Source organism: Sphingomonas sp. Leaf230, assembly GCF_001421745.1.
Taxonomy (GTDB): Bacteria; Pseudomonadota; Alphaproteobacteria; order Sphingomonadales; family Sphingomonadaceae; genus Sphingomonas.
This window is the reverse complement of sequence record NZ_LMKW01000010.1, coordinates 230,025-286,959: the sequence shown is the minus strand read 5'-3', so window position 1 is coordinate 286,959 and position 56,935 is coordinate 230,025. Positions and strand designations below refer to the sequence as shown.

52 protein-coding genes and 2 tRNA genes (1 of these 54 running past the window's edge) are annotated in these 56,935 nt (G+C 66.0%); 32 read left to right on the top strand and 22 right to left on the bottom strand.

Annotation, left to right across the window (positions count from 1 at the left end; translation table 11 throughout):
• From sucC to ASE82_RS13290, 4 genes are all read left to right on the top strand, one after another.
• Window positions 1-36: the 3' end of an ADP-forming succinate--CoA ligase subunit beta gene (gene sucC, locus ASE82_RS13305; protein WP_056053980.1), read on the top strand. It extends 1,167 nt beyond the left edge of the window; 36 of the gene's 1,203 nt are visible here — the last part of the coding sequence; the start codon falls outside the window, past its left edge; the stop codon is at window positions 34-36.
• Window positions 37-282: 246 nt separating this feature from the next.
• Window positions 283-1,029 carry an electron transfer flavoprotein subunit beta/FixA family protein gene (locus ASE82_RS13300; protein WP_056064107.1) on the top strand — a complete coding sequence of 249 codons (747 nt, stop codon included), beginning with the start codon at window positions 283-285 and terminating at the stop codon, window positions 1,027-1,029.
• On the top strand, window positions 1,026-1,955 hold the full coding sequence (locus tag ASE82_RS13295; protein ID WP_056064103.1) for an electron transfer flavoprotein subunit alpha/FixB family protein: 930 nt from the start codon (window positions 1,026-1,028) through the stop codon (window positions 1,953-1,955). Before ASE82_RS13300 ends, ASE82_RS13295 begins: the two co-directional genes overlap by 4 nt.
• 434 nt (window positions 1,956-2,389) lie before the next feature.
• The gene (locus ASE82_RS13290; RefSeq protein WP_056064100.1) at window positions 2,390-3,148 is read left to right on the top strand and encodes an energy transducer TonB; all 759 of its coding nucleotides are present in this window, start codon (window positions 2,390-2,392) and stop codon (window positions 3,146-3,148) included.
• Here the strand turns inward: ASE82_RS13290 and ASE82_RS13285 are convergent.
• Window positions 3,134-4,249, bottom strand: coding sequence for an acyltransferase family protein (locus ASE82_RS13285; RefSeq protein WP_056064098.1), 1,116 nt, complete (start codon window positions 4,247-4,249; stop codon window positions 3,134-3,136). The two genes, ASE82_RS13290 and ASE82_RS13285, sit on opposite strands and share 15 nt — an antisense overlap.
• Window positions 4,250-4,331: 82 nt before the next feature.
• On the opposite strand from ASE82_RS13285, the gene ASE82_RS13280 reads away from it, so the two are divergent.
• Window positions 4,332-5,576, top strand: coding sequence for a dipeptidase (locus ASE82_RS13280; RefSeq protein WP_235524706.1), 1,245 nt, complete (start codon window positions 4,332-4,334; stop codon window positions 5,574-5,576).
• 142 nt (window positions 5,577-5,718) lie between these two features.
• On the opposite strand, the gene ASE82_RS13275 is transcribed toward ASE82_RS13280, so the two are convergent.
• From ASE82_RS13275 to ASE82_RS13255, 5 genes are all read right to left on the bottom strand, one after another.
• Window positions 5,719-6,969, bottom strand: coding sequence for an MFS transporter (locus ASE82_RS13275; RefSeq protein WP_056064095.1), 1,251 nt, complete (start codon window positions 6,967-6,969; stop codon window positions 5,719-5,721).
• Window positions 6,956-7,960 (bottom strand): histone deacetylase family protein, encoded by a 1,005-nt coding sequence (locus tag ASE82_RS13270; protein ID WP_056064091.1) that lies wholly within the window; start codon window positions 7,958-7,960, stop codon window positions 6,956-6,958. The genes ASE82_RS13275 and ASE82_RS13270 overlap by 14 nt, the downstream gene beginning before the upstream one ends.
• Window positions 7,961-8,051: 91 nt before the next feature.
• Window positions 8,052-8,609: a 2'-5' RNA ligase family protein gene (locus ASE82_RS13265; RefSeq protein ID WP_056064088.1), complete on the bottom strand. Its 558-nt coding sequence runs from the start codon at window positions 8,607-8,609 to the stop codon at window positions 8,052-8,054.
• A gap of 217 nt (window positions 8,610-8,826) precedes the next feature.
• Window positions 8,827-10,392 carry a lysine--tRNA ligase gene (locus tag ASE82_RS13260; RefSeq protein ID WP_056064086.1) on the bottom strand — a complete coding sequence of 522 codons (1,566 nt, stop codon included), beginning with the start codon at window positions 10,390-10,392 and terminating at the stop codon, window positions 8,827-8,829.
• Between the two features lie 56 nt (window positions 10,393-10,448).
• Entirely contained in the window at window positions 10,449-10,754 is a 306-nt protein-coding gene (locus ASE82_RS13255; protein ID WP_056053958.1) for a hypothetical protein, read from the bottom strand.
• A gap of 262 nt (window positions 10,755-11,016) precedes the next feature.
• On the opposite strand from ASE82_RS13255, the gene ASE82_RS13250 reads away from it, so the two are divergent.
• Both ASE82_RS13250 and ASE82_RS13245 read left to right on the top strand, forming a co-directional pair.
• Window positions 11,017-13,716: an ATP-dependent DNA helicase gene (locus ASE82_RS13250; protein ID WP_056064753.1), complete on the top strand. Its 2,700-nt coding sequence runs from the start codon at window positions 11,017-11,019 to the stop codon at window positions 13,714-13,716.
• Between the two features lie 8 nt (window positions 13,717-13,724).
• Complete coding sequence (locus ASE82_RS13245; protein WP_056064082.1) at window positions 13,725-14,261, top strand: SixA phosphatase family protein; 537 nt, start codon at window positions 13,725-13,727, stop codon at window positions 14,259-14,261.
• Between the two features lie 241 nt (window positions 14,262-14,502).
• On the opposite strand, the gene ASE82_RS13240 is transcribed toward ASE82_RS13245, so the two are convergent.
• Together ASE82_RS13240 and ASE82_RS13235 are read right to left on the bottom strand one after the other, a co-directional pair.
• The gene (locus tag ASE82_RS13240) at window positions 14,503-15,027 is read right to left on the bottom strand and encodes a YceD family protein (protein WP_056064079.1); all 525 of its coding nucleotides are present in this window, start codon (window positions 15,025-15,027) and stop codon (window positions 14,503-14,505) included.
• Window positions 15,024-15,530: a ubiquinol-cytochrome C chaperone family protein gene (locus ASE82_RS13235; RefSeq protein ID WP_235524705.1), complete on the bottom strand. Its 507-nt coding sequence runs from the start codon at window positions 15,528-15,530 to the stop codon at window positions 15,024-15,026. Before ASE82_RS13235 ends, ASE82_RS13240 begins: the two co-directional genes overlap by 4 nt.
• A gap of 134 nt (window positions 15,531-15,664) precedes the next feature.
• Here ASE82_RS13235 and ASE82_RS13230 point away from each other — a divergent pair, with 134 nt between their 5' ends.
• The 6 genes from ASE82_RS13230 to ASE82_RS13205 all read left to right on the top strand — a co-directional run bounded on the left by ASE82_RS13230 (window position 15,665) and on the right by ASE82_RS13205 (window position 22,357).
• Window positions 15,665-16,171 (top strand): outer membrane protein assembly factor BamE, encoded by a 507-nt coding sequence (locus ASE82_RS13230; protein WP_082441496.1) that lies wholly within the window; start codon window positions 15,665-15,667, stop codon window positions 16,169-16,171.
• Between the two features lie 248 nt (window positions 16,172-16,419).
• Window positions 16,420-17,862 (top strand): glycosyl transferase family protein, encoded by a 1,443-nt coding sequence (locus tag ASE82_RS13225; RefSeq protein ID WP_235524704.1) that lies wholly within the window; start codon window positions 16,420-16,422, stop codon window positions 17,860-17,862.
• Window positions 17,863-18,212: 350 nt separating this feature from the next.
• The gene (locus ASE82_RS20120; RefSeq protein WP_235524703.1) at window positions 18,213-18,854 is read left to right on the top strand and encodes a hypothetical protein; all 642 of its coding nucleotides are present in this window, start codon (window positions 18,213-18,215) and stop codon (window positions 18,852-18,854) included.
• Window positions 18,855-18,902: 48 nt separating this feature from the next.
• Complete coding sequence (locus ASE82_RS13215) at window positions 18,903-19,817, top strand: sulfite exporter TauE/SafE family protein (RefSeq protein ID WP_056064073.1); 915 nt, start codon at window positions 18,903-18,905, stop codon at window positions 19,815-19,817.
• 35 nt (window positions 19,818-19,852) lie between these two features.
• Entirely contained in the window at window positions 19,853-20,572 is a 720-nt protein-coding gene (locus ASE82_RS13210; RefSeq protein WP_056064071.1) for a TIGR02186 family protein, read from the top strand.
• 114 nt (window positions 20,573-20,686) lie between these two features.
• Complete coding sequence (locus ASE82_RS13205; RefSeq protein ID WP_056064068.1) at window positions 20,687-22,357, top strand: ATP-binding protein; 1,671 nt, start codon at window positions 20,687-20,689, stop codon at window positions 22,355-22,357.
• A gap of 87 nt (window positions 22,358-22,444) precedes the next feature.
• On the opposite strand, the gene ASE82_RS13200 is transcribed toward ASE82_RS13205, so the two are convergent.
• On the bottom strand, window positions 22,445-22,759 hold the full coding sequence (locus tag ASE82_RS13200) for a YdeI/OmpD-associated family protein (protein WP_056064065.1): 315 nt from the start codon (window positions 22,757-22,759) through the stop codon (window positions 22,445-22,447).
• A 155-nt stretch (window positions 22,760-22,914) separates the two neighbouring features.
• A complete protein-coding gene (locus ASE82_RS13195; RefSeq protein ID WP_235524702.1) occupies window positions 22,915-24,447 on the bottom strand; it encodes a M23 family metallopeptidase in 1,533 nt (510 codons plus the stop codon).
• A gap of 394 nt (window positions 24,448-24,841) precedes the next feature.
• Between ASE82_RS13195 and ASE82_RS13190 the strand changes: the two genes are divergently transcribed.
• From ASE82_RS13190 to ASE82_RS13165, 6 genes are all read left to right on the top strand, one after another.
• Entirely contained in the window at window positions 24,842-27,334 is a 2,493-nt protein-coding gene (locus ASE82_RS13190; protein WP_056064058.1) for a helicase-related protein, read from the top strand.
• Window positions 27,335-27,341: 7 nt separating this feature from the next.
• The gene (locus ASE82_RS13185) at window positions 27,342-27,635 is read left to right on the top strand and encodes an RNA-binding S4 domain-containing protein (RefSeq protein WP_082441528.1); all 294 of its coding nucleotides are present in this window, start codon (window positions 27,342-27,344) and stop codon (window positions 27,633-27,635) included.
• Window positions 27,636-27,888: 253 nt separating this feature from the next.
• Complete coding sequence (fdxA, locus tag ASE82_RS13180) at window positions 27,889-28,230, top strand: ferredoxin FdxA (RefSeq protein ID WP_031393648.1); 342 nt, start codon at window positions 27,889-27,891, stop codon at window positions 28,228-28,230.
• Window positions 28,231-28,432: 202 nt separating this feature from the next.
• Window positions 28,433-28,966 (top strand): CarD family transcriptional regulator, encoded by a 534-nt coding sequence (locus tag ASE82_RS13175; protein ID WP_056053923.1) that lies wholly within the window; start codon window positions 28,433-28,435, stop codon window positions 28,964-28,966.
• Window positions 28,967-29,137: 171 nt separating this feature from the next.
• Window positions 29,138-29,869 carry a head GIN domain-containing protein gene (locus tag ASE82_RS13170; protein WP_056064051.1) on the top strand — a complete coding sequence of 244 codons (732 nt, stop codon included), beginning with the start codon at window positions 29,138-29,140 and terminating at the stop codon, window positions 29,867-29,869.
• A gap of 49 nt (window positions 29,870-29,918) precedes the next feature.
• Window positions 29,919-30,641 (top strand): GIN domain-containing protein, encoded by a 723-nt coding sequence (locus tag ASE82_RS13165; protein WP_056064048.1) that lies wholly within the window; start codon window positions 29,919-29,921, stop codon window positions 30,639-30,641.
• A 263-nt stretch (window positions 30,642-30,904) separates the two neighbouring features.
• Here ASE82_RS13165 and ASE82_RS13160 read toward each other — a convergent pair whose 3' ends face one another.
• Together ASE82_RS13160 and mgtE are read right to left on the bottom strand one after the other, a co-directional pair.
• Entirely contained in the window at window positions 30,905-31,309 is a 405-nt protein-coding gene (locus ASE82_RS13160; RefSeq protein ID WP_056064045.1) for a DUF1489 family protein, read from the bottom strand.
• A 31-nt stretch (window positions 31,310-31,340) separates the two neighbouring features.
• Window positions 31,341-32,750 (bottom strand): magnesium transporter, encoded by a 1,410-nt coding sequence (gene mgtE / locus ASE82_RS13155; RefSeq protein WP_056064042.1) that lies wholly within the window; start codon window positions 32,748-32,750, stop codon window positions 31,341-31,343.
• A 108-nt stretch (window positions 32,751-32,858) separates the two neighbouring features.
• Here mgtE and ASE82_RS13150 point away from each other — a divergent pair, with 108 nt between their 5' ends.
• Complete coding sequence (locus tag ASE82_RS13150; RefSeq protein ID WP_056064039.1) at window positions 32,859-33,317, top strand: peptidylprolyl isomerase; 459 nt, start codon at window positions 32,859-32,861, stop codon at window positions 33,315-33,317.
• Window positions 33,318-33,436: 119 nt separating this feature from the next.
• Here ASE82_RS13150 and ASE82_RS13145 read toward each other — a convergent pair whose 3' ends face one another.
• Window positions 33,437-34,321: a LysR substrate-binding domain-containing protein gene (locus ASE82_RS13145; RefSeq protein ID WP_056064036.1), complete on the bottom strand. Its 885-nt coding sequence runs from the start codon at window positions 34,319-34,321 to the stop codon at window positions 33,437-33,439.
• A 265-nt stretch (window positions 34,322-34,586) separates the two neighbouring features.
• On the opposite strand from ASE82_RS13145, the gene ASE82_RS13140 reads away from it, so the two are divergent.
• The 3 genes from ASE82_RS13140 (at window position 34,587) to ASE82_RS13130 (ending at window position 38,036) form a co-directional block, all read left to right on the top strand.
• On the top strand, window positions 34,587-36,860 hold the full coding sequence (locus tag ASE82_RS13140; RefSeq protein WP_056064033.1) for a CDC48 family AAA ATPase: 2,274 nt from the start codon (window positions 34,587-34,589) through the stop codon (window positions 36,858-36,860).
• 121 nt (window positions 36,861-36,981) lie between these two features.
• On the top strand, window positions 36,982-37,446 hold the full coding sequence (locus ASE82_RS13135; RefSeq protein WP_056064030.1) for a nuclear transport factor 2 family protein: 465 nt from the start codon (window positions 36,982-36,984) through the stop codon (window positions 37,444-37,446).
• Window positions 37,389-38,036 (top strand): TetR/AcrR family transcriptional regulator, encoded by a 648-nt coding sequence (locus tag ASE82_RS13130; protein ID WP_235524701.1) that lies wholly within the window; start codon window positions 37,389-37,391, stop codon window positions 38,034-38,036. The genes ASE82_RS13135 and ASE82_RS13130 overlap by 58 nt, the downstream gene beginning before the upstream one ends.
• 15 nt (window positions 38,037-38,051) lie before the next feature.
• On the opposite strand, the gene ASE82_RS13125 is transcribed toward ASE82_RS13130, so the two are convergent.
• Window positions 38,052-39,362: an MFS transporter gene (locus ASE82_RS13125; RefSeq protein ID WP_056064027.1), complete on the bottom strand. Its 1,311-nt coding sequence runs from the start codon at window positions 39,360-39,362 to the stop codon at window positions 38,052-38,054.
• Complete coding sequence (locus ASE82_RS13120) at window positions 39,359-39,682, bottom strand: antibiotic biosynthesis monooxygenase (RefSeq protein WP_056064025.1); 324 nt, start codon at window positions 39,680-39,682, stop codon at window positions 39,359-39,361. Before ASE82_RS13120 ends, ASE82_RS13125 begins: the two co-directional genes overlap by 4 nt.
• 181 nt (window positions 39,683-39,863) lie before the next feature.
• Here ASE82_RS13120 and ASE82_RS13115 point away from each other — a divergent pair, with 181 nt between their 5' ends.
• Entirely contained in the window at window positions 39,864-40,478 is a 615-nt protein-coding gene (locus tag ASE82_RS13115; RefSeq protein ID WP_056064022.1) for a class I SAM-dependent methyltransferase, read from the top strand.
• A gap of 200 nt (window positions 40,479-40,678) precedes the next feature.
• On the opposite strand, the gene ASE82_RS13110 is transcribed toward ASE82_RS13115, so the two are convergent.
• The gene (locus ASE82_RS13110) at window positions 40,679-41,839 is read right to left on the bottom strand and encodes a phospholipase D-like domain-containing protein (RefSeq protein ID WP_056064019.1); all 1,161 of its coding nucleotides are present in this window, start codon (window positions 41,837-41,839) and stop codon (window positions 40,679-40,681) included.
• A 117-nt stretch (window positions 41,840-41,956) separates the two neighbouring features.
• Between ASE82_RS13110 and rpoZ the strand changes: the two genes are divergently transcribed.
• A complete protein-coding gene (gene rpoZ, locus ASE82_RS13105) occupies window positions 41,957-42,301 on the top strand; it encodes a DNA-directed RNA polymerase subunit omega (protein ID WP_055882033.1) in 345 nt (114 codons plus the stop codon).
• A 353-nt stretch (window positions 42,302-42,654) separates the two neighbouring features.
• Here rpoZ and ASE82_RS13100 read toward each other — a convergent pair whose 3' ends face one another.
• Both ASE82_RS13100 and ASE82_RS13095 read right to left on the bottom strand, forming a co-directional pair.
• Window positions 42,655-43,338, bottom strand: coding sequence for an RlmE family RNA methyltransferase (locus tag ASE82_RS13100; protein ID WP_056064016.1), 684 nt, complete (start codon window positions 43,336-43,338; stop codon window positions 42,655-42,657).
• Complete coding sequence (locus tag ASE82_RS13095) at window positions 43,335-44,378, bottom strand: Ppx/GppA phosphatase family protein (protein ID WP_056064013.1); 1,044 nt, start codon at window positions 44,376-44,378, stop codon at window positions 43,335-43,337. Before ASE82_RS13095 ends, ASE82_RS13100 begins: the two co-directional genes overlap by 4 nt.
• A gap of 185 nt (window positions 44,379-44,563) precedes the next feature.
• Between ASE82_RS13095 and ASE82_RS13090 the strand changes: the two genes are divergently transcribed.
• A tRNA-Gln gene (locus tag ASE82_RS13090) sits at window positions 44,564-44,637 on the top strand.
• A 368-nt stretch (window positions 44,638-45,005) separates the two neighbouring features.
• On the opposite strand, the gene ASE82_RS13085 is transcribed toward ASE82_RS13090, so the two are convergent.
• From ASE82_RS13085 to ASE82_RS13075, 3 genes are all read right to left on the bottom strand, one after another.
• Window positions 45,006-45,317 (bottom strand): hypothetical protein, encoded by a 312-nt coding sequence (locus tag ASE82_RS13085; RefSeq protein ID WP_056064010.1) that lies wholly within the window; start codon window positions 45,315-45,317, stop codon window positions 45,006-45,008.
• Window positions 45,314-45,892: a hypothetical protein gene (locus ASE82_RS13080; RefSeq protein ID WP_056064007.1), complete on the bottom strand. Its 579-nt coding sequence runs from the start codon at window positions 45,890-45,892 to the stop codon at window positions 45,314-45,316. The genes ASE82_RS13085 and ASE82_RS13080 overlap by 4 nt, the downstream gene beginning before the upstream one ends.
• A gap of 633 nt (window positions 45,893-46,525) precedes the next feature.
• Window positions 46,526-46,612 (bottom strand) — tRNA-Leu (locus ASE82_RS13075).
• 112 nt (window positions 46,613-46,724) lie between these two features.
• Between ASE82_RS13075 and ASE82_RS13070 the strand changes: the two genes are divergently transcribed.
• The 6 genes from ASE82_RS13070 to ASE82_RS13045 all read left to right on the top strand — a co-directional run bounded on the left by ASE82_RS13070 (window position 46,725) and on the right by ASE82_RS13045 (window position 56,019).
• Window positions 46,725-47,678: a complex I NDUFA9 subunit family protein gene (locus ASE82_RS13070; RefSeq protein WP_056064738.1), complete on the top strand. Its 954-nt coding sequence runs from the start codon at window positions 46,725-46,727 to the stop codon at window positions 47,676-47,678.
• A 58-nt stretch (window positions 47,679-47,736) separates the two neighbouring features.
• Window positions 47,737-48,546 carry an undecaprenyl-diphosphate phosphatase gene (locus tag ASE82_RS13065; RefSeq protein WP_056064003.1) on the top strand — a complete coding sequence of 270 codons (810 nt, stop codon included), beginning with the start codon at window positions 47,737-47,739 and terminating at the stop codon, window positions 48,544-48,546.
• A gap of 151 nt (window positions 48,547-48,697) precedes the next feature.
• Window positions 48,698-50,140 carry an NAD(P)-dependent oxidoreductase gene (locus tag ASE82_RS13060; protein WP_056064000.1) on the top strand — a complete coding sequence of 481 codons (1,443 nt, stop codon included), beginning with the start codon at window positions 48,698-48,700 and terminating at the stop codon, window positions 50,138-50,140.
• A 20-nt stretch (window positions 50,141-50,160) separates the two neighbouring features.
• A complete protein-coding gene (gltB, locus tag ASE82_RS13055; RefSeq protein ID WP_200910725.1) occupies window positions 50,161-54,663 on the top strand; it encodes a glutamate synthase large subunit in 4,503 nt (1,500 codons plus the stop codon).
• 347 nt (window positions 54,664-55,010) lie between these two features.
• The gene (locus tag ASE82_RS13050) at window positions 55,011-55,685 is read left to right on the top strand and encodes a glutathione S-transferase family protein (protein ID WP_056054264.1); all 675 of its coding nucleotides are present in this window, start codon (window positions 55,011-55,013) and stop codon (window positions 55,683-55,685) included.
• A complete protein-coding gene (locus tag ASE82_RS13045; RefSeq protein WP_056063997.1) occupies window positions 55,672-56,019 on the top strand; it encodes a tRNA-binding protein in 348 nt (115 codons plus the stop codon). The genes ASE82_RS13050 and ASE82_RS13045 overlap by 14 nt, the downstream gene beginning before the upstream one ends.
• A 138-nt stretch (window positions 56,020-56,157) precedes the next feature.
• Here ASE82_RS13045 and ASE82_RS13040 read toward each other — a convergent pair whose 3' ends face one another.
• Window positions 56,158-56,832 carry an OmpA family protein gene (locus tag ASE82_RS13040; RefSeq protein WP_056063994.1) on the bottom strand — a complete coding sequence of 225 codons (675 nt, stop codon included), beginning with the start codon at window positions 56,830-56,832 and terminating at the stop codon, window positions 56,158-56,160.
• Window positions 56,833-56,935 lie beyond the last annotated feature (103 nt).

The following is a 56,935-nucleotide window of genomic DNA, read 5'->3' as shown; positions in this document are numbered from 1 at the left end:
AAGATCGTCGCAGAGGTGCAGAAGGTCGCGGCCTAACCGCCTTCGACCTCGCATACTGATTCTGCGAAAAGAGGGGCTCGGACGGAAACGTCCGGGCCCTTTTTCGTTGATGTCGCACACTGTTCGGCAGGTAGTCCGATCGGCATCTCGCCGTGACGCTACGGCATAGCGATGTTTCCATACCGGACTTGCGAAAACGGCTCGAAACGGCCATCTGTCGCGCCAACGCTCGCCCGGCAACAGGTGGGCGAAACGAATGATTTCACCTTGGAAGGAACCCCGATGAAGGTGCTGGTGCCGGTCAAGCGCGTGCTTGACTACAACGTGAAGCCCCGCGTGAAGGCGGACGGAACGGGCGTCGATCTGGCGAACGTCAAGATGAGCATGAACCCGTTCGACGAGATCGCGGTCGAAGAGGCCATCCGCCTCAAGGACAAGGGCGTGACCGAGATCGTCGTCGTCTCGATCGGTGAGCAGAAATCGCAGGAAACGCTCCGCACCGCGCTCGCGATGGGTGCCGATCGCGCGATCCTCGTCGTCAGCGAGACCAAGGTCGAGCCGCTGGGCGTCGCCAAGATCCTCGCCAAGATCGTCGAGGAAGAGAAGCCCGACCTCGTGATCCTCGGCAAGCAGGCGATCGACGACGACAACAACCAGACCGGGCAGATGCTCGCCGGCCTCCTCAACTGGGGCCAGGGCACGTTCGCGTCGAAGGTCGAGATCGCCGACGGCTCGGTCAACGTGACGCGTGAAGTCGATGGCGGTGCCGAGACGGACACGCTAAAGCTTCCCGCGATCATCACCACCGATCTTCGTCTCAACGAGCCGCGCTACGCCTCGCTGCCGAACATCATGAAGGCGAAGTCGAAGCCGATGGCGCAGAAGACGCCGGCCGATTTCGGCGTCGACGTGACGCCGCGCCTGACTACGCTGAAGGTGGTCGAGCCCGCCAAGCGCTCGGCCGGGATCAAGGTCGCCGATGTCGACGCACTGGTCGGCAAGCTCAAGGAAATGGGAGTCGCCAAGTGAAGACGCTCGTCTGGGTCGAACATGACGGTCAGGCCGTCAAGGATGCCACGCTGTCGGCGGTGACTGCCGCCTCGCAGCTCGGTGAAGTCCATCTGCTGGTCATCGGCCAGGGCGTCGACGGCGTCGCTGCCGCAGCCGCCAAGATCGCCGGCGTCGGCAAGGTGCATGTCGCGGACGACGCTGCGTTCGCGCACGCGCTCGCCGAGAACGTTGCGCCGCTGATCGTCGAGCTGATGGGCACGCACGATGCGTTCGTCGCGCCATCGACCACGCACGGCAAGAACATCGCGCCGCGTGTCGCCGCGTTGCTCGACGTCATGCAGATCAGCGACATCCTGTCGGTCGAGAGCGAGGATACGTTTACGCGCCCGATCTACGCCGGCAACGCGATCGCTACCGTGCAGTCGACCGACGCGAAGAAGATCATCACGGTACGTGGCACGGCGTTCGCCAAGGCCGCGACCGAGGGCGGTTCGGGCGAGATCGAAGCGGTTGCCTCGACCGGCGATAAGGGTCTCTCGACCTTCGCCGGCTCGGAGATCGCCAAGAACGAGCGTCCCGAGCTGACCAGCGCGAAGATCATCGTCTCGGGCGGCCGCGCGCTGGCTTCGAGCGACCAGTTCCATGCGATCATCGATCCGCTGGCGGACAAGCTCGGCGCCGGCGTCGGTGCCTCGCGCGCGGCGGTCGACGCTGGCTACGCCCCGAACGACTATCAGGTCGGCCAGACCGGCAAGATCGTCGCCCCGGAAGTGTATGTCGCGGTCGGTATCTCGGGCGCGATCCAGCATCTCGCGGGCATGAAGGACTCTAAGGTCATCATCGCGATCAACAAGGACGAGGACGCGCCGATCTTTCAGGTCGCGGACATCGGCCTGGTCGGCGACCTGTTCAAGATCGTGCCGGAGTTGACGGCGAAGCTGTAGGCGAATGCCGCTGCGCAAGGCGAAGCCAAGCGCAACAGCAAGCCCGGCCGGCGGCGCTCCAGCGCCGACCGACGACGCGGGATTTACTCCCGCGTCGCGCGCCAAGAACGGGCGGTGTGGCCTAGGTCGCGCCGCCCGTTCTAGTGTCTACCGAACATGAAGGTCTGCGGATGTCGAGCCGATGCGCTCACAAACCGAGGCCTAATTTCGCCCAAAGCGACCACCGCCCCGGCGCAGGCCGGGGCCCAATTGGGAAACGGCGGCAACGACCGACGGTCCTTCGTTACATCGACCTTTCCAATTGGACCCCGGCCTGCGCCGGGGAGGTGCATCTGTCGAAGCGGGATACGTACCGAATACGTCCGGAGTACGAGATCGTTCTCGCTCCCTCGTGCGCAGTTGCCTCCCACCGCACGCCTCCCCAATTGACCAGCATGTACGGCGTCCACCCGAACCCGCGCGACCGCCTGATATCCGCGGCCAGCGCGGCGATACTCTGCGCCGTCATCGGCTACGCGCTGATCCTCGGGCTCGGCGTCAGCATCCCCACCGCTATCCCAGCTGCGCTGAAGACATTCGTGGGCGGCCCGAAACCCCCTCCACCGCGGCCTGACCAGATCATCCCCCGCCCCGCGAAAAGCCACCGCCCCGAAGGCGCCGCGTCCCCCGCCAACCTCCGCTCGAAGGCGACCGAAGTCGTCGTCCCAAAACCCATCATCTCGCCGATCGTCCCGCCGCCCCCGGTTATCGTCACACTGAAATCAGGCCCCGGCAGCGACGCCACCAGCGGCGCGGCTCCCATCCCCGGACCCGGCACAGGAGCAGGCGGCGAAGGGAACGGCACCGGTAGCGGGCGCTCCGGAAATGGCGACGGCGACGGTGGCGACGAGACTCGGCCTCGTCTCATCAAAGGCCGCTTCAAGAACAAGGATTTCCCCAACGCCGAAGCCATAATCGGCGCGGGCGGGATCGTCGGCGTGCGCTACACGGTCGAGACCGACGGCAGCGTCACGCACTGCCTGATCACGCGCTCCAGCGGAAACGGCGTGCTCGACGCGACGACCTGCCGGCTGATCGAACTGCGCTTCCGCTACCGCCCCTGGCTCGACGCCGCCGGCCGGCCGGTTCGCTCGACCGTCGTCCACAACCAGGAATGGGTGAACGAGCTCGATCCGCCGTCACGCGGTAACTGAAGCCGATCGCCCCAGCCGGCCGCCACTGAGCACCCGTGCGACTGCGGGCGAGAGCGCCATCAGCACCCGCCCCAGCACGATCGTGACGCCGAGCACCAGCAGCGGTTGGACCAGCAGATAGGCTGGATACAACCCCGCCCCCAGCGCGCCGGTCGCCAGCCCGATCATCGGCCCGAACAGCCACAGCAGTAACAGGTGGTCGCAGAATGCTAGAAATCCGTACCGCTCGATCCCGCGCAATCGGTCCGCAACGTTGCTTTCAGCCAAGCCCCAGGCGAGCCGCCAGAACAGCACCGCCGACGCCAGTCGAAACACGATATCGAATGCCGCCATCACATGCGGATGCGCGTCGAAGAACGCGTTCCCCAGCAGCGCGGTCCACAGCCGCGGCGCGATCAGTGCGACGAATGGCAGCGCGCATAGGGCGACAGGCCACCCCGCTACCCGCTCCGCCACGCCAAATCGCCGCGCGGCGATTCCAGCGGTAAAGAAGAGCAGGATCTGCGGTCGCAGCAACAGCGGGACGTGCACCCCGGAAACGCTCCACACGATCACGATCGATGCGACCAGCGCCAGCCACGCTGCCGACGCACGTACCAGAACCGGGGCGAGCATCATGCAGACGAACAGGTCGCGCAGGAACGGCATCTGCACGTTGACGTCATTCGCATGCACGAGCGGCACCAGTTCGTTGAGCGTCCAACCGATGCTCGTCGGCGTTGGTGCCTTCAGGTCGCCGAACGTCGCCGCCGCCCCCACCAGCACAATCGCGATCGCATTCCACAGCAGCATCGGCAGCAGGATCGTCCGCGCCTTGCCGAGCAGAAATGGGCCGTAGCCCTGGCGCGTCGCGGTCGAGACGACCAGCCAGCCGGAGATCATCCCGAGCAGCGGCACTGCGCTCCGCCCGAACACTTCGCCGAGCACCGTTCGCAGCACCGCCTGCCAACTGAACGCCACCGCCGCCAATTCCTCGGCGGTGCGTCCGGTCCAGGCGTGGACGTAGACGATCCCCATAATCCCGATCAGCCGCGCGATCGCGATCGCGGTGGAGAGCCGGCCATCCGCCTCGCGCGCCGGTCCGGCCGTCCCCGTGTCCAATTCCGCCCCTCCATCTGCGTCCGGCGAGCGCCTTACCCGGCTTGTCGCGCGCGAACACCTCCTTCAGGATGGAGTGGACGCCATGGGGGACAAAGACATGATCGCCGCATTCCTGCTGCTGGCCGCGCAGGCGAGCCCCGACGCTGCCCTATCGCGACGCGTCGAACGCGTGCTGGAGCGCAGCCCGGTGATCGACGGGCATAACGATCTCGCATGGGAGATCCGCGACCTGCACGACGCGAAGGTCGAGGCGGTCGATCTCTCCGCCGACACCGCGCGGCTGCCGAACCCGTTACAGACCGACATTCCCCGCCTGCGCGAAGGTCATGTCGGCGGACAGTTCTGGTCGGTCTACATCCCCGCCGATGCGCCAGAGCTGGTCAGAACGACGCTGGAGGAGATCGACATCGTCCGCCGTTTCGTCGCCGCCAACCCGGCGACGTTCGAACTCGCCACCACGGCAGCGGACATCCGGCGGATCGAGAAGGCCGGGCGGATCGCCTCGCTGATCGGCGTCGAGGGCGGGCACCAGATCGATGGGCGGCTGTCGGTGCTGCGCCAATATCGCGCGCTCGGCGTCGCCTATATGACGCTGACGCACGGCAAGAGCCTGAACTGGGCGGACAGCTCGACCGACGCGCCACGTGCGAACGGACTGAGCGACTTCGGGCGGCAGGTGGTCGCGGAGATAAACCGGATCGGGATGATTGTCGACGTGTCGCACGTGTCCGACGCGACGATGGCGGCGGCTTTGGTGGCGAGCAAGGCGCCGGTGATCGCCTCGCATTCCAGCGCACGCGCGATCGCCGATGCGCCGCGGAATATCCCCGACGACCTGCTCCGCGCGATCGGCGCGAACGGCGGCGTGGTGATGGTGAACTTCTACCCGTCGTTCCTGTCGGCCGAGTGGCGTGCCTGGGACATCGCGCGCTCGGCCTATGCGAAGTCGGTCGGCGTTCCGGCGAACGTCTATGGCGCCAAATCGCCTGCGCCGCTGGTGGCGTGGGACGCGGCGCATCCGGAACCGCAGGTCACCGCCGCGACGGTCGCAGATCATGTCGAGCATATCGCGAAGATCGCTGGTCACGATCATGTCGGGATCGGCGGAGATTTCGACGGGATCCAGGGGACCGGGCCGATCGGCTTGAAGGGCGTCGACGGCTATCCGCTGCTGTTCGCCGAACTGGCGCGGCGGGGCTGGAGCGATGACGATCTGGCGAAGCTGTCCGGCGGCAACGTTCTCCGCGTCATGGAGCGGGTCGAAGCGGTCGCGAAGGGAATGGCGGGCATGCCGCCGGTCGACGCGACTGACGTGGGGTCGCGGTAGAGGGGCGAGTGCACGTTGCTCGAGTTCGACCAAACCCGCCAGATCCCGTCACCCCAGCGAAAGCTGGGGTATCCCTCCGTATCAGATAACGTGGGCCAAACGATGATATCCCAGCTTTCGCTGGGACGACGGTTCGAGGCCGTCAAGGATCCGGCATCCGCTGCGGCGCGGGCGGCTCGACCACCAGTGGCGGTACCGTGCGCAACACCAGCCCGATCACTAGCGCTGCCACGCCGAGCAGCAGGCAGAACGCCGTTACCCCCGGCCACCCGGCATGCGTCCAGGCGAACCCGCCGGCGGATCCCAGCACGCTCGACCCCATGTAATAGAAGAACAGGTAGAACGCCGCCGCCTGTCCGCGCGAGCCGCCGCCGCCTGCAACCTGGGCCCGCCGCCCGACCCAAGCGCTCGCAATCGAATGCGCGCCGAAGAAGCCGATCGTCACCACCGCGATCCCTGCGATCACGAGCACCAGCGGCGTCATCGCGGTCAGCGCCACGCCGGCGATCAGCAGCACGACCGGGATCCAGAACACCTTTCGTCGCCCGAGCCGCCCCGCGAGCGTCCCGAACTTCGCCGAACTCACCGATCCTAGCACGTACAGCAGGAACACCCCGCCGACCGCCGCCTGGCTGAGACCGTAAGGCGGGCTCATCAGCCGGAAGCCGGCATAGTTGTAGACCGTGACGAACACGCCCATCAGCAGGAACGCCTCGAGATACAGCAGCGGCATCGCACGGTCCGTGAACAACGTGCCGGCACTGCGCAGCAGCGCGCCCGGTCGTCCAACGCTCGGCGTGAAATTACGCGAGAGCGGCGCGAGCCGGCGGAATGCCTCCGCCATCGCCAGCCCCGCTATGCCGACCGCGGCGAGCGCCCAGCGCCAGCCTTCGAGATCGGCGACGACGCTCACGACCAGCCGCCCGGCCATCCCGCCGATTGCGCTACCGGCGATATACAGCCCCATCGCCGCGCCGACCGAGCCGGCATCGACCTCTTCGGCGACATAGGCCATCGCCACCGCCGGCACACCCGCGAGCGCGACACCGGTCAGGAAGCGCAACACCAGCAACCCACTCCACCCCGGCACGACCGCCGCCGCCAAGGTCAGCGCGCCGGCTGCGAACATCGCCGCGATCATCAGCGGACGCCGGCCGACCCGGTCCGAGACGAACCCCGCGAAGAGGATGCCAATCGCCAGCGGTCCCGTCGCCAGCGATACGGCCAGTGATGCGCCCTCCGCGGTCAGCCCGAACTGCGCGGTGAACAGCGGCAGCAAAGGCTGCACCGAATAGAGCAGCGAGAAGGTCGAGAACCCCGCGAACAGCATCGCCAGCGTCAGCCGGCGATAGGCAGGCGTACCCAAGGCAATTGGGGCGTCAGAATCCTTCAAGGAAACTCGCGACGTTATAGCCTAGCGCGTCGACCGCGTATCCCCCTTCCATGACGATGACGGTCGGCCAGTTGCGTGCTGCGATATCGCGCGCGAGGTCCGCATAGTCGGGCGTGGTCAGCTTGAAGTGCGAGATCGGATCGCCCTCCCACGTATCCGCGCCGAAACTGACGACGAGCAGGCCGGGATCGAACGTGGCGATCGCGTCGAGCGCTGTGGTCTGCGCGACCCGGAACGCGTCGATTTGCGTGCCGTGGGGGAGGGGCAGGTTCAGCGTGGTGCCGAGCCCTTCGCCTTCGCCGGTTTCGTCGGCGTGCCCCCAGTAGAACGGGTAGTCGGTCTTGGGATCGGCGTGGACGGACGCGTAGAACATGTCGCCTCTTGCGTAGAAGATGTCCTGCGTGCCGTTGCCGTGGTGATAGTCGATGTCGAGGATCGCGACGCGTGCGATACCGGCGTCGCGCGCGGCCTGCGCGGCGATCGCGGCGGTGTTGAGGTGGCAGTATCCGCCGCAATAATCCGCGCCGGCGTGATGGCCGGGCGGGCGGCACAGCGCGAACGCCGCGCGGTCGCCGTCGAGGACCGCGTGCGTCGCGGCGAGGGCGGACTGTGCGCTGCCATAGGAGGCGGCCCAGGTCTGCGGCGTGATCGGCGTGGTCGCGTCGAAGCTGTGCGCGCCGATCAGCGCGTCGATCCGGGTGAGGTCGAGCGGACGGCGGCCGCGGATCGGGAAAGTGTAGGGGATCGTATCGCCCTCTCGTCCGGCTTCGCGCCAGAGTCGCGCGGCATCCTTTAGGAAGGTAAGGTACGGCGCGGGATGGATGGCCAGAATCGGCGCCTCGCCGCGATCCTCTGGCGCCTCGACCGGACCGAGCGCGCGCAGGATCGCATCGACGCGCGCGGGCGTCTCCGCATAAGCCGTGAATGCGCCGTTATGCAGTTCCCACGCTGGTGCATGGGTCCGCTGGGCGTCATCGAAGAACAGCCGCATTGTTGCTCCTTGGTGCGCGGTCACGAGGGAAGAACCAACCGATCGCGTCCTGGGTCCTACGGGATCTCGCGCGCCCGGCAAATTCGAAGGCTCAGAACAGCGCCAGTTGCCGATCGTCGTCGCCGCTCAGCAACCAGCGCCCGATCACGTCGTGCCGGGTCCGGCCGACATGGCTGTGGACCAGCACGAACGCATCCACGTCCCAGCCGATCGGCGCAATGGGTTGTGTGAACGACACGCCGTCGCGGTAGCCGAGCGTCATGTGCGGACTGAACCGATAGCCTTCGCGGGCGCGTAGCCCTGCCGCCTCGCGTGCCACCGCAATCCGCTGATGCAGTGCGGCGAGCGAGGCGTTCTTGTGGCGCGGACGCAGGGCGATGGAGCGATCGCTGCCGACCGCGGTATCGAACTGGAGTGCGAACGGTACTGCTTCGACCGCATCGCCGATCGCTTTCAGGTCGCGTTCCAGCGTGGTCGAGACGCGATCATGGTCGTCGAGGATATCGATCGTCACGTGCAAATGCTCGGGGCGCAGCTTGTCCCGGTCGGTTTCGAACCACGACGCTGCAGCGGTGATCTGGCGCGCTAGCGGGAGTGGCGGGCGGATCGCGAAGAACAGGCGATGACGCGCGAGTGTTCGATGAAACATGCCGGTTTCCGAATCGGGGGAGGCGGACTTGTTGCTAATATGTTCTCGCTAAGCTGTCGAGGCGATACGGCCACTCGGTCAACCTGAAACCACCACCCCGGCGAAGGCCGGGGCCCAGTTGGAAAGGTCGTGGTAACGGCGCTCTGCGTCCAGTTATGAACGTCCCCCAACTGGGCCCCGGCCTCCGCCGGGGTGGTACTTCTTCGAACGCGCCCTCCTACCGCGCCAACGCTTCCGCGATCAGTTTCCGCGAGTTCGCGACGCCGTACAGCGCTATGAAGCTACCCATCCGCGGGCCCTGCTCCGAACCCAGCAACGTCTCGTACAGTGCCTTGAACCAGTCGCGCAGATTGTCGAACCCGCCGGTCTTGCCGATTTCGTAGACGATGTTCTGGATGTCCTCCGCGCTCGCCTCCGCCGGCAATGCGGCGAGTTCCGCGTCCAGTCGCTCCAGCGCCGCGACCTCGACGCCCTCGGGCGCACGGCGCTTCAGCGTCGGCGCGACGAAATCGCGGCTATAGGCCAGCGCATAGCCGATCAGCCGGTCGAGCTCGGGGTATTTGGCCGCGGACGCGTCCGGCACGTAGTTCGCCAGATAGCCCCAGACCTGCTCCTTGCTCGCATCGCCCATCACCCCGACGAGGTTGAGCAACAGCCCGAACGTCACCGGCAGTTCGCCGGTTGGAAGCTTGCCGTCGTGGATGTGATGGACCGGATTGCCGAGCTTCTGCTTCAGGTCCTGGTCTGCATAATTGCCGCGGAACTGCCAATATTCGTCTACCGCGCGCGGGATCACGCCCATGTGCAGCGACTTCGCCTTCTTGGGCTCGCGATACGCGTAGAACGCGAGCGATTCCTCGGGACCATAGGTCAGCCACTGTTCGAGGCTCAGCCCATTGCCCTTCGACTTCGAGATCTTCTCGCCATTTTCGTCGAGGAACATCTCGTAGTTGAAACCCTCTGGCGGGCGCCCGCCCAGCACGCGTGCGATCTTCGACGACTGGGTGACCGAATCGATCAGGTCCTTGCCCGCCATCTCGTAATCGACGCCGAGCGCGACCCAGCGCATCGCCCAGTCGACCTTCCACTGGAGCTTGGCCTTGCCGCCGAGCACGCTCTGCTCGATCCGCTGGCCTTCGTCTTCAAATGCGATCAGCCCGGCTTCGGCATCGATAACTTCGATCGGCACCTGCAACACGATGCCGCTGGTCGGCGAGATCGGAAGCACCGGCGAATAGGTTGCGCGACGTTCTGCCCGCAGCGTCGGCAGCATCACGTCCTGGATACCCTGGAAGTGACGGAGCACGCCCTTCAGCGCCTCGTCGAAGCGCCCCCCGGTGTAGTATTCGGTGGAAGAGGCGAACTCGTAGTCGAAGCCGTAGCGGTCGAGAAATTCGCGCAGGATCGCGTTGTTATGCGCGGCGAAGCTCGAATGCGTCCCGAACGGATCGGGGATCTGCGTCAGCGGCTTGCCGAGATGTTCGCGCAGCATGTCGCCGTTGGGGACGTTGTCCGGCACTTTCCGCAGGCCATCCATGTCGTCCGAGAACGCAATCAGCCGCGTCGGCGTATCGCTCAGCGCGTGAAAGGCGTTGCGCACCATCGTCGTGCGCAACACCTCGTTGAACGTGCCGATATGCGGCAGGCCTGACGGTCCGTAGCCCGTCTCGAACAGCACCGGATCGCCCGACTTGCCGTTCGGATAGCGCTTGAGGAGTTTGCGCGCCTCCTCGTACGGCCAGGCTTTGGACTCGAGGGCGGCGGTGCGGATATCATCGGTCATAGCGTTCGGCGATTAGCGCCTGCGCCCGTGTCCGTCACCCCACCGCCGCATGCGTCTTAGCGGCAACGATCCTTCGCGGTGATCGTCCGGTCGACCGCACGGCCACCGAGCGCACCCGCTGCGCCACCAGCGAGCGTGCCGAGCAGCCCGCCGCCGACCGCATTGCCGAGCACCGCGCCGCCGACGCCGCCTGCGACCAGGCCGGTCGTGCCGCTCGAATGACGGCAACGCTTGGCGCGGTAACGACGGTCATGCCCGCGATATTCGCGCTTCGAACGGGCTTCCGCCTTGCCTGTGGGGATCACGGCAGCCGCCGGGATTGCGAGCGAGAGCGCGCTCAGCGCCATGAGAAACTTCCGCATGATGATCGTCCCTGTTGATGTAGATAAAGTTCGGTATCGATAAGGGCGCAACGCACGTGAACCGTGCCGGTTGCGTAACGGCCGATATGGGTGAGTTTGCCGACGGAGGTTTGCACAACCGCGAAGGGTGCAGCACTTCAGGCTGAAACCGACGACAGCGTGTTTCCCCGCGAAGGCGGGGATCCAGACTGGGCTCCCGTCTTCGCAGGAGAACAAGCAGCGAGAGGTTGCCCTTTCGTTCTCATTGCAGCAAGGTCTTGCGGTGTTTCGCTATCCTGCCCTCCACGCCAGCCACGCCGGCATCTGGATCGCGAATGCGGACGGCGCGCGTCCGATCGGACGGGGCGAGGCGATCCGGATCGCGGCCGATACGCCGGTCATCATGCTCAACGCGCCGCTGGTCGGGCAGCGACTCGGGTATCCCGATCTGTCGGGGCTCGACCTGCTCGAACTCTACGCGTTCCTCCGCCCCGCGCAGTTCGCGGTGCCGACGCCGAAGGGGATTGCGCGGGTCACCGGCCTCGACGTGCCGAGCGAGGATGCCGAGGTCGCGCCGTTCCTGCTGCGCGCGGCCGAGGCGATGCTGGCGCTTACCGATGGCGACTGGCCCGAGCGTGAGGGCGCGTGGACGGCGGCGCAATCGCTGTTCCGCCTGCGGTGGCCCTGGGCGCCGGTCGTTGCGGAGCGGCTGAAGAAGCCGGCGGTCAACGAACGCTGGCTGTTCTCGTCGCTGCCCGAATGGGAGGAGCACGCGCCGCGACCTGCGCCGCGCACTGTGACCATCGAGCCGGGCGATGCCGAGGCACGCCTCGTCGACCTCACCGGCCACGGCGCCGAGGAGCGTCCCGGCCAGCGCGCCTATGCCGGCGCCGCCACCGCCGCGTTCGCCCCGCGCGCGATGCGCGACACGCCAAATCTCGTCCTCGCCGAGGCTGGGACCGGGATCGGCAAGACGCTTGGCTATCTCGCGCCCGCCTCGCTCTGGGCGGAGAAGGCTGGCGGCGCGGTGTGGATTTCGACCTACACCAAGACGCTGCAACGCCAGCTCGGCCAAGAAACCGCCCGGCTCTATCCCGACGCCGCGATCCGGAAGGCCAAGGTCGTTACGCGGAAGGGGCGCGAGAATTACCTCTGCCTGCTAAACCTGGAGGACGCGTTGCAGGGCGGGTTCGCAGGCCGCGCTGCAATTCTCGCGCACCTCGTCGCGCGCTGGGCCGCATATAGCGCAGATGGCGACATGGTCGGCGGCGACCTCCCAGGTTGGCTGCCGACGCTGTTCCGCCGCAACGGCTCGACCGCGCTGACCGACCGGCGCGGCGAGTGCGTCTATGCCGGCTGCCCACACTACCGGAAATGCTTCATCGAGCGCGCCGCCCGCGCCTCGTCCGACGCCGACATCGTCATCGCCAACCATGCGCTAGTGATGGTCAACGCCGCGAGAGGTCGCGAGCTCGCGACTCGGCCGACGCGGTACGTGTTCGACGAGGGCCATCATATCTTCGATGCCGCCGATTCGATGTTCGCGACCGCGCTGACCGGTGCCGAGACGATCGAACTGCGGCGCTGGATCCTCGGCCCCGAATCAAGCGGTCGCGGGCGCAGGCGAGGACTTGCCGCACGCCTCTCCGACCTCGCCAGCTATGACGAACAGGGCGCGCGGGCGATCGGCGACGCGGTGACCGCGGCGGGCGCCTTGGCGTCCGACGGCTGGCTGCAACGCCTCGGAGAAGGTGCGCCGTTCGGTCCGATCGAGACGCTGCTCGCTGCCGTCCGTGGGCTCACCTACGCGCGGGCTGAGCAGCCGGGCGACGCGGGGTACGGCCTGGAGACCGAACTCGCCGAACCCGACGCGACGCTGATCGAGGCCGCCGCGCCCGCCGCCGCCGCGCTCGACGCACTCGTCCGCCCGCTCGTAACGCTCGGCCGTCGCCTCGAAGCCGTGCTCGCCGAAGCCCCCGACTGGATGGACGCGCCCGCCCGCGCACGAGTCGAAGGCGCGATCGCCTCGATCGGCTGGCGGGCGGAGACGGTGGCGTCGTGGCTGTCGCTGCTCGCGCGCGTCGGCGGGCCGGTCGATGGCGATTTCGTCGACTGGCTCGCGGTCGATCGGATCGAAGGCCGCGAGTTCGATATCGGGCTGCATCGCCACTGGCTCGACCCGACAAGGCCGTTCGCCGAGATCGTCCTGAAGCCCGCCCACGGCGCGCTCGTCACCTCCGCGACGCTGACCGGCGGCGGTGATTGGGAGGTGGCCGAAGCTCGCACCGGCGCGCCGCATCTCCTCCGGCCCGCCGCCCGGTTCGAGGCGAAGAGCCCATTCGATTATACCCGCCAGGCCGAAGTCCTGATCGTCACCGACGTGAAGCGGGGCGATATCGGCGCGCTCGCCAACGCCTATGCGCAGCTGATCGTCGCCAGCCGCGGCGGCACGCTTGGGCTGTTCACTGCGATCCGGCGTCTGCGCGGCGTGCATGGTCGGATCGCCGATCGCCTCGCACGCGAAGGACTGCCACTCCATGCGCAGCACGTCGATCCGATCGACACCGGCACGTTGGTTGACATTTTTCGCGACGATCCGGGTGCGTCGCTGCTTGGCACCGATGCGCTGCGTGATGGCGTCGACGTGCCCGGCGAATCGCTGCGGTTGGTAGTGATGGAGGGCGTGCCCTGGGCGAAACCGTCCGTGCTGCACGCCGCGCGCAGGCTGGCTGGCGGTGGTTCGGCGTATGACGACCGGCTCGTTCGCGCGCGTCTGGCGCAGGCATTCGGCCGGTTGATCCGCCGCGCCGACGATTCGGGCGTATTCGTGATGCTGTCCGCTGCAATGCCCTCGCGGTTGCTCAGCGCGTTCCCCCCGGGGGTGCCGATCGCGCGCGTCACGCTCGAAGAAGCGGTGGCCCGAGTCGCAAGCCGGCTTTCCTCCAGCCCGCGCGTAGGGCATGAAAGCCGCGAACCCGCTTGAGGATTGCCATGAAGACGTTGACGCTGTTGCGCCACGCCAAGTCCGGCTGGGACGATCCGGTCGCGCGCGATTTCGACCGTCCGCTCAACGCCAAGGGCAAGCGCGCCGCGGCGATGGTCGGCCGGCACATGCGGTCGCTTGGGCTTACGTTCGATCATGCGATCGCGTCGCCCGCGGTGCGCGTTTCGGAGACCTTGGAGCAGATCGAATCGGGCTATGGCCGGACGATCGCGCCGACGCTGGACCGGCGGGTGTATCTGGCGTCGGCAGCGACGTTGCTCGACGTGGTGCACGGATTTCCGGCCGAGGCGGAGAGCGCGTTGCTGATCGGGCACAATCCGGGGTTGGAGGATCTCGTCCTGATGCTGGTCGCCGATGGGGCCGATCCGTTGCGCGATGCGGTCGAGGACAAGTATCCGACCGCCAGCATTGCCGAGCTTCAGTTCGAGGGGGAGTGGGGGGATGTCGCGGCGGGTACGGCTCGCCTGACCCGCTTCATCCGACCCCGCGATCTTGATCCGACCCTAGGTCCCGACGCGGACTAAACCGTGTTTCCCCGCGAAGGCGGGGACCCAGTCTGGGCTCCCGCCTTCGCGGGAGAACAAGAGGGCCGAGGTTTCCCAAAACACGCACCACCCCGGCGAAGGCCGGGGCCCAATTGGAGAGGTGGTTGTAACGGCGGACCGCCCTACCTCACTATCGGCCCTCAATTGGGCCCCGGCCTTCGCCGGGGTGGTGCAAGTTGTTGGTAAACTAATCTCGAACAAGCCGAGACCGCGCCACCGTTCAGCTCTTCCCCGCCATCCGCGCCTTCAGGTCCGAGAACGCATTCGCCGGCCGGAACTCGTCCTCGCTGATCACACCTGCCGCCGCCAGAGCCGCCGCCGCGTTCGGCCCCCGAGGAAACGGATCGATCGCCAGCGCCAGCGTGTCTGCCGCCGCTTCGCCAAGATCGATCGTGCCGCCCTCGATCGCGACCGTATCAAGCGCGTCATCGGACAGTTCGACCTCGTCGCCTTCCGAAACCAACTGATCGACGAACAGCAACGCAACCGGCTCGTCGATCTGCGTGTCGAGCGGTTCGTCGGTCACCGAGCACGCCTGCACCGCCGCGCCGGTCACGCGGCCCTTCACGACGATGCCGCTGTCGGTGCGCTTGATCCCCAATCGCGCGTCGAGCCGCGTGATCGACAGCAGCGCGAACCGCTTGGCCAGTGCCGCGCGCTCGTCCTCGGTCGCGGCGATCTCGACGATCCGCTCGCGCTCGCCGATCGTGTCGAGGCGTTCGGGGCGGCTGAACTCGGGCTTCACGGCAATTCTCCAGATAACAGATTCGGGAGTGGCGTCGCAGCCAGACCCGCATGAAACGCCATCACCGACTCGCGGACATGCGCCAGCGCGGCATCGTCCGGCGCCGCGCCCCGGTACAGGTTGCGCACCAGGGCCGGCGCGATATCGCCCGCCGCCAGTCCGTCGCGGTACGCGCCGAGCCGCCCGCCGAGCATGCTCATCATCTTGCCGATATGCTTGCCGACGATGATGTCACCGATCCCGATCTCGCGCAGCTGCCCGTCCATGTCGTCGACGAAGCGTTCGGCCAGACGCGCCGCGGGTTCACCGCCCAAGGGCTCGGTCTCGAGCCGCAGCATGACGATCGCCAGCAACGTCGCGATCATGTCGAACCGGCCGTCGACCGTGTCCGGCACCGCGCCCTCCCGGTACCAATGTTCCGCGCGCGCCCGACCGACGACGGCGTTGTACAGCGGCAGCGCCTCGTCGGGCTTCTCGCCGAGCAGTCTTCCCAACCAGCTCAAAATCTATCGTCCTCAACACGAAGCCGCGCTTCGGCTTGTTTGCCCGCGCATCCTCGCATATCGAGGCGATCGGCGGCCGATGCAATCGCATGGGACTCGTCACGTGTTTTCGCGTGCCCCGGTTGGGAGTTTATATGAGCGTGTTTTCCGCCCGTACGGGTCTCGCCGCCGCACTTGCGGTCGCCGCATTGGCCAGTGGGGGCTGCACCCAGCTGCGCTCGCACCAGGGCTATGTCGTCGATACCGACCTCGTCAACTCGGTCCAGCCGGGCGTCGACAACCGCCAGTCGGTGCTCGCCACGCTCGGCAAGCCGACGCTCGCCGGTCAGTTCGACCAGGGCGACTGGTATTATCTCGCGCGGGACAGTCGCAACCTCGCGTTCCGTAACCCGCGCGCGAACGCGCAGATCACGTTGCAGATCAGCTTCGACCAAAAGGGCACCGTCACCGCGATCCGTCGCGGCGGGCTCGATCAGGTCGCGTCGATCGCCCCCTATGGCAAGAAGACGCCGACGCTCGGTCGCGAGCGCGGCTTCTTCCAGGATCTGTTCGGTAACATCGGCACGGTCGGCGCCGCGGGCGCTGGCGGCGGCGGTGGCGGCGGTAGCAACACCGGCGGCGGCGGTCGAAATCGACCATAGTTGGTCGGTCTGAGGGGTAAGACCGGATTCGGTTAGGCCGCACCGCGTGCTACGCAGCGGTGCGGCCGGGCCGGGCATCATCGGCGCCGATCCCGAAAGGGGGGAAAGGGATCATCGTCGTAACGCACGTTCGACGCGATGGTTCGCCGTGTCAGGCTGTAATTCGCGAAAACGACAAACATCCGTTCTCGATAAGACTATGTCCGTTACGACGGTGACTTGCGGTACCCTTGGTTCGGGGGTGTGGCTTGGGCGAGTCGCTGTGGATTATCGACGCGTCCGCGCGCGAGATGCTGCTGTTTGCGGGCGTCGGACTGCTACTTGGTGGTATCGATGATCTGCTGGTCGATCTTGTCTATATCGGTCACCGGATCAGGCATGGCGGCCGGGCTCGCCTGACCCTCGCCACCCTGCCGTTACCACGCAACGCCGGCCGGATCGCGGTGTTCGTCGCGGCGTGGGACGAGGTCGCGGTGATCGGCGGGATGCTGACGACTGCGCTCGATCGCTACGATCACGATAATTACCGCATCTATGTCGGCGCCTATCCGAACGACCGGGGAACGATCGATGCGGTTGCCGCGGTCGCCGAGCGCGACCCGCGTATCCGGCTCGTGATCGGGCCACGCGACGGACCGACGACCAAGGCCGACTGCCTCAACACGCTGTGGCATGCGCTGTGTCGCGACGATCTGCGAGACGGGGCAGGGACAAATCTACCCACCAAGGCAATCGTGCTTCACGATGCCGAAGACGTCGTGCACGCGCAGGAGTTGCGTGTCTTCGACAGTCTGATCGAGCAGTATGACGTCATCCAGCTTCCCGTTTTGCCGCTGGTCCACTGCGGTGCGCGGCTGGTGTCGGGACACTATGCCGACGAATTCGCCGAATCCCACGCCAAGCAGATCGTCGTCCGGACCGCACTGGGCGCCGCGATGCCGCTTGCCGGCACCGGCTGTGCGATCGCACCCGCCGTCCTCGCGATGATTGCGCAGGCACGGGGCGGTGATCCGTTCGACGCGACCAGTCTGACTGAGGATTACGAGCTGGGTTTGCGGCTCGCCGAGCTTGGCGCACGAGGCATCTTCGCGCGTGTCGCGACGGACGACGCCGGGACGGTGGTCGCGGTACGCGCGTATTTTCCGTGTACGCTCGGCGGCTCGGTGCGCCAGAAGACGCGGTGGATGATGGGTATCGCGCTGGCCGGCTGGGATCGTACCGGTTGGGGGCGGCCTCGCGCGGTCGCCGATCACTGGATGCGAATGCGCGATCGGCGCGCGCCGCTGGCCGTCGTGATCCTAGCGGTCGGATATCTTGCGGTGCCGATATGGTTGTTGTCGCTACTGATGCACGGCCAAGCCGACGGCGCGTCACCCTACGCGAACGGCGCCTACCCGATCGCGTTCTGGCTGCTCGTCGCCAATGGCGCCTTGCTGGCGTGGCGGTTGATCGTGCGGATGATATTCACGGGACGCAGTTACGGCATGCGCGAGGCGATCTGGGCGCTGCCGCGATTCCTGGTCGGCAACCTCGTCTCGCTGATCGCCGCACCGCGCGCGGTGATCGTCTATATCGGCATGCTACGCGGCGCCGCGCCGGTCTGGGACAAGACGCGGCATGAGTTTCCCGACCTGCCGCCCGACGACGTCGTCACCGTCAACGATTCAGGCCTCGCCGCCGCGGCACGATGAGTGTCGGGCGCCCGCTGCGCTTTCTTGCACTGGCGTTGGGCGGATGGGTGATGGTCCGCGTGGCGTTGTTGTTGCCGGAGGTCGCCTCGCTTCCACCGTCGGAAATGATCCCACGGGTAATCGAAGTGCTCGTGCCACAAGTCGCCGCGGCGATACTCGGGCGACCGCGCGTGCCTCCGCGAGTGGTGACCACGCCACGCGTCGCCGTTGCATCGCCGATTTCTGCCAAGGGTCAACCATGGCAGGCACCGACCATTGCGCTGCCGGGCCCCGTAGCGTGCGTTCTTCCCGATTTGCCAGCCGTCGCAGAGCCTCGGACATACCTCGTTCCGTCACCGGTAGCGCCGCCCTTGGTCCTCAGAGGACCGAGTCGTCTCAACGGAAGCGCATGGCTGCTCGCGCGTGGCGGTCCCGCGGGTACGGTGTCGGGCGGGCAGCTCGGCGCATCGCAGGGCGGCTTGCGACTGGCCTATGCGCTTGGCAGCCGTCGCAAGGTCGCGCTGGTGGCGCGCGTCGCCACGCCGCTCAAAGGTGCCGGACGGGAGGCCGCGCTCGGGATCGAATGGCAACCAACGCGGTTACCGATCCGCCTCGTCGCCGAGCAGCGATTCGCGCTCGATGGCGGCCGCGGCGGACCGACGGTGGGCGTCATCGCCGGCTATGGTCCCGCCGAGGTCGCGCCGGGTATCCGCCTGGAAGCGTACGGCCAGGCCGGCGGGATTGCGCGTGACGGGATCGAAGGTTTCGTCGACGCCTCCGCACGACTCACGCATCCGCTGGGAAAGCTTGCCGGCGCGACCATAGACATCGGCGTCGGCGCGTGGGGAAGCGCGCAACGCGACGCCGAACGCTTCGATGTCGGGCCGTCGATTGTCGCAACGTTGCCCGTCGCGCGCAAGACGATCCGCCTGACGCTAGACTGGCGCGAACGCATCGCCGGCGGCGCGCGTCCGGGCTCTGGACCGGCCCTGTCGATCGGCAGCGACTTCTAAGCGGTCGAGCCTAGCCCCGCCCGCGCAATCCGGTGTAACGCTGCGGTCGTGGATCTGTATCTCCCCGTCGCCAACCTGTCGGTCAACGCGCTCGTCATCATCCTGCTCGGCGGGGGCGTCGGGCTGTTGTCGGGCATGTTCGGCGTCGGCGGCGGCTTCCTGACGACGCCGTTGCTGATCGTCTACGGCATCCCGCCGACCGTCGCCGCCGCCTCGTCCGCCAGCCAGGTGACCGGCGCCAGCGTCTCCGGCGTGTTCGCGCATTTCCGGCGCAAGGGCGTCGATACCAAGATGGGCGGGGTGCTCGTCGCAGGTGGCATCCTCGGCTCGTTCTTCGGGGCATGGCTGTTCCGGCTGCTCCAGCAGAGCGGCCAGATCGATACGGTGATCGCGATCGTCTACGTGATCATGCTCGGCTCGATCGGCGGCCTGATGGCGAAGGAATCGATCGGCACGATCGGCCGCGCGCGGACCGGGCGGCCTCCGAAGGCACGCAAACGCCGCCATCACCCGCTCGTCGCTGCCCTCCCGCTCAGGACGCGCTTCTATGCTTCGGGGCTTTACATCTCACCGCTCGCGCCGCTGTTGCTCGGCTTCTTCACCGGCATCTTGACCATCCTGCTCGGCATCGGCGGTGGCTTCATCCTCGTCCCGGCGATGATCTACCTGCTGGGCATGGCGACGTCGGTGGTGGTCGGCACGTCGTTGTTCCAGACGCTGTTCGTGACTGCGGTCGCGACGATGGTCCACGCGACCACCACCAAGGCGGTCGACATCGTGCTCGCCGCACTGCTCCTGCTCGGCTCGGTCGTGGGGGCGCAGGTCGGCGCGCGGTTCGCGACCAAGTTCCGCCCTGAATATCTCCGTCTCGGACTTGCGGTCATGGTGCTGCTGGTCGGCGCACGCATCCTGCTGGGCTTGGTCTGGCGCCCCGAGGAGATCTTCTCGGTCGCGCTGTCGTGAAGCCGGGCTGGCTATTTCTGCTCGCGCCATTGCTAATGGCGCAGGCCAAGCCCGTGCTCGTCCCCGACGTGTCGCAGCGCAATATCGAGATCGCGTACAGCTTCACCGGCGCCGAGCTGCTGCTGTTCGGTGCGATCCTCTATCCCGGCGGGCGCCTGCCGACCGGTGAGCAACCCACCGACATCGTCGTCGTCGTGAAGGGTCCGACCCAGTCGATCCTGATGCGCGAGAAGGAGAAGGTCGCCGGCATCTGGGTCAACGCCGCGCGCCTCAGATACCGCTCCGCCCCCAGTTTCTACGCGATCGCCTCGTCCAAGCCGATCGACCGCCTCGTCGACGACCGGACGCGCGCGATCTACGAACTCGGGCTCGACAGCCTGCAATTGTCGCCGGCGTCGAGCGCACCGGCGCCGATCCAGGACCGCTTCCAGAAGGGGCTGGTCGACCTCAAGCGCCGCGCCGGCCTGTATTACGAGGCGCCGCGCGCGGTCGAGATCACCGACGGCGTGCTCTATCGTGCGCGCGTATCCATTCCCGCCCGCGTGCCCGTCGGCCGGTTTACCGCGGAGACGTTTCTGATCCGCGACGGCCGCGTTCTGGCAGCCGCAGTACGCGACATCGACATTCGCAAATCGGGCTTCGAGCGATTCGTCGCGCGCGCCGCGGATCGTTCTTCGGTGACCTACGGGCTGGTCGCGGTCGCGCTGTCGGTGTTCCTCGGCTGGGCGGCAGGCTGGATCGCGCGCCGGGTCTAGCGCGTCGCGGCGACTAAACGCGGTGGTTTTCTCAGCAAGTTCAACACCGTCGTCATCGGATATTTACAATTATCGCGGCAGGGTCGGTCCGAAATGACTGGAGACTTTGCGGCGATGAGCGACATGCCGGGACCTGGCGCATTCTTGCGCGCGGCACCCCTGACGGGCGGATTCGCTGGCACCAGCGCTGCGGCGGCACCCGTGGGCGTCGTCTTCGCGATCGCCGGATCGAGCAGCCGTATCCTGCTCGATCGCGCTGCGATCGCGGTGCTGCATGACGATTCCGATCCGGTCGTCGCAGCGGCCGGACAAGTCGGCAGCCAGATCAAGATGCGCGTCGGCGCGACGTGGCTGGTCGCCAATATCCGCTCGCTCAAGCTGGAGGATGCCGCCGGCACCTGCGTCGCGGCGGAGATCGACTATCTCGGCGAAGGCGACGAAGAGCAACTCACCGGCAAGCTGTATCGATTCCGCCGCGGCGTCACGCGCTATCCGATGCCCGGCTGCGAGGTGTTCCCGATCACCACGGCCGACCTGCAACAGGTCTATGCCGCCGACGACCGCGCGAACATCACGATCGGTACGGTCTATCCGACCGCAGATATCCCCGCCGCGCTGTACGTCGATGCGATGCTCGGCAAGCATTTCGCGCTCGTCGGTTCGACCGGCACCGGCAAGTCGACCAGCGCCGCGTTGATCCTGCACCGCATCTGCGAACTCGCGCCGCAGGGCCATATCGTGATGATCGATCCGCACGGCGAATACGCCGCGGCGTTCAAATCGAATGGGGCGATCTACGACGTTTCGAACCTGCAGATGCCGTATTGGCTGATGAACTTCGAGGAGCATTGCGAGGTCTTCCTCACCAGCAGCGGCTCCGCGCGACAGTTCGATGCCGACATCCTCGCTAAATGCCTGCTCGCGGCGAAGGCGAAAAGCCGACTCGGGCAGGAGATCGCCAAGCTCACAGTCGACGCGCCGATCCCGTATATGCTCAGCGACCTGACGACGATCATCAGCGCCGAGATGGGCAAGATGGACCGCGCCGGCGACACCGCGCCCTATCTGCGGCTCAAGTCCAAAATCGACGAGATCAAGGCCGATCCGCGCTACGGCTTCATGTTCTCCGGCATGCTGGTGGCGGACACGATGGCGAGCTTCCTCGCGCGCATCTTCCGCCTGCCCGGCGACGGCAAGCCGATCTCGATCATCGACGTCTCTGGCGTACCGTCGGATATCACCTCGGTGGTGGTTGCGGTACTCGCGCGGATGACGTTCGACTTCGCGATCTGGTCGCGCAACGAACCGCAGCGGCCGATCCTGCTCGTCTGCGAAGAGGCGCATCGCTACATCCCGGCAGGGCAGGAAGCGAACAGTTCGGTCGGGCGCATCCTCGGCCGAATCGCCAAGGAAGGGCGCAAATATGGCGTGTCGCTGGGCCTGATCACGCAGCGTCCGTCGGATCTCGCGGAGGGTGTGCTGTCGCAATGCGGCACGATCATAGCAATGCGCCTCAACAACGACCGCGACCAGGCCTTCGTCCGCGCGGCGATGCCCGAGGGCGCGCGCGGCTTCCTCGATTCGATCCCCGCGCTACGCAATCGCGAGTGCATCATCTGCGGCGAAGGCGTGACGATCCCGATCCGCGTGAGCTTCGACGGATTGGAGGAGGAGAAACGCCCCGCCTCGGGTGATCCGCTATTCTCCGAACTATGGCGCGACGTCGGCGGTGAGGACCAGATCATCGGCCGCACGATCCAGCGCTGGCGGGCGCAAGGCAAATAGGTGCGATCGGTCAGTGCAGGGATCGACAAGCATAACCCGTCGTTAGCTGTATTCCGGTAAAAGAGGGGGATCTGATCGTGCACGTGATCACATGCCGTTCTTTGCTTTCCGGTCGATCAGGACGGCCTGCTGCCATCGGCTCGGGGCCTTGTCGGTACGGTGAATGCAGCCCGCCCAGCAACAGGGGCGCTTCTTGCCCTCGAACAGCTCCTGACCCGTACGCTCTATGCGGCGCTGGCGCGTTTTCGGCTGTTTCGCGTCCTCTATCCAGCAGATGAACTCGTTCCGGCCGAGCGGCGTCAGCGTCTGCCACAGTGCAAAGAGGCTTGGATCGGAGCAGATCGCCGACTGGAGATCGTCGCTGGCGGTATGGACAGTGCCGTGAAGAAAAGAGTTCGCCACGAGTCCTCCGAGCAATGTCGGCCAATGCAACGGGCCATTCGCGCGAAGAATAGCCGTTCCTCACGTTGATGACGAGCGCACGGTTCGCAATGGGCAACCAACAACAAATTCCGTCGATGCCGCCGTCGCGCACCGCGTCGACGTTCATCAGATGGTTAGGCGCCGACCCGTATTGCCAGCAGCTGAGCGACCCTTGCCTTGAACGCGCGCAGTTTCTCCCCCGACAACTGCGCCACGCTCGCAAACGAGACCGATCGCGGGTTGATGGCCGCGCCGTTCTTCCACACTTCCCAGTGCAGATGCGGGCCGGTCGACATTCCCGTCGAGCCGACATAACCGATCACCTGGCCCTGCCGGACCCGCGTGCCCGATGACACCGCGATCCGGCTCATATGGCCGTATCCGCTCGCCATCCCGCCACCGTGCATCAGTTTGACGAAATTGCCGTAGCCGCCGGTCCGGCCTGCGAACGCCACGATGCCATCGGTCATCGCGTGGATCGGCGATCCGTACGGTGCGCCGATGTCGAGGCCCTTGTGCATCCGCGTGAAGCCCAGCAGCGGGTGGAACCGCATGCCGTAGTTCGACGTGATCCGGCCGGTGACCGGCATGCCAGAAACGGCGCGGCGTTCGGTCTGGCCGTTCGCATCGAACCAGCCGCCGCGACTCGACTCGTCATCGGCATCAACGTTCGTCGCGTCCGGCGCGAACCGCACGAGTTGCACTTTGCGTCGTGCCTGATCGATCCCGGCGAACAGCAGCTCGCCGATCCGGGTCTCACCGGTTGCGGCACGCTCACGCTCCACGATGACGTCGAAGGTGTCCGCCGCCGTCACGTCGCGGCCGATCAAAAGTCGCGTCGAGATCGCCTTGATGAACGACTCTACGGCCTTTCCGGGAACACCGGCGGCACGCGCGGATCGGTATAGGCTGGAGCCGACCAGGCCCTGGATGCGCAACGGCGTCGTATCGACCGCGATCGGCTTGCGGTTCACGGTCAGCCCGCCCGCGCCGCGCGTCAGCGACAGCGCCAGATCGAACCGCGCACGGAAATCGAGCTTGTCCAGCGGCCGCGCGACGGTGCGATCCGGCCGCCGCCCGAGCGTCAGCGCGATCCGCGTGCCCGCCGGAATGGCCCTCGGATCGACCGACTGCGCGACCAGCGCCGCGGCGGCCTCGGCATCGTTCCGACCGACGCCCGCGCGTATCAGCGCCCGGTCGAACGCATCGCCCTGGCCGAGCGTCGCGGACAGTTCGAGCGTCGGCCGTTCGGGCGCATCGGCGAGTGGCGCGACGAGATCGTTCGCCGCCATCCGCCGCCCGGTGGTCGCGCCCTGGCCGAGCGGCGCAATGCCCTGCGCGCGCGTCTCCTCCCACTCGGCGCCGGCCAGTGGCGACGGCACTGCACCGAGCAGCGGCTTGAACCCTGGCGTTAGCATGACGGTCGCGGCACACAGCACGGTGCAGGTCGCGAGCCCGCGCCACCAGTCGCGACTACCGATCCGAGTACCGAGATCGGGCACCCAGTCGATCCGCGAGGGGGCAGCCTCTGGACCAATATCCGGTTGCCGATCGAGCGCGCGACCAAAGCCGCGCGCCCCGCCGCCCGCCAGTTCCAGCGCCTGATCCTTCTGCAAGTACACGCGTGTCCGCCCCGAAATCGTCCGAATGCTCGTGCGCCGTTTCATCCCCAGCGCGAGCGTCGGGTTGTGGCGAGGACATGCTAAAGTCAAATTAACCGGGCCGATTGTTGGGCTTGGCGGCGGCGGGGCGTGCTCGGGTCGGGGCGGGCGAGTTTAGGGACTGATGATCCTGCTTCCCTGTCTGGGTTTTAGAAGGCGTCCGAACTTTATCCACCACCCCGGCGAAGGCCGGGGCACAATAGGGTAGGCCAAGGTGATGAAGCGCGGACCTCCGTTAAGCCTGTTCCCCAATTGGGCCCCGGCCTTCGCCGGGGTGGTTTTAGATTGAGGCGGACACCGAAGCTCGATGATCGAACGAACCCAACATTCACCCCGCCAACACCGCGCAATTCCACCCAGGTCATTGCGCCAGCCCACTTTACCCCCGATGTTGCCCACCATGAGCGACGAAGTCTCCGCTGGCGTGACCGCGATTCTCGGCCCGACCAACACGGGCAAGACGCACCTCGCGATCGAGCGGATGTGCGCGCATTCCAGCGGCATGATCGGTTTCCCGCTGCGCCTACTCGCGCGCGAGGTCTACGACCGCGTCGTTGCCATCAAGGGTGCGAACCGCGTGGCGTTGGTCACGGGCGAAGAGAAGATCGTGCCGCCCGATGCACGCTGGTTCCTGTGTACCGCCGAATCGATGCCCGATCGCGACGTTGCCTTCGTCGGACTGGACGAGGCGCAATTGGGCGCCGACCCGGAGCGCGGGCATGTGTTTACCGACCGCCTGATGCGCGCGCGGGGACGCGAGGAGACGATGATCCTCGGATCCGAGGCGTTGCGGCCGATGATCAAGAAGCTCGTCCCCGGCGCGGAGATCGTCAACCGGCCGCGCTTCTCGACGCTGACCTATGCGGGCGCGAAAAAGATCAGCCGCCTGCCCAAGCGGTCGGCGATCGTCGCGTTCTCGGCGGAGGAAGTGTACGCGGTCGCCGAGATGCTGCGGCGTCTGCGCGGTGGTGCGGCGGTGGTGATGGGGGCGCTGTCGCCGCGCACCCGCAACGCGCAGGTCGCGATGTTTCAGGCAGGCGAGGTCGATTACCTGGTCGCCACCGACGCGATCGGCATGGGTCTCAACATGGACGTCGCGCACGTCGCGTTCGCCAGCCTAAACAAGTTCGACGGCAAGCGTCAGCGTCGCCTCACGGTGGCCGAAATGGCGCAGATCGCCGGCCGTGCGGGGCGACACCAGCGTGATGGCACGTTCGGCGCGCTGTCGGACGACGGCCCCGGCGCGTTCCTGCCCGAGGAAGTGCTGGCGATCGAGGAACACCGGTTTCCGCGGCTGGAAAACCTCTACTGGCGACAGGGCGAACCCGATTACGCGAGCATCGACGCGCTGGTCGCAAGCCTCGAAGCGCGCCCTCCCGCGGGTGTCCTGCGCGCCGCGCCTCAGGCGCTCGATCTCGGCGTGCTGAAGCGGTTGGCCGAGGAGGGCTGGGTCCGCGAGCGGGCGCGGCATCCGGCGATGGTCGCGCGACTGTGGGCTGCTTGCGGGTTGCCCGATTTTCGGAAAGTCGGCCTCGATCCGCATGCGCGGTTCGTATCACGGGTGTTCGGGCACCTCAGCGAGGGGCGCGGGCATATCCCGCACCAGTGGTTCGCGGACGAGATCGCGCGGCTTGATACGGTGGCGGGCGACGTGCCGGTGATCGCCGGGCGGATCGCGGCGACACGGATCTGGGCGTATATCGCGCAGCGCGCCGACTGGCTCGCCGAGCCTACGCTGTGGGCGGCGCGCACGGCGGCGCTCGAAGAACGCCTGTCGGATGCGCTCCATGCTAGCCTGACGCAACGGTTCGTCGACAAGCGCACGACCGCGCTGATGCGTCAGATCGGTGCGGATGCGGGCGCGCTGCCGGTGGTGATCGGCCCCGAGGGCGAGGTGATGGTCGAGGATCATCCGATCGGTCGCCTCGACGGGTTCCGCTTCACCGTCGCGGCGGACGCGCGGGCGAGCGACAAGCGCCTGCTGCTCGCGGCGGCGGAGAAGCGTCTCACCGGCGAGCGGTCGCGGCGCGGGCAATCGCTGGTCGATGCGCCGGACGCCGATATCGCGCTCGACGATGTGGCGCAGATCATCTGGGCGGGTCACCCGGTCGCCAAGCTTGGCGCGGGGCCGTCGTTCGCGCGGCCGAAGCTGATCCTCGACCGATCGCTCGACTGCCTCGACAAGCCCGCGCGCGATCGAATCGAGGCGCGGCTGTCGCTGTGGCTCGGGGTGATGCTCAAGCGGCGGATCGCCGTACTGGTCCACCTCGCCGAACTGAGTCGTGATCCGAATGCCACGCCGGCGTTGCGTGCGGTCGCCAGCGCGATCGAGGAGGCCGGCGGGATCCTGCCGCGGTTGCCGATGCGGCTCGCACTCGACGCCATCGATCCCGAGGAGCGCAAGCGGTTGCGCAAGATCGGGATCACGGTCGGCGCGCTCGACCTGTTCGATGTGCGGTTGCTCAAGCCCGAGTCGGCGCGCTGGCGGCGCATCCTCGCGGCGGCACGCGGTACGACGATAGCCGCCCCGCGAGATGGGGCGACCGTGCTGACGCGTGGCAGCACGGGTGCGGTTCTGGAGGCGGGGTTCCGTCCGCTTGGACTCCAGGCAGTCCGGATCGACCTGATCGAGCGCATCGCACGTGCCGCGCACGACTCGCGGCAGGGTCGTACGCCGTTCGCGCCCGATCCTGCTCTGGCGACTTCGATCGGCGTCGATGCCGCGTCGCTGGAGCGGTTGATGACCGAACTCGGGTTCAAGGCGCTGGCGGGGGACACACCGCGCTGGGTCTGGCGCGGGCGTCCGCCGGCGCGGGCTGTGGCTCCGACGCCGATCGATCCGTCGCGGCAGAACGCCTTTGCCGGGCTGGCCGCACTGGTTCGCCATGGTTGAAGGCGCGATGCGGATCGATCGGTTCCTGTGGTTCGTGCGGCTCGCGAAGACGCGCAGCGCCGCGCAGGCGATCGCCGAGAAGGGGCATCTGCGCATCGATGGTCGTCCGATCGATCGCGCGCATTGCCCGGTTCGGATTGGGAATGTGCTGACGTTTGCAGTGGCCGATCAGGTTCGGGTGATCCGGGTCGAGGCGCTGCCAGCGCGACGGGGGCCGGCGCCCGAGGCGCAAGGATGCTATCAGGATTTGATTGCGGGGAAGACGCCGGCCGGTACCGTCCGTGATCAGGCTTCCGAGTGACCGACGAGGCTCGACACGACCGATCGTCGTCATCCTGACGAACGTCCGGACCCAGAGCCACGAGACGCCATCCTTGGTATCCTGGATCCTGACTTTCGTCAGGATGACGGAAGGGGGTTGGGCAGTGTGAAATCGAAGCGACAAAGCGTGATAACGTCTCGCAGAAGGCTTGCTATGATTGACGCGACCGGCATGCGCGCATAACCGCTGGCACGTTCGTCGCCGGAAAGGAATCCGGCCCAGGAGTTCTGCAATGACCTACGTCGTCACCGATGCCTGCATCCGCTGCAAGTACATGGACTGCGTGGAAGTGTGCCCGGTCGACTGCTTCTACGAAGGCGAGAACATGCTGGTGATCAATCCCAGCGAGTGCATCGACTGCGGCGTGTGCGAGCCGGAATGCCCCGCCGAAGCGATCCTGCCCGACACCGAGAGCGGGCTGGAGCAGTGGCTCGAGCTGAACACGACGTTCTCGGCGCAATGGCCCAACGTCACGCGCAACGACAACCAGACGCCGCCGGACGCCGACGCGATGAAGGGCGTCGAGGGCAAGTTCGACAAGTATTTCTCGCCCGAACCCGGCGCAGGCGACTGAGAAGAGGCGGCGAATCCCGAAAAGGGCAAGCCGCCTGCCACGTTCGGCTGGTAATTTTGTTGCAAAGCTGCTAGATGGGTCCGCGACGGGCGCGATGATTCACGTCATCCGCTTGACGTACAGACCTATCCCTCCCCCGATGCAGCAGCGACGAGTCCTTCGTCGAGGCGTCGCGTGGAGGCCTGATCCGGAAAGGCCCCAAATGGCTGCCAAGGCACTGTCCTTCGATGTCGGTGATTTCGTCGTTTATCCCAAGCACGGAGTCGGCCGTGTGATCGAGCTCCAGCGCTCGGAAATCGCCGGCATGACACTGGAACTCTACGTCCTCCGGTTTGAGAAGGAGCGCATGACGCTCCGCGTTCCGACCAACAAGGCCGAAAGCGTCGGCATGCGCAAGCTGTCGTCGGACAAGACGATGCGCGAGGCGATGGACACGCTCAAGGGCAAGCCCAAGGTCAAGCGCACCATGTGGTCGCGCCGTGCGCAGGAATATGAAGCGAAGATCAACTCGGGCGACCTCGTGTCGATCGCCGAAGTGGTCCGCGATCTGTTCCGTGCCGACGACCAGCCCGAGCAGAGCTATTCCGAGCGCCAGATCTTCGAAGGCGCGACCAGCCGCCTCGCCCGCGAACTGGCGGCGATGGAAGAGCTCGACGAGCCCAAGGCGCAGGAGAAGATCCTCGACATCCTCCGCGCCGCGGCCGCGATTTACAACAAGGACAAGGTGCCGGCATAACCGCCGGGCGCTTTGCCGAGACGAAAGGGCGGTCCTGCGGGGCCGCCCTTTTTCGTTCTGCTGCTTCCTTCCTCAAGATAGGGGGCCGTGCAGCGAGCCAGCGCCAGACAAGTTTCTCATTGCGCCGTCCAGTAGCGGGTGTATTGTGTTAATAATACACAGGAGGATGCGATGAACTTTCTTGCGCTCGGACTGATCATTCCTCTCGCGGCCTGCTCGTTCAGCTGGAACGGCGACAATGAAGGCTCGGGGGCTGCGGCGGCGGGTTCGGGGACCACCCGGACCTTCCAGGTCGCCGGTTTCAACGGCATCGACCTTCGTGGCTCGGACGATGTCGACGTCCGCGTCGGCACCGGCTTCTCGGTTCGCGCCGAGGGGCCGAGCGAACAACTCGATCGTCTGCGCATCGAGCGTGACGGCGATACGCTCAATATCGGTCGCAAGAACGGGGCAAGCTTGGGCTGGAGCAAGGGCGCCAAGGTGAAGGTGTACGTCACCCTGCCACGGCTGACCGACGCGAGCGTTTCGGGATCGGGCAACATGGCCGTGGACCGTGTCGAGGGCGGTGGGTTCGAGGGCGGAATCGCCGGATCGGGCAATCTCGATATCGCCGCGATCAAGGTCGACGTTGCGAAATTCTCGATCGCCGGATCGGGTACCGCGCATGCGAGCGGCACGGCACGCGATCTGAAGGTGGACATCGCAGGCTCGGGTGATCTCGACGGCACGCGATTTGAGGCGCAATCGGCGACCGTCGAGATCGCCGGTTCGGGAAGCGTGCGCGCGGTGGTGAACGGCGCTGCCAAGGTCGCCATGTTGGGCTCGGGTGACGTCGATCTCGGGCCGCAATCCCGCTGTACGATCTCCAAGATGGGTTCGGGGCGGGTCCGCTGCGGGCGGTAAGCCGCCGCCGGACTTGCGCGAGGGTACATAACCGGCGACGTTCGCGGGCATGAGATATCTGCTCGCCGCGTCGCTGATCCTGTCCTCGCCGGCATTCGCCCAGTCTTCCGCGACGAGCCGGACGGTCTCGGTCGGCAGCTTCGATCGCGTGCGGGTCGAGGGGCCGTTCGAGGTCCGCGTCACGATAGGCTCGCCGCGTGCGACCATCACCGGCCCGGGCAGGGGGGACGATGTGGCCGTCCGGGTCGATGGTACCACGCTGTCGGTGCGCAAGGGCACCGGCGGCTGGGGCGAGCAGACGCGCGGCGGCGGCGGGGCGGGGCCGACCGTCGTGACGCTCTCGACACCCGAGCTGACCTCGGCCAGCGTCGCGGCCGGCGGGCGGCTGACGATCGCGAAGATGCGCGGCATGCGCGTCGACGTGACGGTCAGCGGTAACGGGAGCTTGGCCCTCGCGGCGGCCGATACCGATCAGCTGAACGCGACGCTGATCGGCACCGGTCAGATGACGCTCGCCGGCCGCGCGGCGCGCGCGCGCCTCGTGACGAGCGGGCCGGGCGCGATCGACGCATCGGGGCTGGCGGTCAACGACCTGACCGTCCACCTCGACGGTGTCGGCGAGACGAAGGCGGCGGCGCGCTATACCGCGCAGGTGACCAACAGCGGGCTGGGAACGGTAACGATCACCGGCAACGCGAAATGCCGCGTCGATGCAGCGGCCGGTGGGCCGGTGGTGTGTGGGAAGCCGGGGGCGGGAGTCTCTGCTCCGTAGAAGAGGATAGTGTGCTGCTGCCCCATCCACACCGACCTCTCGCGGGCAAAATCGGCATCTGGATCGAGCGAGTTACCCTATCCGTATCGGCTCTCATACCTTCCGAACGTGTATCGTCATTCCCGCGGAGGCGGGAACCCATACTGGCTGACCTTTCACTGAGATCGCTATCCTCTGAGGATACGGATCCCCGCTTGCGCGGGGATGACGATGGAGTTCATCGTCGGGTGGGATGAACCTCGACGAGTTCTGGGCCCCACCCCTTAAATGAGCGCCAATTCCGCCAGCTTGGTCATCAGCGCGGGCGGCATCACGTCCAACCCGGTCGCATCGCCGCCCAGATCGAGCGGCGCATCCGCACCCTCAAGATACCGCCACCCCTGATGCGCACGCTTTGGCCGCGCTTGAACCAGCACCAGCTTCGGATCGATGTGGATCGCGACGCGGCCCTCTTCAGCTTCACCAAATCCGAGGATCGGCGAGCGCGCGATCAGCTGGTGCTTCAGAATCCAGAACATCGAACCCTGACCAGCGACCTCCTCATGCCGCTTGGGCAGATAGCGCGTGGTGAGGAACACCGGCCCCTCTTCGCCACGCAGCCGGAGCCGCTCCGCCAGATGGTTGACGCTTTCCGCGCCGAACGCGACTTTGGTGAGGTGGAGCGGCATAGCGTTGGAAATGGGCGTTAATACCGGACGATCAACCGTGTAGACCCCACAAAGACGCGAGCCCGAGGAACGAGAAGAACCCCATCGTGTCGGTCATCGTCGTCACGAACACAGCCGACGACACCGCAGGGTCGATCCGGAACTTGTCGAGCGTCACCGGTACCAGCACGCCACTCAGCCCCGCCGTGATGTTATTCACCAGCATCGCCGCCGCAATCACCAGCGACAGGTCGGTATTGCGGAAAATAACATACGTCCCAAGTCCGATCAGCGCGCCCAGCATGACGCCATTCGCGGCGGCGATGCGGAATTCGCGGCCGATCATCCGCGCGGTGTTCGAACTCGTCAGCTGGTTGGTCGCCAGCGCGCGCACCACCACGGCGAGCGTCTGCGTGCCGGCATTGCCGCCCATTCCCGACACGATCGGCATCAGCACAGCGAGCAATGCAAAGCTCGCGATCGTTCCCTGGAACAGACCTACGACGGACGACGCGACCATCGCGGTACCGAGATTGACCACCAGCCAAGTGAACCGCGTGCGCACCGTCAGCCGGATCGGCTCGTTGATGTCGCCATCGCCGGCGCCTGCCAGACGCAGCGTATCCTCACCCGCCTCCTCGGAGATGATGTGGACGATATCGTCGACCGTGATCATCCCGACCAACCGGCCGCCATGATCGACCACCGCAGCCGAGATCAGCGCGTATTTCTGGAAGCGGAGCGCGACTTCCTCCTGGTCCATGTCGACCGGGATCAGCGTCTGCTCGCGCTTCATCACGTCGGCGATCGCGATCCCGCGGGGGGTGCGCAGCATCCACGACAGCTGGCATGTGCCGATCGGCTTGTGCGCAGGGTCGACGACGAAGATTTCCCAGAAATCGGTCGTCAGTTCCTCGTGGCCGCGCAGATAATCGATCGCATCGCCGACGGTCCAATGCTCGGGCACCGCGATCAGCTCGCGCTGCATCAGGCGACCGGCGGACTCCTCGGCGTAGCTCAGCGCCTCCTCGATCGCCGCGCGATCGTCGGGATCGAGCGCACGCAACACCGCGCGTTGCTCGTCCTCGTCCATGTCCTCGATGATCGCGACCGCATCGTCGGTATCGAGTTCGGACGCGAGATCGGCGACTTGGTGCGGTTCGAGCGCGTCGATCAGATCCTCGCGGACGTAATCGTTCATCTCGGCGAACACGTCGCCGTCGAGCAGGTCGGTGACGGCACGCGCCAGCGCCGCGCGATCCTGTTGCGGGGTCAGCTCGAACAGATCGGCGATGTCGGCCGGGTGCAACGGCTCGACCAGCGTACGCGCCGCCTCGTCGTTGCCGTCCTCGACCGCATCGAGCACCGCCCGCACGAATTCCGGCCGCAGATGGTCGTCGCGATCGAGCTGGTTTTCGGGCTGGGTGTCGGTTTCGACCTCGGGAAGCTCGAGTTCGCTCATGGCTGCCTCCCTTAAAAGATGCGCGGTTGGGCCCTAACGCGGTGCGCGTGCATTTGCCAGTCGGAGTGCGGCTCCCTATCTGCCGCGCATCAATTCAGGAGAACATGAATGGCTGACACCCCCGAAACGCTGACGCTGACCCTCGATGGCGGCGACGTCACGATCAAGTTGCGCCCCGATCTGGCGCCCAAGCACGTCGAGCGGATCGTCGAGCTGGCGAACGAAGGCTTTTACGACGGCGTACCTTTCCACCGCGTGATCCCGGGCTTTATGGCGCAGGGCGGTGACGGTGGTCGCGGCGACGGCACCGGTGGGTCGAGCAAGCCCAACCTCAAGGCGGAATTCTCGGCCGAGCCGCACGTCCGCGGCGTGTGCTCGATGGCACGCACGAACCAGCCCGACACGGCGAACTCGCAGTTCTTCATCGTGTTCGACGACGCGCGCTTCCTCGACAAGCAGTACACCGTCTGGGGCGAAGTCACCGACGGCATGGACCTGATCGACGCGCTGCCAAAGGGCGAGCCGCCGCGTACGCCGGGCAAGATCGTCAAGGCACGCGCTGCGTAAGCTGAATTCCCCTCCCGCTTGCGGGAGGGGCTACGGGAGGGCGCGACGTACGTACCGGCGCCCGGTGCGCGAGGCACGCCCCCCCCCGACCCCTCCCGCAAGCGGGAGGGGAGTAGCGCTCAGACCTCCGCCACCGTCCGTATCAGCCAGTCGTGGAACAGCTTGACCGGCTTGGTCTGCAACGCCCGCGGGCGGCATACGAACCAGTAGCTGTACGGGCTCTCCACCTCGATATCGAACAACCGTACCAGTCGCGGATCGTTCGCATCCTCGAAGTGGCTCGCATGCATGAACGCGACGCCGAGCCCCTGCGCGGCTGCCTCCAGCATCAGCGCCCCCGAATCAAAATGATCGATCGCTAGAGGCTCGATATCGTCGAGCCCCGCCGCCGTCCGCCATGCCGTGAACGTATCCGTCATGTCGCGGTGCACCAGCGCCGTCAGCGTCGAGAGCTGTTCGGGCCGCGTGACCGGGTCCGCGCGCTCCAGCAAACTCCGCGCACCGATCACATAGACCGAGTTCCGATCAAGCCGCCGCGCGTAGAACGACGGATCGATCTCGCGTGACAGCGCGATCACCGCGTCGAGCCCATCGCCGAGCCGCGACACCAGATGCGCCGCGGTATCGATATCGAGGTGCAGTTCGGGGTGCGACGTGCGTAGCTCGCCCAGACGTGGAAACAGCTTCTGCGACGCATAGAGCGGCAGGATTCCAAGACGCAACCGCAGCACTTCGGTCGTGCTGGTCAGCGATTCGACCGCGTCCGACAGCGAATCGAGCACCGGTGCGATCTGCGCCAGCAATCGTTCGCCATCCGCATTCAGCACCATCGCCTGATGCCGCCGCGCAAACAGCGGCTTGGCGATGAACCGTTCCAGGCTTTGCACGCGCCGGCTGAGCGCAGGTGCGGACAGCGCCAGATCCTCGGCCGCGGCCTTGATCGACCCCAGCCGCGCGACCTGCACGAACGCCTCGATAGCCCCCAATGGCGGCAGCCTGCGCATGATTCCTCTTTCGACTCGACGAGTGTGACAATGGCCGCTGGACGCATTCATGCATGCGATTGCAGTTAGCGCAATCGTAGCTGATCCCTTCGCACTTGCAACACGAACCGTCTCGACGCAAAAAGACCTCGCCTTTCAGGCATCCTCTCCTAAAAACTTTCACGGGCTGGCCTTCATTGGCCGGCCCTTTTTTTGTGTTTTCAACCCCTGACAAGGCTGGAACCGGCCCCCTATCTCGGACGCTACGAGATCGAATGGAGTCGACATGGCCGATAGCGAAATCCCCACGCGCAAAATCCAGGTCGCCAACGCGCGTCCCGAAGACAGCGGCCGCGGCCTGGCGCACCTCCCGCGCGCGTTGATGGCGACGCTCGGTATCGGCGAGGGCGATGTCATCGAGATCCTCGGCAAGCAGAACACGCCTGCGCGCGCCGTCGGCCCGTATCCGGAGGACGAGGGTCTCGACATCCTCCGCCTCGACGGTCTCCAGCGGGCCAATGCCGGCGTCGGCTCGGGCGATTACGTCGAGGTGCGCAAGGCCGAATCGAAGCCGGCGACGCGCGTCGTGTTTGCGCCGGCGCAGCAGAATCTCCGCCTGCAGGGTTCCACCAACGCGCTCAAGCGCACGTTCCTGGGCCGGCCGATCTGCCAGGGTGATATCGTCGCGACCGCGGGGCATCAGCGCGTCGGCAACATGCCGCCGGGCGTCCAGCAGTTCATGAACGCGCCGGCGTACGCGCTCCAGGAAATCCGCCTCGCGGTGATCGCCGCCAGCCCCAAGGGCGTGGTGCACATCGACGAGAATACCGAGATCGAACTGCGCTCCGAATACGAGGAACCACAGGCCGCACGCCGCGCCGACGTCACCTACGACGACATCGGTGGCATGGCGCAGACGATCGACCAGTTGCGCGAGATGGTCGAACTGCCGCTCCGCTACCCCGAACTGTTCCAGCGGCTCGGCGTTGATCCACCCAAGGGCGTATTGCTGCACGGTCCTCCCGGCACCGGCAAGACGCGCCTCGCGCGCGCCGTCGCCAACGAATCCGATGCTCAGTTCTTCCTGATCAACGGCCCCGAGATCATGGGTTCGGCCTATGGCGAGTCCGAGTCGCGCCTGCGCGAGGTCTTCGAGGAAGCGGCGAAGGCAGCGCCTTCGATCGTGTTCATCGACGAGATCGATTCGATCGCGCCAAAGCGTGGCCAAGTGTCGGGGGAGGCGGAAAAGCGTCTCGTCGCGCAGTTGCTGACGCTGATGGACGGCATCGAATCGCGCGCGAACCTCGTCGTTATCGCCGCCACCAACCGTCCCGAGGCGATCGATGAAGCGCTGCGTCGTCCGGGCAGGTTCGACCGCGAGATCGTCGTCGGCGTGCCGGACGAACGTGGCCGTCGCGAGATCCTCGGCATCCACACGCGTGGCATGCCGCTCGGCGACCGGGTGGATCTCGACGAGCTGTCGCGCACCACCTACGGCTTCGTCGGTGCAGATCTCGCCGCACTGACCCGCGAGGCGGCGATCGAGGCGGTCCGCCGGATCATGCCGAAGCTCAACCTCGAGGAGCGGACGATCCCGCCCGAAGTGCTCGACGAATTGTCGGTCACGCGCGAGGATTTCCTGGGTGCGCTCAAGCGCGTCCAGCCATCGGCGATGCGCGAAGTCATGGTGCAGGCGCCGACCGTACGCTGGGCCGACGTCGGCGGTCTCGACGATGCGCAGATGCGGCTGAAGGAGGGTGTTGAACTCCCGCTCAAGAACCCCGACGCGTTTCGCCGCCTCGGCATCCGGCCGGCCAAGGGCTTCCTGCTCTACGGCCCGCCCGGCACCGGCAAGACGTTGCTGGCAAAGGCGGTCGCGCGCGAGGCGGAGGCGAACTTCATCGCCACCAAATCGTCAGACCTGCTGAGCAAATGGTATGGCGAAAGCGAACAGCAGATCGCCCGCCTCTTCCAGCGCGCGCGTCAGGTCGCGCCGTGCGTGATCTTCATCGATGAGCTCGATTCACTGGTGCCCGCACGGGGCAGCGGTGCTGGCGAGCCGCAGGTGACCGAGCGCGTCGTCAACACGATCCTCGCCGAGATGGACGGGCTGGAGGAGTTGCAATCGGTCGTCGTGATCGGCGCGACCAATCGGCCCAACCTGATCGACCCGGCGTTGCTGCGCCCGGGGCGGTTCGACGAACTCGTCTACGTCGGCGTCCCCGACAAGGCCGGTCGCCGCCGCATCCTCGGCATCCAAACGCAGAAGATGCCGCTCGCGTCCGACGTCGATCTCGACCGTCTCGCGGACCGCACCGACCGTTTCTCGGGTGCAGACCTCGAGGACGTCGTCCGCCGCGCCGGCTTGGTGGCGTTGCGCCGCTCGATCGACTCGACCGACGTGACGATGGCCGACTTCGAAGGCGCGCTGAAGGAGTCGCGCGCTAGCGTCACCCCGGAGACGGAACGCGAATACGAACAGATGGCCGCCCGCCTGAAGCAGGACGCGACGGCCATCCAGCCCCTGGGCTTCGCGTTCCCAAACAAGGCGGACGACTGACCCTTACTTCCCACCCGGTTCCCGTCGGGTGGGAAGATGAGCGATCTTGCCACCGGATCATCGTTGCACGCAGCATGGCCATGTTGTACCATTTGGTACAAGTTGATCGATAGGTGCCGCCATGTCCCGACCGCCACTGCCTCCATTCACGCATGAGACCGCCGCGCAGAAGGCGCGCATGGCAGAGGACGCGTGGAACAGTCGCGATCCGGACAAGGTGTCGCTGGCCTACACGCCCAACAGCGTCTGGCGGAACCGGGCCGAATTCTTGACCGGGCGCGACGCGATCGTCGCCTTCCTGACGCGCAAATGGGCAGCGGAACTCGACTATCGCCTCATCAAGGAAGTCTGGGCGCATGACGGCAACAGGATCGCGGTGCGGTTCGCCTATGAATGGCGCAACGACGCCGGCGACTGGTTCCGCTCCTATGGCAACGAGAATTGGGAGTTTGACGATGCCGGGCTGATGGCGCGCCGCATCGCCTCGATCAACGACTGCGCGATCGCGGAAGGCGACCGCAAGTTCCATTGGCCGCTCGGCCGTCGCCCCGACGATCATCCCTCGCTAAGCGACCTCGGCCTCTGACCGCGAAACGCATCCTGACCGATCGCGCCGACGCCCTTCCGGCACTGGCCGAGGCGTTTCGCGAACATGGCTTCGAGGGCGCCAGTCTGGCGACGCTTTCGAAGGCGACCGGGCTCGGCAAGGGCAGCCTCTACAACTTCTTTCCCGGCGGGAAGGTGGAGATGATGGACGCCGTCCTCGCCGAGATAGACGATTGGTTCGCCATGACGATCTTCGTGCCGCTGGAGCAGGCGGCTGACCCGGCATCGGCAATCGGCGCCATGATCGAGGACGTGACGGCGTATTTCCAGTCCGGGGGGAGGGTCTGCCTCGTCGGCTGGCTCGGTTTGGGCGCCTCCGGTGACGTTTTCGCAGTCCGGATCAGCGGGTATTTCTCCCGCTGGATATCGGCCTTGGCGCACTGCCTCGAAGCGAGCGCTCTTCCGTCATCGCTAGCCCTGCGCCTCGCCGAAGAGACGGTTGCAGGGATTCAGGGCGCGATCGTCCTGGCGCGCGCTTTGCGTGAGGAGGCCGCGTTCGTGCGGATCGTCCGTCGGCTGGAAGGGATTTTGCTCGACGCAGTGGCATGTCATGGCAGGTCCGATGCGTAACCGGCCTGATTCAGCCTAAACGTCCTTCGCATCACGCAGCGAAACCCAGGCATAGGCGATCATCACGACACAGGCCGCGCCCGCGACGAGATAGGGGAGGGAGTGCTGTGCCTCGTACAGGCCGACGCCGATCGAGGGCCCCAGTACGAAGCTCGCGCCGTTGATCGACGTCACCTTGCCCGCGACCGAGCCTTGTGCGCTTGCACCGACCGCCAGCGAAGAGCCCGCCGTGAACCCCGGTCGCGTGAAGCCGAAGCCAAGGCTCGCCAGCGCATAGGCGGTCGCGATCGTGTAAAGCGACGTGGCGATGCCGGTCAGCGCTGTGCCGACGGCCGCGAGTACGAGACCGGTCAGCACGAGTTGCCGCGGGGTCATGTTGAGGCGCGGGATGATGCCCCATTGCGCGAGCAGCGCGGCGCCTGCGCCCATCATCAGGACGATGCCGGTCGGCTCCAGCGCGAGGGCGGGGGCGAGGTGGAGGCGGTCGATCACTAGGAAGCCGATCGCCTGCCCCGTCATCGCCTGCGCGTGGCCCATCACCAACCCGGCGATCATCCACGCGCGGATGCGGGGATCGGTATACCCCACATGCTCGACATGCGATCCGGTCGCGGCGGCAACCGACGCGCCGGTCGGGGCGCCGCCGATCGAGGGATAGGCCGAACTCGCGCCGTGCGTCTCGTGCGGGGCGACGATCTTGTCGTCGGGCAGCATCCGCCGCACCGTGATCCAAACCGCCACGCCGAACACCGCGAACAGGAACGCGGGGCCGGCGAGCCCGATCTCGACCCCGCCGATCGAGCCGAGGATCAAATACGGCGCGATCGCCGGCCCCAATATGGTGCCGAGCCCGAATGCCGAGGCGAGCAATGTCAGCGCCTTCGTCCGCTCCTCGCGCGTCGTCTCGCCGGCGACGAGCGCCTGCACGGCCGGCGGTGCGGCCGCGCCGAACGTGCCGTAGATCAGCCGGCCGCCGATGAAGCACAGGAACGCGGTCGTGCCGCCGATCCAGGCGTTGATCCCGGCCAGCAGGAACACGCCGCACAAGGTCAGCGACACGCTGAACCCACCGACACCGAGCAGGATCATCGCGCGCCGGCCGTGCTTGTCAGACCGGTTCGCCCAGAACGGCGCGGCGATCACCCACAGCAACGCCGAGACCGAGAACGCCGCGGCGACCGCGCTATCGGCCACCCCGAGCGACCGCCCGAGTGCCGGCAGGACCGATTGCAGTGCTGTATTCCCCGCGGCGATCGTCAGCATCACGAGGAACATCAGCGCGAAGCGGCGGTCGATCTTCGGGCCGTCCGTCGATGCACCGGTCATGCTCGTGTCCAGTGATAGGCGCGCTCGATCCGCGCGACGTTGACCGAATAGCTATCGTACCAGAGCGCTCGCCCGAACTCGCGAATCGCAGTGTGCTCGGGATGGTCGCGCCACGCGATCGCCGCGGCGTCGTCCGCCCAATAGCTGACGGTGATCCCCATACCGCCCGCCTCGCGCGCGCTGTCGACGCCGCGATAGCCAGGCTGAGCCGCGGCTAGCGCGTCCATAGCCATGGCGGCCTCGCCATAGCCGGCGGCGTCCGCGTCGTTACGGATCGACACGAAAATAACCGCAATCTGTCCTGCCCGATCGTCGTTCATGATCCGTGCTTAAGCGATGCCGTACGCTTGGCAAAGCTGCCAGAACCACTTGGCGCAGCACGACTTCCGCTTCGGTTCGTCGCCCGATGCAACCTGCGGCCCTTGAAACGCGTTCGGAATTCGTGCGACGGGAGGGCCAAAGCCTCGCCAGCGTGCGGGACCCCTGACCGTAAGGAACGCGATGCCCAGTTCGACCACCGCCACCCGGCGTGCACGCAGCCGACCAGCCGGCGTGCCGTCCCCGTGGCAGATGTTCTTTTCAGGGTTCCTGAAACACCCGGTGATGGTCGGCTCGATCGTGCCGTCGTCGGACAAGCTGATCCGCAAGATGCTCGGTCCGGTGGACTGGGCGAACTGCAAGCTGTTCGTCGAATATGGCCCAGGCGTCGGCACGTTCTGTCGCCCGATCCTCGACCGGATGGCGTCCGACGCCAAGCTGGTGGTGATCGATACGAACCCCGAATTCATCCAGTATCTGCGCCACACGATCACCGATCCGCGGTTCTTTGCGGTGCTGGGATCGGCCGACGAGGTCGAGACGATCGTCGCCGACCATGGTTTCGAAAAGGCGGACTACGTGCTGTCCGGCTTGCCCTTCTCGACGCTGCCCCCCGGTGTCGGCCCTGCGATCGCGGCTGCGACGCACTCGGTCCTGCGAACCGGCGGTGCGTTCCTGGTCTATCAGTTCTCACCCAAGGTGAAGGATTTCCTGACCCCACATTTCCAGTCGATCGACCACGACATGGAGTGGTGGAACGTGCCGCCGGCGCAATTGTATTGGGCGTGGAAGGACTGACGCAGGCGCGGCCACGCCCGCGCCGATGCGCAAAGCGCAGCGTCAGGCCCGGCCGGCGGGTCGGCTAAGATAGCCGAACCCGTCCGACGGCGGCTTTGCCGTCGGCGCTGGTGTAACTCATCCCAACTTGTCCTTCGATACGCCAGCTCGATACGGCGCTTCGCACCTACTCGATGGCTACTCAGGATGAATGGGGAGGGCTACTCGTCGATCCCGAAGTTCAGCCCGCGCGACAAGCTCGGGTCGACCACCGCCACCACGAAATACGCCCCGAGCTGTTTGATACGCTGCATCCAGCCGGTGTTCGCCTGGTACAGTTCCTTGGTCACCTCGACCGACTTTGCCACTTCACCATCGATATACCCGCGGACATGCGCAGCGAACGCCGCATCCTCGATCCGCAGCATCAGTTCGAGATTGATGAACAGGCTGCGCATGTCGAAGTTCGCCGAGCCGATATGGACGGCGTCGTCGATCACGTAGAGCTTCGTATGCAGCTTGGTCGGCTGATACTCGAACAGCCGCACGCCCTTCCGCAATAGCCCCGCATAGGTGAACCGCGCCGCCGCGATCGTCGCGTTGTTGTCCGATTTGCTGGCGGTGACGACCCGGACCTCGGCCTGCCGCCGCCCGGCCTTATCAAGCCGACGCAGCAGCGCGGGGCTAGGCGTGAAATACCCGGCGATAATATCGATCCGCCGCCCGCGTCGCATGTCGTCGCGCACCGCACGTGCCCAGGGCGACAGCTTCCGCGTCGGTCCACCGATCAGCCAGCGGGTTGCGCCCTTGGTCTCGCTCCAATGAGACAGCGCCGCGTTCAGCCGCCGCAGCTTGCCCTTCGGCTCATGGATCCACTCCTTCAGCGCATCGAAATAGCCGGCCAGCCGCCCCGCCGCCGGACCCTCGACCAGCAAACCTAGGTCGCGCCACGCCTGCTCGGCGGCGGTCCCGAAATAATCGTCCTCGATGTTGAAGCCGCCGATGATGATCCGCTTTTCGTCGGCGAGCGCGAGCTTCTGGTGGTTGCGCAGCAGATAGCGGCGGCCGAACCGTGCCGAGAACCGGCATACCGACACGTTGGCGGCTTCGAGCGGTTCGAAGAAGGCGTGTGGGGCATCGTCGCTACCGAACCCGTCGACGATCAGCGCGACCTCGACCCCACGCTTGGCGGCGGCGATGAGCGCAGCGTTGACGCGCTTTCCGGACTCGTCGTCGGCGTAGATGTAATAGAGGATGCGCAGGGTTCGCTCGGCGCCGTCGATCAGCGCGAGCACCGCGTCCAGCCGGCGGGGGCCGGTATCGAGCAGCGTCATCTGGTTGCCGTCGACGCTGAAAGTCGGCTGGTCTGCTGGATCTTCCATGGCAGCCTGATGGACATGGCGGGCACCGGAGGCAAGCCAAGGCGCATTTCTTGACTTTGCAGGCCACTCCCCGTAGGCGACGCATTCTCATTCTATCGTTGTTACGAAGGAAGCCGCATGGCGCGCGTTACCGTCGAGGATTGTGTCGACAAGATCCCCAACCGGTTCGACCTGGTGTTGTTCGCGGCCCAGCGTGCGCGCCAGATCTCGGGTGGTGCCGAACTGACGCTCGACCGCGACCGCGACAAGAACCCGGTCGTCGCGCTGCGCGAGATCGCAGACGAGAACGTCAAGCCGGCGCATCTCAAGGAACAGGTCATCCAGGGCCTGCAGAAGGTTCGCGTCGACGACGACGACGAGGTCGATGCCGTGGGCAGCCTGGCTGCTTCGGCCGAGGCACTGCGGCTTACTGCTGCTGCGCCGCCGCGGAACCAGAATCTCGGGGCTGATTACGAGGGTTGAGGCAGGGGATTAGCGAAAGCTAATCCGCGGCTTGGCCGAAACCCCGGCCGGCGGGCATAGCCCGACCGACGACGCGGCTTTGCCGCGGCGCGCGAAATAGAGAGAGCCCGTGGACCCAAGTCCGCGGGCTTTTTCTATACCCTCCCTCTGAAGGTGAGAGGGAAGGGGCTTGCGGCGTTTGCCGTGGGAAGGGTGAGGGCACATGCTTCAGGCAGACCGTCGAACCACGACCCCTCCTTGTTCTCCCGCGAAGGCGGGAGCCCAGTCTGGATCCCCGCCTTCGCGGGGAAACAGTCTCAGCCGTGACGCTTCGGTATCACCCTGAGGTACAGCGCCGCGGCAAAGCCGCGTCGTCAGTCGTTGCTGCGCAACGCTGACCGACCCTTAAACCCCTGCGCAACAACAAACCACTCGACCGAGCCCTTGCGACTTGCCGGCGGCTTGGCATGCTTCACAGTCTTGAAGTTCCGCTTCATCTCCGCGACCAGCTCGGAATCCGCACCACCCGCGAACACCTTCGACACGAACGTCCCGCCCGGCTCCAGCACCTCGCACGCAAAGTGCAGCGCCGTCTCGACCAGCGCCATCGTCCGCAACGCGTCGGTCTGTGGATGCCCGACCGTGTTCGCCGCCATATCCGACAGCACCAAGTCCGGCGCGCCGCCCAGCGCCTCGATCAGCTTGCCAGGGGCCGCATCGTCGAGGAAATCCATCTCGAAGATCGTCACGCCCTCGATCGGATCGACCGGTAGCAGGTCGATGCCGACGACAGTCGCCTTGGGTATCCGCCGCCGGATCACCTGCGCCCAGCCACCCGGCGCGAGGCCGAGATCGACCACGCGCTTCGACCCGCGGATCAACTCGAACCGCTCGTCGAGCTCGATCAGCTTGTACGCCGCGCGGCTACGATACCCGTCAGCCTTGGCACGCTTCACATACGGATCGTTCAGCTGCCGCTCCAGCCAGCGCGTCGACTGCGCGGTCCGCTTCCGCGCGGTAAGCACGCGGACATGACCGCCGGAACCACCGCGGCTCATGCCACCGCTCCCGTGGCTTTGCCGGGCTTGGGCGAACCCATCAGTCCGCGCAGGATACCCTCGCGAATGCCGCGGTCGGCGATGCCGAGCCGTTCGGCGGGCCACAAATCCATGATCGTCTCCAGAATGGCACAGCCCGCGACCACCAGGTCGGCGCGCTCGTTGCCGATGCACGGCAGCTTGGCGCGCTCCGTGATCGACATATGGGAAAGGTCGGCGCTGATCTTCCGCATCGCCGAGGCGGGCACGATCAGCCCATCGACCACCGAGCGGTCGTAATGGCTGAGTCCGAGATGCACGCTGCCTAGCGTCGTCACCGTGCCGCTGGTGCCGAGCAAACGCGGCCGCTCGATATGCCGGGGCAGGCGGGCTGCAAACCCCGCGAAACTGTCGGCAACGACCTGACGCATCTTCGCATACGCGGCACGACGGCCGCCTTCGCCCTCACCGCCGCCGGCATGCTCGGTCAGCGAGACCACGCCCCACGGCGCCGAATGCCAGTCGAGCACGGTCGGGATCGGCGTCGAGGTATCGACCAGCACGAGCTCGGTTGATCCGCCACCGATATCGAACACAAGCGCGGGATCCTCCCCGGGCTCGATCAGCGCATGGCAGCCGAGCACCGCCAGCCGCGCCTCTTCCTCGGCGGAAATGATGTCGAGATGGATGCCCGTCTCGGCGAGCGCGCGCGCGATGAACGCAGGCCCGTTCGACGCCTGCCGACACGCCTCCGTCGCGACCGATCGCGCCAACGTGACGTTGCGCCGCTGGAGCTTGTCCGAACACACGCGCAAGGCAGCGATCGTCCGCTCGATCGCCGCATCGCTCAGCTTGCCGGTCGAAGCCAATCCCTCGCCCAGCCGGACGATTCGCGAGAACGCATCAATCACCGCGAAGCCGCCAGCCTGCGGCCGTGCGATCAGCAATCTGCAATTGTTGGTGCCAAGATCCAGCGCGGCAAACGCCTGCGCATCGGCCCACCGCCCACGAGAGGGCCGGGTCGCCGCCGGACGGGCAGGACTACCCTGCCGGAACGGCATTCGGGCGGAAACATCCCCCATCGCCGTAAAACTCGCTATCTATGTCTGCCGCCGCGGGAAAATACCCGCCCGGTGCTTGGATGCGAATGTAGCGCGGCGGCGCGATTACGCAAGCGAAGTGGCGAAACGGCAACATCTTGGCGTTGACAGCCTTGGCGGCCCCTCGTAGAGCCCGCCCTCGCTGATGCCCCGTCGTCTAATGGTAAGACTGCGGTTTCTGATACCGCCTATTGAGGTTCGAATCCTCACGGGGCATCCAGCGCCTCCCGCCTGAGCGGTCGAGGCAATTCCAAAGCAACGACGAGTTCAATTAGTACCTTGGCGCTTGATGATCTCTGCGTGCGTCGACCGGCCACTCGGTCGGGTAAGCGCCGTCTTGCACTCGGTCGAGTTAGGCGACACGGAAGCCGCTTGCCCGGATTCGCTTCGGGACATGAATCCGCCGGCCACGATGCAAGACGCAGTCGCCATGCTTCACGCCGCCTTAGTGCCAAGAAACTTGCCCACTGAGGCCAAAGCCAGGGGCTCAGATCGGCTAAAACGCTCTCAGCCAGCGTCACCGATAAGGCGGTATCCTCTGTTCGACGTCGTTACTTTCACATTCTTGGGGCGCTGATATCCTCGCGTTCATTCCCTTGCGTCGCGCAGCTCTTCCAACTGAACCAGTCTTACCGGATCGTCGGCTGCGAGCGCCTCTTCGAGATAAAAGTTGTGCGCTATATCTCGCACCACCCCCTGCGCCTCGCCGCTATATTCCTCGGCGATTATGGCGAAAGCGTCGATCAGTTCACGTAGAAAATCTTTATCTAAATTTTCGAGCTGGTCCGCTAGCGCTTCCATCATCGTGACGGCCGTATCAAGGTTTAGCTCCTCTTCCTCGGTCAGCTCAAGAAAAACGACATAATCCGCAATGATGTGCGCGATCTGGGTAACTATCATGGTTTGACTACCCTTACCTTGATGTTGGTGACGTTCATCCTCTTTAGGAGCTTGAGGGCCTTAATCTTCTGCACAGGAGTAGGAACTTCCCATACTCCAATAAGGCGATGTTGTGCCAAGACTTCCGATTGTCGCAAAATCTGGGACCGTGCACGTGGTGCGGTGACTATTTTCCATTTCCGGTCGATCACGTAATCGCCCTGGATTCCGTCGAACTTTACGGGTCGCTTTGAGCTGTCCGGCATCGTTCGTATCAACGTCGGCGCTTGACCGGGGCGCGAGCCAACCGCAGTATCGTTATACGTTTTCCAGGGTTTGTTGGACGTGACAGTCTCCTTCACCCAGCCAATCTGTGGCGGATCGTAGGTCGTGCGCGGCCTTGCCATGCGCACGCTGCGAAGTGCCGAAACCTTGGAGAGCACCGCCCCAGGTGCGACCGCCAGAGCAATGTTTCCAGCGACTGATCCCGTGGCGCGACCGATCTCGCGGGCCGAGGCGTTGTCGACCGCGGCTGCCGCGCGCGTAAGCTGGGCACGAGCTGGCGTATCTTCGGCAGCGATCGCAGTGTCGATCATGCCCGCTATCCCGCGGCCGGCGTTGCGAACGGTGGTGACCGGATTTGTCGTCAGCGCAGCACGGACGCCAGTCACCGTTCCCGCGCCGACATCGTAAAGCCCCTGACCGACTCCACCAACGAATTCGCCGACAGGGTTCGACTGGCTACCAGGCGGCATCCCCGGAGCGCGCGGGGCCGGCATTCCGACCGACCCGCGCTCTAATGATCTCTGGCCAACTCCCGCTAGCGGTCTCGCCTCCGGCACTTTGGCTTTCGGGTGCGCCGCAGTCCGCGACCCGATTCTTGGAGCGCGACCGACATGGGAGGACGTGCGACCGTTCCCGGCGTTAGTCGTATCGCCGTTGCTCGATCCATCATGGCGTCCCGCGCCTGCGAAGGTAAACTGGCCGTCCGCCAGATCATGCCATGGATTATATTTGAGTTCGAGACCGTCAGGGCCCAGCGCCGATGGCACCTTACCCGTTCGCAACCACCGCGAGAACGCGTTCCGCTCGCTACTGCCTGATGCCTGGACCATGCCATCCCCCGCTGTCTTTGCGGTGAGAACATCTGAGCAACATTGTCCTACAAGTCAAGCGCGGCACCCAGTGATGCGCAGCTTGATCGTCTATAAGGCGCAATGCTTATAGTGTGGTGCCCGGAAGAGGACTCGAACCTCCACGACCTTGCGATCGCCAGCACCTGAAGCTGGTGCGTCTACCAATTCCGCCATCCGGGCACGGGGTAGGAGGGCGCCTCTAGGGGAGGGTCGCGATGCTTGTCAACAACCCTATCGCTGGGGCAAGGGGTTATTCGTGATTGGCAGGCAAAACAAAGTGGACGGACGCGCGATGAACGACAAACTGGTGACGCTGATCGGGGGCGGCGGTTTCGTCGGCCGCTATGTCGCACAGGCGCTGCTGGCGACGGGCGCACGCGTCCGCATCGCGCAGCGCGATCCACGGCAGGCGTTCTTCCTGAAACCGCTCGGCGGGCTCGGCCAGACGCAGTTCGTCGGTGCCGACGTCACCAAGCCCGAGACGATCGCGCATGCGGTGCACGGGTCGGACGTGGTGGTGAATCTGGTCGGCGTGCTCGCGGGCGATTTCCAGCGCGTTCAGGCACTTGGCGCGCAGATCGTAGCGCAGGCGGCGGCGAAGGCCGGCGTAGGCGCGCTTGTGCACGTCTCGGCGATCGGCGCGGACCGAGAGTCTGCCTCCGCGTACGGCAAGTCGAAGGGGCAGGGCGAGGCAGCCGTGCTCGAGGCGTTCCCCAACGCGACGATCCTGCGGCCGTCGATCGTGTTCGGCCAGGAAGACCAGTTCGTGAACCGCTTCGCCGGCATGATCGCCAAGGCACCGGTGGTTCCGGTGCTGCGCGCAGGCGCGAAGTTCCAACCGGTGTTCGTCGGCAACGTGGCGGACGCTGTGGTCGCAGCGGCGTCCGATCCCGAGGTGTTCGGCGGCAAGACCTTCGAGCTCGGCGGGCCCGACATCATCACGATGGGCAATCTCATCCGCTGGATCGCCAAGACAATCGGTCGCAACCCTTCGATCGTCGAGCTGCCGGACTTTGCCGGGGCGCTGATCGCCAAGGGCGGCTTCCTGCCCGGTGCGCCGATCACCAAGGACCAGTGGACGATGCTGCAGACCGACAATATCGTCACCGGAACCGATGGCCTCGCCGCGTTCGGGATCGAGGCGACGCCGCTGTCGACGGTGGCGCCGGGCTGGCTGGTGCGGTTCCGCAAGGCTGGGCGGTTCGGCCGTCGCGCCGAGACGCATGCGGAAGTCCATGTCGCCTGATCGTTCGCGTGCTACGTACTCCTGAGACTGCCTTGATCTACCGCGCCGGAGCTCCCGCTTGACCGAACTTCTCACCGTCATCCTCCTCGGCATCGTCGAGGGGATTACCGAATTCCTGCCTGTCTCCTCTACCGGGCATTTGATCCTCGCGACGCGGTTGCTCGGCTATGACGCAGGGCGCTGGGAGGTGTTCAACGTCGTGATCCAGCTCGGCGCGATCCTGGCGATTGTCGTGCTGTACTGGCGAACGTTCTGGGCGGTCGGCATGGGGCTGTTGAAGCGTGAGCCGAAATCCTGGCTGTTCCTGCGCAACCTTGTGGTCGCGTTCATTCCGGCGGCGGTGATCGGCCTTGCGCTGCACAAGTATATCGAGGCACTGCTCGGGAATGCGGAGGTCGTCGCGATCGCGCTGATCGTCGGCGGCTTCGCGATCCTCGCGGTCGAGCGGTTCGCGCCGCGCAGCGACATCAGCGGCGTCGCGGACATTCCGCTGAAGACCGTGATCGGCATCGGCTTCCTCCAGTGCCTCGCGATGGTCCCCGGCGTCAGCCGCTCCGGTGCGACGATTCTCGGCGCGTTGGCTCTGGGTGTCGAGCGGCGCACTGCGGCAGAGTTCAGCTTTTTTCTCGCCATCCCGACGATGCTGGGGGCAAGCGCGCTCGAACTGCTAAAGAACCGCGATGCGATCGCGAGCGGCGGCGGGGTCGGGCTTGGCGCGATCGCGATCGGCGCTGCGGTGTCGTTCATCGTCGCGCTGCTGGTGGTGAAGTGGTTCGTCGGGATCGTCACCAAGCACGGGTTCGTGCCTTTTGCCTGGTACCGGGTAGCTGCCGGCTCGGCTGCGCTGGTCTGGCTGCTCAGCAAGTAGGTCCGTTTCGGTATAAATAAGCCTTGTTGAGAATTGTTCTTACATATCTTCGCCGATTTGATCGAAAAATATGGCAGTCATGCTGACATACTGGTCGATTTGACGGTGACAAGCTTCCGATGGCGCAATAACGCGGCTGTCGGAGGCATGTATGGCGAACGATTCGATGCTAAAGTTTGTCGGGCGGGAGCAATCCTATCCGGCAAAGCGCACCGCGGATGAGCGGCAGGAGGATTTCCGTGAGATCGCGCAGCGATACGCGGTTCAACCCGCCGAGGAGCAGGCCGGACGCTGTTCGCAGTGCGGCGTGCCCTATTGTTCGGTGCACTGCCCGCTGCACAACCACATCCCCGATTGGCTCCGGTTAACCGCGGAAGGGCGCCTCCGCGAGGCGTACGAACTCAGCAACGCGACCTCGACGATGCCCGAGATCTGCGGCCGGATCTGCCCGCAGGACCGGCTGTGCGAAGGCAATTGCGTCATCGAATTCACTGGGCATGGCGCGGTCACGATCGGCTCGGTCGAGAAGTTCATCACCGATACCGCCTGGGAAAATGGCTGGGTCGAGCCGCTGGTCCCCGGCAAATCGCGCGGCCAGTCGGTCGGCGTGATCGGTGCCGGTCCGGCGGGCCTGACGGCGGCGGAATATCTGCGCGGGCATGGCTATGACGTGCATGTCTATGATCGCTACGACCGCGCGGGCGGGCTGCTCACCTATGGAATCCCCGGCTTCAAGCTCGAAAAGCCGATCGTCATGCGGCGCGTCGAGCGTCTCAAGGCCGCCGGCATCGTCTTCCACGAAGGCTTCGCGGTCGGCGACGACGCGAGCCTCGACGATCTGCGTCAGCGCCACGACGCGATCCTGATCGCGACCGGCGTCTACAAGGCGCGCGCGATGGACCTGCCGGGTGGCGGATCGAACGGCGTGGTCGCGGCACTCGACTTCCTTGTCGCCTCGAACCGCAAGGGCTTCGGTGACGCCGTCCCCGCGTTCGACGACGGCAGCCTCAATGCGGAGGGCAAGGACGTGGTCGTGATCGGCGGCGGCGATACCGCGATGGACTGCGTCCGTACCGCGATCCGCCAGGGCGCCAAGTCGGTGAAGTGCCTCTACCGCCGCGACCGCGCCAACATGCCCGGATCGCAGCGCGAAGTCGCCAACGCCGAGGAAGAAGGCGTCGAGTTCGTTTGGCTTTCAGGCCCGCAAAGCTTCGACGGCGGTGACGTCGTGTCGAGCGTCAAGGTGCGGAAGATGCGTCTCGGCGCCCCCGACGCGAGCGGCCGCCGCGCGCCCGAACCCGATCCCGCCGGCGACTATTCGGTCGATGCCGATCTCGTCATCAAGGCGCTCGGCTTCGACGCCGAGGACCTGCCGACGCTGTTCGCCACACCGGAACTGGGCGTGAGCCGCTGGGGCACCGTGCTGGTCGACGGCAAGACGCTGATGACCTCGCTCGACGGCGTGTTCGCAGCGGGCGACATCGTCCGCGGCGCAAGCCTCGTCGTCTGGGCGATTCGCGACGGCCGCGACGTCGCCGCGACGATGCACAAATGGCTGAAGACCAAGGCGGCGAACGCGAAGGTCGCGGCATGAGCAACGAACAGGGTTTTCCGATGATTGATCAACGCGCCCGTCTCGCCGCTGAAGGCATGTATCGCCCCGAATTCGAGGGCGACGCGTGCGGCGTAGGCCTCGTCGCCGCCACCGATGGCCGTGCGTCGCGCCGTGTAGTGCAGTCCGCGGTCGATGCGCTCAAAGCCGTGTGGCATCGCGGTGCGGTCGATGCCGACGGCAAGACCGGTGACGGCGCAGGCCTGCACATCGACCTGCCGCTGCGCTTCTTCGACGATGCGGTAGCAGCCTCCGGACACAAGGTCCGGCCGAACCGTCTCGCGGTCGGCATGATCTTCCTGCCGCGCACCGATCTCGGCGCGCAGGAGGATTGCCGGACGATCGTCGAGAGCGCGATCATCGAGGCGGGTTACACCATCTATGGCTGGCGGCAGGTGCCGGTCGACGTCTCGGTGATCGGTCAGAAGGCGCAGGCGACGCGTCCCGAGATCGAGCAGATCATGATCGCCGGGCCCTTGCCCGAGGAGCAGGACGCCGCCGAGTTCGAGAAGACGCTGTATCTCGTCCGCCGCCGGATCGAGAAGCGCGTCATCGCGGCGCAGATCCAGGGCTTCTACATCTGCTCGCTGTCGTGCCGCTCGATCATCTACAAGGGGCTCTTCCTCGCCGAATCGCTGTCGGTCTTCTACCCGGACCTGTGCGACCAGCGCTTCGAAAGCCGCGTCGCGATCTTCCATCAGCGCTATTCGACCAACACCTTCCCGCAATGGTGGCTGGCGCAACCGTTCCGCTGCCTTGCGCATAACGGCGAGATCAACACGATCCGCGGCAACAAGAACTGGATGCTCAGCCACGAGATCCGCATGGCGAGCCTCGCGTTCGGCGATAATTCTGAGGACATCAAGCCGGTGATCCCGGCGGGCGCATCCGACACCGCTGCATTGGATGCGGTGTTCGAGGCGATCTGCCGCTCGGGCCGTGATGCGCCGACCGCCAAGCTGATGCTCGTCCCCGAAGCCGCCAGCCCGGACATGCCGGCCGAGCATACCGCGATGTACCAGTATCTCGCGTCGGTGATGGAGCCATGGGACGGACCCGCCGCGCTCGCGATGACCGATGGCCGCTGGGCAGTCGCCGGCATGGACCGCAACGCGCTGCGTCCGCTGCGCTACACGCTGACCTCCGACGGTCTGCTGATCGTCGGGTCGGAGAGCGGCATGGTCGTCGTTCCCGAATCCACGATTGTTGCCAAGGGTCGCCTCGGACCGGGCGAGATGATCGCGGTGGACCTTGAAGAGGGCATCCTGTTGCAGGATCGCGCGGTCAAGGATCGCATCTCGGGCGAGGCGGACTATGCCGCGATGATCGGCGAATTCCACACGCTCGCCGACCTACCCTCGGTCGAGGACGCAATCGTTCGCTATGATCGCGCCGAGCTCGCACGTCGCCAGGTCGCCGCCGGCCAGACGATGGAGGACATGGAGCTGATCCTGTCGCCGATGGTCGAATCCGCCAAGGAAGCGATCGGATCGATGGGCGACGACACGCCGCTCGCCGTGATCTCGGACAAGCCGCGCCTCATCAGCCAGTTCTTCCGCCAGAACTTCTCGCAGGTGACAAACCCGCCGATCGATCCGTTGCGCGAGCGCCACGTGATGTCGCTCAAGACGCGGTTCGGCAATCTCGCCAACATCCTCGACGTCCGCGACCAGCGCGAGCGCGTGCTGGTGCTCGACTCGCCGGTGCTGACGGGCGAACATTGGTCGCGGCTGAAGGCGCATTTCGGTAACGCGGTCGCCGAGATCGACTGCACCTTCGACGTCGGCGGTGGCCCCGAAAAGCTGCGCGCGGCGATCCAGCGGATCCGCAACGAGGCGGAGCAGGCCGTCCGCCAGGGCAAGAGCGAGATCTTCCTCACGGACGAGGCGATCTCCGAAGACCGCGTCGGCATCGCCGGCGTGCTCGCGGTCGCCGCGGTGCACACGCACCTCGTCCGCCGCGGCCTGCGCTCCTATGCGTCGATCAACGTCCGCTCGGCCGAGTGCCTCGACACGCATTATTATGCCGTGCTGATCGGCGTCGGCGCGACCACCGTGAACGCGTATCTCGCCGAGGCCGCGATCGTCGATCGCCAGTCACGCGGGCTGTTCGGCGATCTCGACCTCGCAGAATGCCTCCGCCGCCACCGCGTCGCGGTCGAGGAGGGGCTGCTCAAGATCATGTCGAAGATGGGCATCGCGGTCATCTCGTCCTACCGCGGCGGCTATAATTTCGAGGCGGTCGGCCTCTCGCGCAGCCTGGTGAACGACCTGTTCCCCGGAATGCCCGCGAAGATCAGCGGTGAGGGCTATGCCTCGCTCCACGTCAACGCGACTGACCGGCACGAGGCGGCGTTCGATCCGGCAGTGGCGACGCTGCCGATCGGTGGCTTCTATCGCCAGCGTCACACCGGCGAGACGCACGCCTACTCTGCGCAGCTGATGCATCTGCTCCAGACCGCGGTCGCGACCGACAGCTACACGAGTTATCTGCAATTCTCGCGCGGCGTGTCCGACCTGCCGCCGGTGTACCTGCGCGATCTGCTCCAGTTCAACTTCCCCGCGGAGGGCGTGCCGGTCGACCAGGTCGAGGCGATCACCGAGATCCGCAAGCGCTTCGTGACGCCGGGCATGTCGCTCGGCGCGCTGTCGCCCGAAGCACACGAGACGCTGGCGATCGCGATGAACCGGATCGGTGCGAAGGCCGTCTCGGGCGAGGGCGGCGAGGACAAGTCGCGCTTCGTGCCGTACGCGAACGGCGACAACGCGAACTCGTCGATCAAGCAGGTCGCGAGCGGACGCTTCGGCGTGACGGCGGAATATCTGAACGCGTGCGAGGAGATTGAGGTCAAGGTCGCACAGGGCGCCAAGCCCGGCGAGGGCGGCCAGCTGCCCGGCTTCAAGGTCACCGAGTTCATCGCCAAGCTGCGTCATGCGACACCCGGCGTGACGCTGATCTCGCCGCCGCCGCATCACGACATCTACTCGATCGAGGATCTCGCCCAACTCATCTACGACCTGAAGCAGATCAATCCGCGCGCCCGCGTGTGCGTGAAGCTCGTCTCGTCGGCGGGCATCGGTACGGTCGCGGCGGGCGTGGCGAAGGCGCATGCCGACGTGATCCTGATCGCCGGCCATGTCGGCGGCACCGGCGCATCGCCGCAGACGTCGATCAAATATGCCGGCACGCCGTGGGAAATGGGCCTGTCGGAGGTCAACCAGGTGCTGACGCTCAACGGCCTGCGCGGGCGCGTGCGGTTGCGCACCGATGGCGGCCTCAAGACCGGTCGCGACATCGTCATCGCCGCGATCCTGGGCGCCGAGGAGTTCGGGATCGGCACGCTCAGCCTTGTCGCGATGGGCTGCATCATGGTGCGCCAGTGCCATTCGAACACGTGCCCGGTCGGCATCTGCACGCAAAACGATGCTCTTCGACAGAAGTTCGTCGGCACGCCCGAGAAGGTGATCAACCTGATGACCTTCATCGCCGAGGAAGTCCGCGACATCCTCGCGCGATTGGGCGTGAAGAGCCTCGACGACGTGATCGGCCGCACCGAATTGCTGCGGCAGGTCAGCCGCGGCGCGGAGCATCTCGACGATCTCGATCTCAACCCGATCCTGGCGAAGGTCGATGCCGACGATTCGCAGCGCCGGTTCAGCCTGTCGACGTTCCGCAACGAAGTCCCCGACAGCCTCGACGCGCAGATTATCAAGGACGCGTCCGCCGTGTTCTCGCGCGGCGAGAAGATGCAGCTGACCTATTCGGTGCGCAACACGCACCGCGCGGTGGGCACGCGGTTGTCGTCGGAGATCACGCGGAAGTTCGGCATGTCGACGCTCGCCGACAATCACGTGACGATCCGCTTGCGTGGGTCGGCGGGGCAGTCGCTCGGTGCGTTCCTGTGCAAGGGCATCACCTTGGAAGTGTTCGGCGATTCGAACGACTATGTCGGCAAGGGGCTCTCGGGCGGCACGATCATCGTCCGCCCGGCGGTAAGTTCACCGCTCGCGTCGCAGGACAACACGATCATCGGCAACACCGTGCTCTATGGCGCAACCTCGGGCCGGCTGTTCGCGGCAGGGCAGGCCGGCGAGCGCTTCGCGGTCCGCAACTCGGGCGCGACCGTCGTAGTCGAGGGCTGTGGCGCGAACGGCTGCGAGTACATGACCAACGGCATCGCAGTGGTGCTCGGCGCGGTCGGCGCGAACTTCGGCGCGGGGATGACCGGCGGGATGGCGTTCGTCTACGATCCCGACGGCGTCTTCGCGAAGCGCGCCAACCCGGAGAACATCACCTGGGACCGCGTGAAGTCGCTGCACTGGGCTGATGTGCTGCTCGACCTCGTGCGCGATCATGCCGACCACACCGACAGCAAATGGTCGAAGGGCCTGCTGGAAGATTGGGACCGGGTTGCTCCGCATTTCTGGCAGATCATCCCGAAGGAAATGCTGACGCGCCTGAGCCACCCGCTCGACGACAGCGCGGAACTGGTCGCTGCCGAGTAGAGCGACGCCAGACAAACACCACCCCGGCGAAGGCCGGGGCCCAATTGGGGGACGTCCCTAACGAAGGGCAGGGCTCCGTTACAGCGACCTTTCCAATTGGGCCCCGGCCTTCGCCGGGGAGGTGTAGTAAGTTGGTTTCGCGCAGAGGCGCGGAGGACGCGGAGGGGGTTCGCCCGGAACGGGCTGCTTGCACTCCAACGCGTGCTGTCGGAATGCTCGCTTCGCGACAAGCGCAACACCTCAGCGCTCTCTGCGCCTCCGCGCGAACAGAATCTTATCGCCACAAACGCCACGCCACCCAACCCGCGCTAGTGACACAGCCGCCCCCCACCGCCTAAACGGATGGCATGTGGCAGCTTTATCAATTCCCCCTGTGTCCCTTCTCGCGAAAGGTGCGCCTGCTGCTGGGCGAGAAGGGGGTCGGCTACGAACTGGTCCGCGAATCGCCCTGGGATCGCCGCGACGAGTTCATGGACATGAACCCCGCCGGCCAGACCCCGGTGATGGTCGACGCGTCGCGCGGCGTGGCACCGCTGATCGATTCGATGGCGATCTGCGAATTCTTCGAGGAGACCGTCGAGAAGGCGGCGATGATCAACGGCACCGCGACCAATCGCGCCGAGATCCGCCGGCTGGTCACGTGGTTCGACACGCATTTCTACCGCGACGTCACCGGACCGCTGCTCCACGAACGCATGGTCAAGCGCCTCGCGCACCGCACCGCGCCTGACGCGAAGGGCTTGCGCGAGGCGATGAAGGCCGCGGTCGGGCATCTCGACTATATGGATTACCTGCTCGATCACCGGAACTGGCTCGGCGGCGCGACGATGAGCCTCGCCGATCTTGCGGCAGCCGCGCAGATTTCGGTCACCGATTATCTCGGCGGGATCGACTGGAAGGGCCACGACCAGACCGCGCGCTGGTATCGCGGCTTCAAGAGCCGCCCGAGCTTTCGGCCGCTGCTGTCCGAACGGATGGAGCTGATCTCACCCCCGGCGCACTACGACAATGTCGATTTCTGAGGTGATCACGTTCGCGGACTTCGAGAAGGTCGACATCCGCGTCGGCACGATCGTCGAGGCCGAACCGTTTCCCGAAGCACGCAAACCCGCGATCAAGCTGCGGATCGATTTCGGCGCAGAGATCGGCGTAAAGCGCTCGTCCGCGCAGATTACCGAGCATTATACGCCTGAGACGTTGGTCGGGCGTCAGGTCGCTGCGGTCGTCAACTTCCCGCCGCGCCAGATCGGCCCGATGATGTCCGAAGTCCTGACGCTCGGCTTCCCCGATGCCGATGGGAAGGTCGTGCTGATCTCGCCGACCGGACACGTCCCGAACGGCGGGCGGCTGTTTTGAACCGTCCGGTCACAGCCTAACTCCGTTCTCCCGCGAAGGCGGGAGCCCAGGGTACCAGTCGTAACGCTCTTGGCTCTTGGACCCCCGCTTTCGCGGGGGAACGGTAGGCGAGGGGGGAATATCCTCGATAGGCCCAGCTTACTGGCGCAGGTCGTTCTGCGTGATCGGCACGATCTTCACCTCGACGCGACGGTTCGCTGCCCGGCCCGCATCGGTATCATTCGACGCGATCGGCTGCGTCTTGCCGTAGCCCCGCGTCCCGATCCGCGCCGCCTGCACGCCGTGGCCCGATAGGTAATCCGCGACCGAGCGCGCGCGACGCTCCGACAGCGTCTGGTTATATGCATCGCTGCCGGTCGAATCGGTGTGCCCGTACACGTCGACATAGGTCTGGTTGTACTGCGACAGCGTATCCGCGACCTGGTCGAGCGTCCGCTGGAACTGCGGCTGCACGTTCGCGCTGTCATACGCGAAGGTGATGCCCGACGGTATGTTGAGCACCAGGTCGTCGCCCTGACGGATCACCTGCACGTCGGTGCCCGCGGTGCGCGCGCGCAGGTCGCGCTCCTGCTTGTCCATGTACGCGCCGATGCCCGCACCCGCGAGACCACCGATGCCCGCGCCGAGCAGCTTTTCGGTCCGGTCATGCCGTCCACCGACCACGTCGCCGAGCAGATAGCCGCCGAGCGCGCCGCCAATGCCGCCCAGTGCGGTCTTCGAGATCGTCTGGCGACCCGTCTCGGGATCGGTGGTGCAGCCGCTGGTAGCGATCAGTGCGGCGATTGCAGCGCCTGCGAACATCTTGGTTTTCATAGATAATCTCCCTGAGACATGACGAATGAAGGCTTCGTGCCTGATACCGCCGATAACCCGGTGTCGCGACGATTGTTCCGCCTGCGCACTGAACCGAGCCTGA

Bases quoted from the DNA above. Each gene is read 5' to 3' on its own strand.
- ASE82_RS13300 (WP_056064107.1), top strand. From the start codon at position 283: ATGAAGGTGCTGGTGCCGGTCAAGCGCGTGCTTGACTACAACGTGAAG.
- ASE82_RS13290 (WP_056064100.1), top strand. From the start codon at position 2,390: ATGTACGGCGTCCACCCGAACCCGCGCGACCGCCTGATATCCGCGGCC.
- ASE82_RS13280 (WP_235524706.1), top strand. From the start codon at position 4,332: ATGGGGGACAAAGACATGATCGCCGCATTCCTGCTGCTGGCCGCGCAG.
- ASE82_RS13270 (WP_056064091.1), bottom strand. From the start codon at position 7,960: ATGCGGCTGTTCTTCGATGACGCCCAGCGGACCCATGCACCAGCGTGG.
- ASE82_RS13265 (WP_056064088.1), bottom strand. From the start codon at position 8,609: ATGTTTCATCGAACACTCGCGCGTCATCGCCTGTTCTTCGCGATCCGC.
- ASE82_RS13260 (WP_056064086.1), bottom strand. From the start codon at position 10,392: ATGACCGATGATATCCGCACCGCCGCCCTCGAGTCCAAAGCCTGGCCG.
- ASE82_RS13255 (WP_056053958.1), bottom strand. From the start codon at position 10,754: ATGCGGAAGTTTCTCATGGCGCTGAGCGCGCTCTCGCTCGCAATCCCG.
- ASE82_RS13245 (WP_056064082.1), top strand. From the start codon at position 13,725: ATGAAGACGTTGACGCTGTTGCGCCACGCCAAGTCCGGCTGGGACGAT.
- ASE82_RS13230 (WP_082441496.1), top strand. From the start codon at position 15,665: ATGAGCGTGTTTTCCGCCCGTACGGGTCTCGCCGCCGCACTTGCGGTC.
- ASE82_RS13210 (WP_056064071.1), top strand. From the start codon at position 19,853: ATGGCGCAGGCCAAGCCCGTGCTCGTCCCCGACGTGTCGCAGCGCAAT.
- ASE82_RS13205 (WP_056064068.1), top strand. From the start codon at position 20,687: ATGAGCGACATGCCGGGACCTGGCGCATTCTTGCGCGCGGCACCCCTG.
- ASE82_RS13195 (WP_235524702.1), bottom strand. From the start codon at position 24,447: ATGAAACGGCGCACGAGCATTCGGACGATTTCGGGGCGGACACGCGTG.
- ASE82_RS13190 (WP_056064058.1), top strand. From the start codon at position 24,842: ATGAGCGACGAAGTCTCCGCTGGCGTGACCGCGATTCTCGGCCCGACC.
- ASE82_RS13185 (WP_082441528.1), top strand. From the start codon at position 27,342: ATGCGGATCGATCGGTTCCTGTGGTTCGTGCGGCTCGCGAAGACGCGC.
- fdxA (WP_031393648.1), top strand. From the start codon at position 27,889: ATGACCTACGTCGTCACCGATGCCTGCATCCGCTGCAAGTACATGGAC.
- ASE82_RS13175 (WP_056053923.1), top strand. From the start codon at position 28,433: ATGGCTGCCAAGGCACTGTCCTTCGATGTCGGTGATTTCGTCGTTTAT.
- ASE82_RS13170 (WP_056064051.1), top strand. From the start codon at position 29,138: ATGAACTTTCTTGCGCTCGGACTGATCATTCCTCTCGCGGCCTGCTCG.
- ASE82_RS13165 (WP_056064048.1), top strand. From the start codon at position 29,919: ATGAGATATCTGCTCGCCGCGTCGCTGATCCTGTCCTCGCCGGCATTC.
- ASE82_RS13160 (WP_056064045.1), bottom strand. From the start codon at position 31,309: ATGCCGCTCCACCTCACCAAAGTCGCGTTCGGCGCGGAAAGCGTCAAC.
- mgtE (WP_056064042.1), bottom strand. From the start codon at position 32,750: ATGAGCGAACTCGAGCTTCCCGAGGTCGAAACCGACACCCAGCCCGAA.
- ASE82_RS13150 (WP_056064039.1), top strand. From the start codon at position 32,859: ATGGCTGACACCCCCGAAACGCTGACGCTGACCCTCGATGGCGGCGAC.
- ASE82_RS13145 (WP_056064036.1), bottom strand. From the start codon at position 34,321: ATGCGCAGGCTGCCGCCATTGGGGGCTATCGAGGCGTTCGTGCAGGTC.
- ASE82_RS13140 (WP_056064033.1), top strand. From the start codon at position 34,587: ATGGCCGATAGCGAAATCCCCACGCGCAAAATCCAGGTCGCCAACGCG.
- ASE82_RS13135 (WP_056064030.1), top strand. From the start codon at position 36,982: ATGTCCCGACCGCCACTGCCTCCATTCACGCATGAGACCGCCGCGCAG.
- ASE82_RS13125 (WP_056064027.1), bottom strand. From the start codon at position 39,362: ATGACCGGTGCATCGACGGACGGCCCGAAGATCGACCGCCGCTTCGCG.
- ASE82_RS13120 (WP_056064025.1), bottom strand. From the start codon at position 39,682: ATGAACGACGATCGGGCAGGACAGATTGCGGTTATTTTCGTGTCGATC.
- ASE82_RS13115 (WP_056064022.1), top strand. From the start codon at position 39,864: ATGCCCAGTTCGACCACCGCCACCCGGCGTGCACGCAGCCGACCAGCC.
- ASE82_RS13110 (WP_056064019.1), bottom strand. From the start codon at position 41,839: ATGGAAGATCCAGCAGACCAGCCGACTTTCAGCGTCGACGGCAACCAG.
- rpoZ (WP_055882033.1), top strand. From the start codon at position 41,957: ATGGCGCGCGTTACCGTCGAGGATTGTGTCGACAAGATCCCCAACCGG.
- ASE82_RS13100 (WP_056064016.1), bottom strand. From the start codon at position 43,338: ATGAGCCGCGGTGGTTCCGGCGGTCATGTCCGCGTGCTTACCGCGCGG.
- ASE82_RS13095 (WP_056064013.1), bottom strand. From the start codon at position 44,378: ATGCCGTTCCGGCAGGGTAGTCCTGCCCGTCCGGCGGCGACCCGGCCC.
- ASE82_RS13085 (WP_056064010.1), bottom strand. From the start codon at position 45,317: ATGATAGTTACCCAGATCGCGCACATCATTGCGGATTATGTCGTTTTT.
- ASE82_RS13080 (WP_056064007.1), bottom strand. From the start codon at position 45,892: ATGATCGACACTGCGATCGCTGCCGAAGATACGCCAGCTCGTGCCCAG.
- ASE82_RS13070 (WP_056064738.1), top strand. From the start codon at position 46,725: ATGAACGACAAACTGGTGACGCTGATCGGGGGCGGCGGTTTCGTCGGC.
- ASE82_RS13060 (WP_056064000.1), top strand. From the start codon at position 48,698: ATGGCGAACGATTCGATGCTAAAGTTTGTCGGGCGGGAGCAATCCTAT.
- gltB (WP_200910725.1), top strand. From the start codon at position 50,161: ATGATTGATCAACGCGCCCGTCTCGCCGCTGAAGGCATGTATCGCCCC.
- ASE82_RS13050 (WP_056054264.1), top strand. From the start codon at position 55,011: ATGTGGCAGCTTTATCAATTCCCCCTGTGTCCCTTCTCGCGAAAGGTG.
- ASE82_RS13045 (WP_056063997.1), top strand. From the start codon at position 55,672: ATGTCGATTTCTGAGGTGATCACGTTCGCGGACTTCGAGAAGGTCGAC.
- ASE82_RS13040 (WP_056063994.1), bottom strand. From the start codon at position 56,832: ATGAAAACCAAGATGTTCGCAGGCGCTGCAATCGCCGCACTGATCGCT.